This window comes from Streptomyces sp. NPDC021562 (genome assembly GCF_040640875.1).
Classification (GTDB): Bacteria; Actinomycetota; Actinomycetes; order Streptomycetales; family Streptomycetaceae; genus Streptomyces.
Window position 1 is genome coordinate 167509 of the sequence record NZ_JBFACN010000009.1, and the last position, 55947, is coordinate 223455.

General features: G+C 72.5%; 53 protein-coding genes (2 of these 53 cut by a window edge). 25 read left to right on the plus strand and 28 right to left on the minus strand.

Annotated features, from left to right (window positions below; genetic code table 11):
* Positions 1 to 694: the start of a lipase maturation factor family protein gene (locus tag AB0G52_RS16335; RefSeq protein ID WP_361336973.1), read on the minus strand. Its footprint begins 728 nt before the window's first position; the window shows 694 of its 1422 coding nt (coding positions 1-694); its start codon is at positions 692 to 694; its stop codon lies off the left edge, out of view.
* Positions 695 to 838: 144 nt separating this feature from the next.
* Between AB0G52_RS16335 and AB0G52_RS16340 the strand changes: the two genes are divergently transcribed.
* Entirely contained in the window at positions 839 to 2941 is a 2103-nt protein-coding gene (locus AB0G52_RS16340) for a SpoIIE family protein phosphatase (protein WP_132887984.1), read from the plus strand.
* A 31-nt stretch (positions 2942 to 2972) separates the two neighbouring features.
* Entirely contained in the window at positions 2973 to 3836 is an 864-nt protein-coding gene (locus AB0G52_RS16345) for a DNA-formamidopyrimidine glycosylase family protein (protein ID WP_132887985.1), read from the plus strand.
* Between the two features lie 7 nt (positions 3837 to 3843).
* Here AB0G52_RS16345 and AB0G52_RS16350 read toward each other — a convergent pair whose 3' ends face one another.
* From AB0G52_RS16350 to AB0G52_RS16360, 3 genes are all read right to left on the minus strand, one after another.
* On the minus strand, positions 3844 to 4500 hold the full coding sequence (locus tag AB0G52_RS16350; RefSeq protein WP_132887986.1) for a zf-HC2 domain-containing protein: 657 nt from the start codon (positions 4498 to 4500) through the stop codon (positions 3844 to 3846).
* Positions 4501 to 4647: 147 nt separating this feature from the next.
* Positions 4648 to 5163, minus strand: coding sequence for a hypothetical protein (locus tag AB0G52_RS16355; RefSeq protein WP_132887987.1), 516 nt, complete (start codon positions 5161 to 5163; stop codon positions 4648 to 4650).
* A gap of 144 nt (positions 5164 to 5307) precedes the next feature.
* The gene (locus tag AB0G52_RS16360) at positions 5308 to 5880 is read right to left on the minus strand and encodes a sigma-70 family RNA polymerase sigma factor (RefSeq protein WP_132887988.1); all 573 of its coding nucleotides are present in this window, start codon (positions 5878 to 5880) and stop codon (positions 5308 to 5310) included.
* Positions 5881 to 6101: 221 nt separating this feature from the next.
* Between AB0G52_RS16360 and AB0G52_RS16365 the strand changes: the two genes are divergently transcribed.
* On the plus strand, positions 6102 to 7250 hold the full coding sequence (locus AB0G52_RS16365; RefSeq protein ID WP_361336976.1) for a CapA family protein: 1149 nt from the start codon (positions 6102 to 6104) through the stop codon (positions 7248 to 7250).
* A 19-nt stretch (positions 7251 to 7269) separates the two neighbouring features.
* On the opposite strand, the gene AB0G52_RS16370 is transcribed toward AB0G52_RS16365, so the two are convergent.
* A complete protein-coding gene (locus AB0G52_RS16370) occupies positions 7270 to 7743 on the minus strand; it encodes a MarR family transcriptional regulator (protein ID WP_132887990.1) in 474 nt (157 codons plus the stop codon).
* A 73-nt stretch (positions 7744 to 7816) separates the two neighbouring features.
* Between AB0G52_RS16370 and AB0G52_RS16375 the strand changes: the two genes are divergently transcribed.
* The gene (locus tag AB0G52_RS16375; RefSeq protein ID WP_361336978.1) at positions 7817 to 8632 is read left to right on the plus strand and encodes an alpha/beta hydrolase; all 816 of its coding nucleotides are present in this window, start codon (positions 7817 to 7819) and stop codon (positions 8630 to 8632) included.
* Between the two features lie 97 nt (positions 8633 to 8729).
* Here AB0G52_RS16375 and AB0G52_RS16380 read toward each other — a convergent pair whose 3' ends face one another.
* Both AB0G52_RS16380 and AB0G52_RS16385 read right to left on the minus strand, forming a co-directional pair.
* Positions 8730 to 10142 (minus strand): amino acid permease, encoded by a 1413-nt coding sequence (locus AB0G52_RS16380; RefSeq protein ID WP_361336980.1) that lies wholly within the window; start codon positions 10140 to 10142, stop codon positions 8730 to 8732.
* 60 nt (positions 10143 to 10202) lie between these two features.
* Positions 10203 to 11153: a LysR family transcriptional regulator gene (locus AB0G52_RS16385; RefSeq protein ID WP_361336981.1), complete on the minus strand. Its 951-nt coding sequence runs from the start codon at positions 11151 to 11153 to the stop codon at positions 10203 to 10205.
* A gap of 102 nt (positions 11154 to 11255) precedes the next feature.
* On the opposite strand from AB0G52_RS16385, the gene AB0G52_RS16390 reads away from it, so the two are divergent.
* On the plus strand, positions 11256 to 12503 hold the full coding sequence (locus tag AB0G52_RS16390) for an MFS transporter (RefSeq protein ID WP_361336983.1): 1248 nt from the start codon (positions 11256 to 11258) through the stop codon (positions 12501 to 12503).
* Here AB0G52_RS16390 and AB0G52_RS16395 read toward each other — a convergent pair.
* Entirely contained in the window at positions 12439 to 12894 is a 456-nt protein-coding gene (locus AB0G52_RS16395; RefSeq protein ID WP_132887996.1) for a universal stress protein, read from the minus strand. The two genes, AB0G52_RS16390 and AB0G52_RS16395, sit on opposite strands and share 65 nt — an antisense overlap.
* 88 nt (positions 12895 to 12982) lie before the next feature.
* On the opposite strand from AB0G52_RS16395, the gene lysX reads away from it, so the two are divergent.
* On the plus strand, positions 12983 to 16255 hold the full coding sequence (gene lysX, locus AB0G52_RS16400; protein ID WP_361336985.1) for a bifunctional lysylphosphatidylglycerol synthetase/lysine--tRNA ligase LysX: 3273 nt from the start codon (positions 12983 to 12985) through the stop codon (positions 16253 to 16255).
* Between the two features lie 149 nt (positions 16256 to 16404).
* The gene (locus AB0G52_RS16405; protein ID WP_361336987.1) at positions 16405 to 17241 is read left to right on the plus strand and encodes a polysaccharide deacetylase family protein; all 837 of its coding nucleotides are present in this window, start codon (positions 16405 to 16407) and stop codon (positions 17239 to 17241) included.
* A 30-nt stretch (positions 17242 to 17271) separates the two neighbouring features.
* Here AB0G52_RS16405 and AB0G52_RS16410 read toward each other — a convergent pair whose 3' ends face one another.
* On the minus strand, positions 17272 to 17946 hold the full coding sequence (locus AB0G52_RS16410) for a class F sortase (RefSeq protein ID WP_132887999.1): 675 nt from the start codon (positions 17944 to 17946) through the stop codon (positions 17272 to 17274).
* Between the two features lie 335 nt (positions 17947 to 18281).
* Here AB0G52_RS16410 and AB0G52_RS16415 point away from each other — a divergent pair, with 335 nt between their 5' ends.
* The gene (locus AB0G52_RS16415; protein WP_361336989.1) at positions 18282 to 19172 is read left to right on the plus strand and encodes a hypothetical protein; all 891 of its coding nucleotides are present in this window, start codon (positions 18282 to 18284) and stop codon (positions 19170 to 19172) included.
* Between the two features lie 20 nt (positions 19173 to 19192).
* On the opposite strand, the gene AB0G52_RS16420 is transcribed toward AB0G52_RS16415, so the two are convergent.
* The 3 genes from AB0G52_RS16420 to AB0G52_RS16430 all read right to left on the minus strand — a co-directional run bounded on the left by AB0G52_RS16420 (position 19193) and on the right by AB0G52_RS16430 (position 20948).
* Positions 19193 to 19858 carry a hypothetical protein gene (locus tag AB0G52_RS16420; protein WP_361336991.1) on the minus strand — a complete coding sequence of 222 codons (666 nt, stop codon included), beginning with the start codon at positions 19856 to 19858 and terminating at the stop codon, positions 19193 to 19195.
* A gap of 166 nt (positions 19859 to 20024) precedes the next feature.
* Entirely contained in the window at positions 20025 to 20789 is a 765-nt protein-coding gene (locus AB0G52_RS16425) for a DUF4239 domain-containing protein (RefSeq protein WP_165939297.1), read from the minus strand.
* Positions 20790 to 20819: 30 nt separating this feature from the next.
* Positions 20820 to 20948, minus strand: coding sequence for a hypothetical protein (locus tag AB0G52_RS16430; RefSeq protein WP_358983017.1), 129 nt, complete (start codon positions 20946 to 20948; stop codon positions 20820 to 20822).
* A 46-nt stretch (positions 20949 to 20994) separates the two neighbouring features.
* Here AB0G52_RS16430 and AB0G52_RS16435 point away from each other — a divergent pair, with 46 nt between their 5' ends.
* The 4 genes from AB0G52_RS16435 (at position 20995) to AB0G52_RS16450 (ending at position 25842) form a co-directional block, all read left to right on the plus strand.
* On the plus strand, positions 20995 to 21285 hold the full coding sequence (locus tag AB0G52_RS16435; protein ID WP_361336993.1) for a hypothetical protein: 291 nt from the start codon (positions 20995 to 20997) through the stop codon (positions 21283 to 21285).
* Between the two features lie 411 nt (positions 21286 to 21696).
* Positions 21697 to 22665: an SCO0930 family lipoprotein gene (locus tag AB0G52_RS16440; RefSeq protein ID WP_132888003.1), complete on the plus strand. Its 969-nt coding sequence runs from the start codon at positions 21697 to 21699 to the stop codon at positions 22663 to 22665.
* A 223-nt stretch (positions 22666 to 22888) separates the two neighbouring features.
* Positions 22889 to 23701 carry an SAM-dependent methyltransferase gene (locus AB0G52_RS16445; RefSeq protein WP_132888004.1) on the plus strand — a complete coding sequence of 271 codons (813 nt, stop codon included), beginning with the start codon at positions 22889 to 22891 and terminating at the stop codon, positions 23699 to 23701.
* Positions 23698 to 25842 carry an EAL domain-containing protein gene (locus tag AB0G52_RS16450; protein ID WP_132888005.1) on the plus strand — a complete coding sequence of 715 codons (2145 nt, stop codon included), beginning with the start codon at positions 23698 to 23700 and terminating at the stop codon, positions 25840 to 25842. The genes AB0G52_RS16445 and AB0G52_RS16450 overlap by 4 nt, the downstream gene beginning before the upstream one ends.
* 93 nt (positions 25843 to 25935) lie before the next feature.
* Here the strand turns inward: AB0G52_RS16450 and AB0G52_RS16455 are convergent, their stop codons facing one another.
* A complete protein-coding gene (locus AB0G52_RS16455; protein ID WP_132888006.1) occupies positions 25936 to 26820 on the minus strand; it encodes a LysR family transcriptional regulator in 885 nt (294 codons plus the stop codon).
* Between the two features lie 119 nt (positions 26821 to 26939).
* Between AB0G52_RS16455 and AB0G52_RS16460 the strand changes: the two genes are divergently transcribed.
* The 5 genes from AB0G52_RS16460 (at position 26940) to AB0G52_RS16480 (ending at position 32219) form a co-directional block, all read left to right on the plus strand.
* A complete protein-coding gene (locus AB0G52_RS16460; protein ID WP_132888160.1) occupies positions 26940 to 27611 on the plus strand; it encodes a succinate dehydrogenase in 672 nt (223 codons plus the stop codon).
* 1 nt (position 27612) lies between these two features.
* Complete coding sequence (locus AB0G52_RS16465) at positions 27613 to 29559, plus strand: fumarate reductase/succinate dehydrogenase flavoprotein subunit (RefSeq protein WP_132888007.1); 1947 nt, start codon at positions 27613 to 27615, stop codon at positions 29557 to 29559.
* Entirely contained in the window at positions 29556 to 30305 is a 750-nt protein-coding gene (locus AB0G52_RS16470; protein WP_132888008.1) for a succinate dehydrogenase/fumarate reductase iron-sulfur subunit, read from the plus strand. Before AB0G52_RS16465 ends, AB0G52_RS16470 begins: the two co-directional genes overlap by 4 nt.
* 286 nt (positions 30306 to 30591) lie before the next feature.
* Positions 30592 to 31356: a GNAT family N-acyltransferase gene (locus tag AB0G52_RS16475; protein WP_132888161.1), complete on the plus strand. Its 765-nt coding sequence runs from the start codon at positions 30592 to 30594 to the stop codon at positions 31354 to 31356.
* Positions 31356 to 32219 carry a lysophospholipid acyltransferase family protein gene (locus AB0G52_RS16480; RefSeq protein WP_132888009.1) on the plus strand — a complete coding sequence of 288 codons (864 nt, stop codon included), beginning with the start codon at positions 31356 to 31358 and terminating at the stop codon, positions 32217 to 32219. Before AB0G52_RS16475 ends, AB0G52_RS16480 begins: the two co-directional genes overlap by 1 nt.
* Before the next feature lie 91 nt (positions 32220 to 32310).
* Here AB0G52_RS16480 and AB0G52_RS16485 read toward each other — a convergent pair whose 3' ends face one another.
* From AB0G52_RS16485 to AB0G52_RS16495, 3 genes are read right to left on the minus strand one after another with little or no spacing between them, the layout of a single operon-like run.
* On the minus strand, positions 32311 to 34650 hold the full coding sequence (locus AB0G52_RS16485) for an excinuclease ABC subunit UvrA (protein ID WP_132888010.1): 2340 nt from the start codon (positions 34648 to 34650) through the stop codon (positions 32311 to 32313).
* Between the two features lie 60 nt (positions 34651 to 34710).
* A complete protein-coding gene (locus tag AB0G52_RS16490) occupies positions 34711 to 34905 on the minus strand; it encodes an antitoxin (protein ID WP_132888011.1) in 195 nt (64 codons plus the stop codon).
* 11 nt (positions 34906 to 34916) lie between these two features.
* A complete protein-coding gene (locus AB0G52_RS16495; RefSeq protein WP_132888012.1) occupies positions 34917 to 36038 on the minus strand; it encodes an LLM class flavin-dependent oxidoreductase in 1122 nt (373 codons plus the stop codon).
* Positions 36039 to 36124: 86 nt separating this feature from the next.
* Between AB0G52_RS16495 and AB0G52_RS16500 the strand changes: the two genes are divergently transcribed.
* Positions 36125 to 36616 carry a hypothetical protein gene (locus AB0G52_RS16500; RefSeq protein WP_132888013.1) on the plus strand — a complete coding sequence of 164 codons (492 nt, stop codon included), beginning with the start codon at positions 36125 to 36127 and terminating at the stop codon, positions 36614 to 36616.
* A gap of 12 nt (positions 36617 to 36628) precedes the next feature.
* On the opposite strand, the gene AB0G52_RS16505 is transcribed toward AB0G52_RS16500, so the two are convergent.
* Positions 36629 to 36844 (minus strand): dodecin, encoded by a 216-nt coding sequence (locus AB0G52_RS16505; RefSeq protein WP_132888014.1) that lies wholly within the window; start codon positions 36842 to 36844, stop codon positions 36629 to 36631.
* Between the two features lie 197 nt (positions 36845 to 37041).
* Between AB0G52_RS16505 and AB0G52_RS16510 the strand changes: the two genes are divergently transcribed.
* Positions 37042 to 38304 carry an extracellular solute-binding protein gene (locus AB0G52_RS16510; protein WP_361336998.1) on the plus strand — a complete coding sequence of 421 codons (1263 nt, stop codon included), beginning with the start codon at positions 37042 to 37044 and terminating at the stop codon, positions 38302 to 38304.
* Positions 38305 to 38335: 31 nt separating this feature from the next.
* On the opposite strand, the gene egtD is transcribed toward AB0G52_RS16510, so the two are convergent.
* From egtD to egtA, 4 genes are read right to left on the minus strand one after another with little or no spacing between them, the layout of a single operon-like run.
* Positions 38336 to 39298, minus strand: coding sequence for an L-histidine N(alpha)-methyltransferase (gene egtD / locus AB0G52_RS16515; protein ID WP_132888015.1), 963 nt, complete (start codon positions 39296 to 39298; stop codon positions 38336 to 38338).
* Complete coding sequence (gene egtC / locus AB0G52_RS16520; protein WP_132888016.1) at positions 39295 to 40104, minus strand: ergothioneine biosynthesis protein EgtC; 810 nt, start codon at positions 40102 to 40104, stop codon at positions 39295 to 39297. Before egtC ends, egtD begins: the two co-directional genes overlap by 4 nt.
* Positions 40104 to 41429: an ergothioneine biosynthesis protein EgtB gene (gene egtB, locus AB0G52_RS16525; protein ID WP_132888017.1), complete on the minus strand. Its 1326-nt coding sequence runs from the start codon at positions 41427 to 41429 to the stop codon at positions 40104 to 40106. The genes egtC and egtB overlap by 1 nt, the downstream gene beginning before the upstream one ends.
* Positions 41426 to 42754 (minus strand): ergothioneine biosynthesis glutamate--cysteine ligase EgtA, encoded by a 1329-nt coding sequence (egtA, locus tag AB0G52_RS16530; RefSeq protein WP_132888018.1) that lies wholly within the window; start codon positions 42752 to 42754, stop codon positions 41426 to 41428. Before egtA ends, egtB begins: the two co-directional genes overlap by 4 nt.
* A gap of 287 nt (positions 42755 to 43041) precedes the next feature.
* On the opposite strand from egtA, the gene AB0G52_RS16535 reads away from it, so the two are divergent.
* Positions 43042 to 43863 carry a TIGR02452 family protein gene (locus AB0G52_RS16535; protein ID WP_165939299.1) on the plus strand — a complete coding sequence of 274 codons (822 nt, stop codon included), beginning with the start codon at positions 43042 to 43044 and terminating at the stop codon, positions 43861 to 43863.
* Positions 43864 to 43897: 34 nt separating this feature from the next.
* On the opposite strand, the gene AB0G52_RS16540 is transcribed toward AB0G52_RS16535, so the two are convergent.
* Positions 43898 to 44347, minus strand: a complete 450-nt coding sequence (locus AB0G52_RS16540; protein WP_132888019.1) for a type II toxin-antitoxin system PemK/MazF family toxin — start codon at positions 44345 to 44347, stop codon at positions 43898 to 43900.
* Between the two features lie 9 nt (positions 44348 to 44356).
* A complete protein-coding gene (locus tag AB0G52_RS16545) occupies positions 44357 to 45169 on the minus strand; it encodes an alpha/beta hydrolase (RefSeq protein ID WP_361337002.1) in 813 nt (270 codons plus the stop codon).
* Positions 45170 to 45231: 62 nt separating this feature from the next.
* On the opposite strand from AB0G52_RS16545, the gene AB0G52_RS16550 reads away from it, so the two are divergent.
* Entirely contained in the window at positions 45232 to 45645 is a 414-nt protein-coding gene (locus AB0G52_RS16550) for a MarR family winged helix-turn-helix transcriptional regulator (RefSeq protein ID WP_132888021.1), read from the plus strand.
* A 261-nt stretch (positions 45646 to 45906) separates the two neighbouring features.
* On the opposite strand, the gene AB0G52_RS16555 is transcribed toward AB0G52_RS16550, so the two are convergent.
* The 5 genes from AB0G52_RS16555 to AB0G52_RS16575 form a co-directional block, all read right to left on the minus strand.
* Positions 45907 to 47397 (minus strand): flotillin family protein, encoded by a 1491-nt coding sequence (locus AB0G52_RS16555; protein ID WP_132888022.1) that lies wholly within the window; start codon positions 47395 to 47397, stop codon positions 45907 to 45909.
* A gap of 133 nt (positions 47398 to 47530) precedes the next feature.
* On the minus strand, positions 47531 to 47749 hold the full coding sequence (locus AB0G52_RS16560) for a hypothetical protein (RefSeq protein ID WP_206306337.1): 219 nt from the start codon (positions 47747 to 47749) through the stop codon (positions 47531 to 47533).
* 65 nt (positions 47750 to 47814) lie between these two features.
* Complete coding sequence (locus tag AB0G52_RS16565; RefSeq protein ID WP_132888023.1) at positions 47815 to 48837, minus strand: PD40 domain-containing protein; 1023 nt, start codon at positions 48835 to 48837, stop codon at positions 47815 to 47817.
* 44 nt (positions 48838 to 48881) lie between these two features.
* Complete coding sequence (locus tag AB0G52_RS16570; RefSeq protein ID WP_132888024.1) at positions 48882 to 50189, minus strand: MFS transporter; 1308 nt, start codon at positions 50187 to 50189, stop codon at positions 48882 to 48884.
* 25 nt (positions 50190 to 50214) lie between these two features.
* Positions 50215 to 51084 (minus strand): glycosyltransferase, encoded by an 870-nt coding sequence (locus AB0G52_RS16575; protein WP_132888025.1) that lies wholly within the window; start codon positions 51082 to 51084, stop codon positions 50215 to 50217.
* A 294-nt stretch (positions 51085 to 51378) separates the two neighbouring features.
* Here AB0G52_RS16575 and AB0G52_RS16580 point away from each other — a divergent pair, with 294 nt between their 5' ends.
* The 4 genes in view from AB0G52_RS16580 to AB0G52_RS16595 are tightly spaced (at most 30 nt apart) and all read left to right on the plus strand, a layout consistent with a single transcriptional unit that may run on beyond the window.
* Positions 51379 to 52818 carry an exopolysaccharide biosynthesis polyprenyl glycosylphosphotransferase gene (locus AB0G52_RS16580; protein WP_132888026.1) on the plus strand — a complete coding sequence of 480 codons (1440 nt, stop codon included), beginning with the start codon at positions 51379 to 51381 and terminating at the stop codon, positions 52816 to 52818.
* Between the two features lie 23 nt (positions 52819 to 52841).
* Entirely contained in the window at positions 52842 to 53891 is a 1050-nt protein-coding gene (locus AB0G52_RS16585; RefSeq protein WP_361337006.1) for a Gfo/Idh/MocA family oxidoreductase, read from the plus strand.
* Positions 53892 to 53921: 30 nt separating this feature from the next.
* Positions 53922 to 54896 carry an SDR family NAD(P)-dependent oxidoreductase gene (locus AB0G52_RS16590; protein ID WP_361337008.1) on the plus strand — a complete coding sequence of 325 codons (975 nt, stop codon included), beginning with the start codon at positions 53922 to 53924 and terminating at the stop codon, positions 54894 to 54896.
* Positions 54893 to 55947, plus strand: the 5' portion of a protein-coding gene (locus tag AB0G52_RS16595) for a DegT/DnrJ/EryC1/StrS family aminotransferase (RefSeq protein WP_361337010.1). The gene runs 85 nt beyond the window's last position; the window shows 1055 of its 1140 coding nt (coding positions 1-1055); it begins with the start codon at positions 54893 to 54895; the stop codon falls past the right edge of the window. Before AB0G52_RS16590 ends, AB0G52_RS16595 begins: the two co-directional genes overlap by 4 nt.

A 55947-nucleotide genomic window follows, 5' to 3' on the forward strand; every position in this document is an offset into this window, starting at 1 on the left:
CGATCGGCTGCGGGGTGAACAGCAGGAACGGGACGACCAGTTGGGTGACGTGGTTCGCGGCCACCTCCGCCTTGTGCACCGGTCCGGGCAGGTGGTGGAAGAACCAGCTCAGCGGACCCGGCATCGGCTGGGTCTCGTGGTGGTAGTGCAGACAGGTCAGCTTGCGCCAGCAGGCGTCCCCGCGCATCTTGATCAGACCCGCCCCGAACTCCACCCGGAACAGGACCCAGCGCAGCAGGAAGAGGACCAAGACCGGCGGGGCCACCTCGTCGTTGCCGAGGAACACGGCCAGGAAGCCGACCTCCAGGAGCAGTGACTCCCAGCCGAACGCGTACCACGTCTGGCCGACGTTCACGATCGACAGGTACAGCGCCCAGGGCACCAGCCACAGCAGCATCCCGGCCCAGAGCGGGAGTTCGGAGTCGGCGCCCGCCAGCAGCGCCACCGCCACCGCACAGCCCGTCCAGGCGCAGCCCGCGAAGAGGCGGTCCGAGTACCGCAGGTGGAAGAGGCTCGGCGCGCGCCGGAAGGGGACCCGCGCCACGAACCTCGGGATCGGCAGCATCCCGCGTTCGCCGAGCAGGGCCCGGAACTGGAGCGCCGCCGTCAGGAACGCGAAGAGGTACACGCCGGCCAGGGCCCGCTGGAAGACCAGCCGGCTCAGCCAGTACCCGGGTGCGGTGAACCAGTCCACGACCGTGCGCTCCTGCCTGTGCCCCGTGTCGGGAAGGGGCCCGTCACCCTGTGTACCTCGCGTCCGCGCTTGCGTAACCCGGGCGAGTGAAGAAGACAATAGGGATGAATTGCCCGTCCTGGGTTCCCCTGGCATGGTGGCCCCATGGCTGATCGGGGAGCGAGCGCTCCGTCACTCCCGGACGACTGGCCCGCCCACCCGGACCACCCGATCCTGGCACTCAACGGCCTGGGCACCTTCGACTGGGACCTGGACGCCGGTCTGTTCCACCTGGACGCCCAGGCGTACGAGGTGTTCGACCTGCTCCCCGAGGAGTACGACGGTCGTCCCGAGGGCCTCGTGGTGCGGGTGCCCCTGTCGGAGGGCAGCCGCCTGGACGCGGTGGTGTCCCAGGCCATCAAGGACGGCAGCGAGAACTACGGGGCGTACTTCCGGATCCGCCGCCGCGACGGCACCCTGCGCTGGACCCACACCCAGGGCTACATCCGGCGTGACGGGACGGGCCGGCCGCGCCGGGTCGTGGGCGTCGTCCGGGACGCCACCCGGGAACTGGAGGACAGCGAGGCACACAGCCCGCGCACCGCCCAGGACGAGGCGCTGCGGCAGCAGAGCAACGTCGTCCAGGTCATCACCGCCGCCCTCGCGCACGCCCGCAGCGTCCAGGACGTCATCGACGCCCTCAAGGACGCCCGCATCCCCAACCTGGGCGCGACCAGCCTCGTGATGGGCCTGGTGGAGGCCGGCCGGATCCGGCTGGTGGCGGAGGGGCCGGTGGGCAGCTTCGTGCCCGGCACCCGGATCACCCGCGTGGAGGAGCCCTACCCGATGAGCGAGGTGGTGCGCACCCTCACCCCGCGCTTCATCGAGTCGGCCGAGGACTTCGCCGCGAGCTACCCGATCCTGTGGCCGCACATCACCGGCCTGCGCATCACCTCGGCCGCCTACCTGCCGCTGATCGCCCAGGCCCGCCCGATCGGCGCCATGGGCCTGCTCTACAACGACCGGCACGGCTTCTCCGACGAGGAACGAGCCGTCCTGGTCGCCCTCGGCAGCAGCATCGCGCAGAGCCTCCAGCGGGCCATGCTCTACGAGCAGGAGAAGGACCTCGCCCAGGGTCTCCAGCAGGCGATGCTGCCGCGCACCATTCCGAGCGTGCGCGGCGCCGACGTCGCGGTCCGCTACCGCTCGGCCAGCGCGGGCGGCTCCCTGGGCCGGGACATCGGCGGCGACTGGTACGACCTGATCCCGCTGCCCGGTGGGCGGGTCGGCGCGGTCATCGGCGACGTCCAGGGCCACGACACGCACGCCGCGGCCGTCATGGGCCAGCTGCGCATCGTGCTGCGCGCCTACGCGGCCGAGGGGCACGCCCCGGCCACCGTGATGGCCCGCGCCTCGGTCTTCCTGGACGAACTGGACACCGACCGCTTCGCCACCTGCCTGTACGCCGAGGCCGACCTCGCCACCGGCGTCGTCCAGGTGGTCCGCGCCGGACACATCGACCCGCTGGTCCGCGGCGCCGACGGCGGCTGCCGCCGGGTGCCCGTCGAGGGCGGCCTGCCGCTCGGCCTGTCCGCCGAGTTCGCGAGCCTGGAGTACCCGGTGTCCACCCTGGAGCTGGATCCCGGTGAGACCCTCCTGCTGTGCACCGACGGGCTGGTCGAGACGCCCGGCACCGATCTCGGCGACGGGATGCGGGCCCTGTCCGAGCAGGTCGCCGCCGGGCCCGGGGACGTACGGGAGCTCGCCGACCGGCTGATCGAGATCGCCGAGGAGCGCGGCGGTGACGACGACGTGGCCCTGCTCCTGCTGCGCCGCCGCGGTCAGGACAGCACCCAGGCCGTCGGCCGCCTCCAGCAGCACGTGGCCTCCGGCGACCCCGAGGCGCTCAGCCTGGCCCGGCACATGATCCGCGCGGCCGTCCGGGCCTGGGGCGCCGAGGACCGCGCCGACGAGATCGAACTCGTCGCCGACGAGCTGATCACGAACGCCCTGATGCACACCGAGGGCTCCGCGATCGTCACCCTCAGGGTCCTCGGCGGCAGCGAACGCCGGCTGCGGGTCGAGGTCGAGGACTCCTCCAGCGCCCTGCCGCGCCGTCGTGAGGCGGGCGAGAACGGCGTGTCCGGGCGCGGGCTGCTGCTGGTCGACATGATGACGGACGCCTGGGGCGTGGAGGCGCGGGGCGGCGGCAAGGCGGTGTGGTGCGAGTTCCGGATGCCGAAGCCGAAGAAGACGGACGCGGCCTGACCCCGCGGGCCCCGGATGGCACTCTGGACACATGCCCGAACTGCCCGAGGTGGAAGCGCTCAGGGACTTCCTGACCGAGAACCTGATCGGCCACGAGGTCGTCCGCGTGCTGCCGGTCGCCATCAGCGTCCTGAAGACGTACGACCCGCCCGTCGGCGCCTTCGAGGGCAGCGAGGTCGTCGCCGTGCACCGGCACGGCAAGTTCCTGGACATCGAGGGCGACGGCGGCCTGCGGTTCGTCACCCACCTGGCCCGCGCGGGCTGGCTCCAGTGGAAGGACCGGCTCCCGGACGGGCCGCCGCGGCCCGGCAAGGGCCCCCTGGCGCTGCGGGTGGCCCTGGAGACCGGTGCGGGCTTCGACCTCACCGAGGCCGGCACCCAGAAGAAGCTCGCCGTGTACATCGTCCGCGACCCGCGGGAGGTTCCGGGCATCGCCCGGCTCGGCCCCGACCCGCTCGCCGACGGCTTCGACGAGGCCCGGCTCGCCGCCCTGCTGAAGGGTGAACGGCGGCGGCTCAAGGGCGCCCTGCGCGACCAGAGCCTGATCGCCGGGGTGGGCAACGCCTACAGCGACGAGATCCTGCACGCGGCGCGGATGTCACCGTTCAAGCTGGCCGCGTCCCTGACGCCGGAGGAGGTCCACGGCCTCTACGAGGCGCTGCGGGGCACCCTCGGCGAGGCGGTGGAGCGCTCCCACGGCCTGGCGGCGGGCCGGCTCAAGGCGGAGAAGAAGAGCGGACTGCGGGTCCACGGCCGGACCGGCGAGCCCTGCCCGGTGTGCGGCGACGCCATCCGCGAGGTCTCCTTCAGCGACTCCTCGCTGCAGTACTGCCCGACCTGCCAGACGGGCGGCAAGCCGCTCGCGGACCGCAGGCTGTCCCGGCTGATCAAGTGACCGGCGGTCATTTGGGTTCGATGGTCACGAGGCGGTGTCCGTCCGCGCTGCGCACCTCGTAGTGGTCGATCTCGTCGGGGTGCATCGAGGAGCCGCCCGCCATGGTGCTCACGCGGCCGTCGTGGTCCCGTTCGGCCCAGGTGGTGACGATCTGCTCGGAGCCGTCGTTGCCCACGGCGATCAGGCGGCAGGAGCGCGGCCCGTTCGCGTCCTTCACCTTCAGCTCGACCTCGGCGCCCGAGTCCGTGTCCGCCTCCTTCACCTGCGCCCACACGCCGGACTGCGCGTCGGTGGTGGCGGCGACCTGCACGGCCGGGACGGTCTCGTGCCCCGCGTAGGCCATGATGCCGGGGCCCGCGACCGCGAACACCACCGAGGCGGCGAGGCCGTACAGCAGCCTGCGGCGCTTGGCGCGGTGCCGGGTGGCGACCTCGGCGAGCAGTTTGTCCAGCAACCGGGGACCGGGCTGGGCCATGGGGTGCACGAAGCGCGGCGTGGCCCTGCGGTAGAGCATCAGCTGCCGTGCGGCGGGGCCGAACTCTGTCACGTGGGCCGCGCAGCGGGCGCACTCCATGAGGTGGTCCTCGAAGCGGAAGGCCTCCGCCTCGTCCAGCACGCCGAGCGCGTACGCGCCGACGTCGCGATGCCTTTCCAGGGACCTCATGCCGAATCCTCGTGCCGAAGGGTGGGGTGGGGTTACTCGTTGCTCCTTGCTCCCACCCGTACGCAGTCGGCAGAGGATTCACTCAAGGCACGTACAGAATCGTAACCAACGGATTCGGAGCGGCCGGGCCCGCGGATTGGTCCTGAATCAAAAAAGATGGATGGCGAGGTGTCCGAGGGGCAGACCGAGCCGCCAGGCGGCCGTCCACACCTTCGGTCCGTCGTCCTCGCCGAGCACGGAACCGCCGCCCGGCACCGCGTCCAGATCGGGCGCGAGCAGCTCCGTCTCCTCCAGCCAGCGCCAGGCGGCCGCGGCCAGTTCCAGGTCCGGCGCCGGACCGCCCGACCGGGCCGACTCGGCGGCCACCGCGGCCATGCGCCGGCGGACCCACTCCTGCCACGGCTGGTCGTACGCCGTGAGCGAAAGCCAGGTCTCCAACTGGGACACGACCCGGATGCCCGACAGTTCGCCGTCCGTGTCGGAGAGGAAGATGGTCAGCGCCAGCGCGTCACGGCCGGCTCTGAACTCGAAGGAGGTCGGCGGCATGAGATCACCGGTGCGCAGCAGCTCGTCGGCGATGTACTCGGCGTACAACCAGGCCATCGGGACCGCCAGTTCCCCGCTACCGGCCCCGCCCGTGCTCTCTTGACCTCTGTGCAGCATCCCGTCCTGCCTTCCTCCGGTGCGCGCGTGGCCCCGACCCCGGGTGCGTCCCTCTCCCAGTGCGGAACACGGATGAAGACAGCTGATTGCTCAAACACGGTCCACAGCAAGGCGCTTTGCGAAGGCTTTGCCTGGCTTGCGGTTTCAGCGCAGGTCGGGTGCGTAACCGGGAAGGACCCGGCGCAGGGCGCGCAGCGCGTAGTACGCCCGCGACTTCACGGTACCGGGCGGGATCCCGAGCGCCTGGGCGGCCTCCGCAACACTCGCCCCCTGGAAATACACCAGCACCAGGACGTCGCGGTGTTCCGGAGTGAGAGTCTTCACAGCCTCGCGGACGTCCAGCGCCGCGGCCGCGCGGTCGGCGTGGTCGCCGACCGCCCGGGTGTTCTCCAGGACGGCGTCGTGCACCTCGGGCGGCCGGGCCTGCCGCGCCCGGCGCGCGTCGATGGCGAGCCGCCGGCCGACGGTGAGCAGCCAGGGCAGCACGGAGTCGAACTCGTCGGCGCGCAGCGCCTCGGGGTGCTGCCAGGCGCGTACCAGGGTCTCCTGGAGCAGGTCCTCGGCGCGCTGCCGGTCCCCGTCGCTGAGCCGCAGCAGCAGCGCGAAGAGGGGGCGGCCGTGCTCGCGCTGGAGCGCGGCGAGCTCGTGCTCGGCGGTCGTCGTCCCGGCGTGCAGCCCGCCGGGAAGCCCGTGGGGAAGGGTGGTTCCGGCCGTCATGGCCGTATGGCATCGCAGGGCCGGGCCCCGGGACAGGGGGCGCACCGGGATCTGCGACGGACGGTCGATCGCGTCGGCGAACGGTGCGACGAACGGTCCGTCGCGCCCCTTACCCGACCCGGATGGGTCAATCGGGGCGCCTGAGTTGTTTGGGGCTCCGTCCACCTTCGTACCCATTGATCTGTAAATAGGACAAGGCTTGCGACTCTGGGGTGCTCCTGATGATCAATCGCAGACGCCAGGCGGCCCTGGCCCTGACCGCCCTCCTCGCCACCGCGGCCGCCTGCACGAACCACGAACGGCAGGAGCGGGCGACGCCCTCGGGCCGGCCCGCTCCCACCGCCGCCGCCGGGGCGTTCACCCTCGTCGCCTCCGGTGACGTCATGCCGCAGAAGTCCGCGATCGAGCACGCGAACTTCGACGCGGGCGCCAGCGGCTACGACTTCCGCCCGATGCTCGCCGGGGTGGCACCCGTGGTCTCCCGCGCCGATCTGGCGCTCTGTCACCTCGCCACGGTCACCGCCGCCGACGGCGGACCCACCGGCCTCACCTCCCCGCCGCAGCTCCTCCAGGGCCTCGCCGCCGCGGGGTACGACGGCTGCTCCACCGCCTCCGACCGCGCCCTGGACGACGGCGCCGCCGGTGTCCGCCGCACCCTCGACGCCATGGACCGGGTGGGCCTGCGGCACGCCGGCACCGCCCGCACCGAGGCCGAGGCCGGCACGCTCCCCCTGCTGAAGGCCGGCCGTGCCAAGGTCGCCCAGCTCTCCTACACCTACGACGTCAACGGCAACGAGCTGCCGCCCGGCCAGCCCTGGGCGGTCGGCCTCCTGGACGAGAACCGCATCCTCGCCGACGCCCGCGCCGCCCGGCGGGCCGGCGCCGACGTGGTCGTGGTCTCCGTGCACTGGGGCACCGACGGGCAGGACGCCCCCGACGAACAGCAGCTCGCCCTTGCCGGCCGGCTCACCGCGGCGCGGACCGGCGGCCGCCCCGACATCGACCTCATCCTCGGCACCCACGCCCACATCCCGCAGGCCTACGAGAAGGTCAACGGCACCTGGGTCGTCTACAGCCTCGGCGACCAGCTCGCCGGCGAGCTCAGCAACAGCCAGGGCCGGCCGGACCCGCGCGGCAACGAGTCCACCATCGCCCGCTTCACCTTCACCCCGCCCGCCCGGCCGGGCGGGCGCTGGGAGGTGGCCAGGGCGGAGTTCATCCCGCAGCTGTACGACCTCGACGCCGGCCGGGTCGTCGACCTCGACGCGGCCATCGCCCAGGGTGCCGACTACATCGCCGCCCGGGACGCCATCCGGGACGTGGTGCTCAGCCGCGGGGCCGCCAAGGACGGGCTGGTCATGGGGGAGTAGCGGCGCGCGGCGGTGCCGGTCACTCCATGTCGACGTGGTCGAAGGCCGCCAGCATCTGCTTCAGCACGCGTACGCACGCCGTGATCTCGGCGCCGGTCAGGTCGCCGCCGACCTGCCGGTTCAGGGCGTGCTCGCGGGCGAGGACCGCCGTGATGGTCGCCCGGCCCTCCTCCGTGAGGCGAATCAGTGAGGAGCGCTGGTGAGCCGGGTTGGGCGTGACCTCGGCCCAGCCGCGCGCCACCGCGTCGTTCACCATGCGCTGCACGAACTGCCGGCTCAGCGCCATGATCCGGCCCATCTGGGGCACCGTCATGGGTTCGTACCGGCGCAGCAGGTCCAGCACCGAGCGCACCCCGACGGAGGCCCCCTCGATCCCCTCGCCCTGTTCGATCTTGCGGAAGGCGCGCCGGTACAGCGGGCCGATCAGATCGAACACCTCGGTGATGCGCTCGCCCAGCTCGTCGGGGGCGAGGGGCTTGTCGATGTCGTTCACCCGGCCATGATGCACCCCGATCGACATGACAACCCAGTTGTCAAAATTCCGAGATGATGACACCTTGGTTGTCATGAACGATGTTGCGGACGTCCGCTTCTTCCCGTCCTCCGACGGCGACCTCGCCTACCTCGACACCGGCTCCGGCGACCCGGTGGTGCTGCTCCACCCCGGGTACGTCGACCACCGCTACTGGTACCGGCAGGTCCCGGTGCTCGCCGCCGAGTACCGGGTGGTCGCACCGGACGTGCGCGGTCACGGTTTCTCCGCCAACGCGAGCAGGCCGTTCCGCTGGGCCGACGACCTCGCGGAGCTGCTGCGCCACCTCGACGCGGGGCCCGCCGTGCTGGTCGGCGTCTCGATGGGCGGGGTGATCGCCACCGACACCGTGCTGGAACACCCGGAGCTGGTCCGCGCGGTGGTCACCTGCGGGGCCGCCACCGGCGACTTCCGGTACACGGACCCCTGGCACACCGGACTCCAGGCCGAGTACGCCCGCACCCTGGCCGCCGGTGACATCGACGGCTGGCTCGACGCCTTCGTGCGCGTCGCGGCCGGCGAGCACCGCACCCTGGCGGACGTGGACCCGGAGATCCCGCGCAGGCTGCGCGAACTGGCCCTGCATACCCTCTCCAAGCACACGCCCGACGAACCGGACCGGCTCGTGCCCGTCACCGGCTCCTGGCCCCGGGTACCGAAGATCGACGTCCCGGTGCTCACGGTCAACGGCGGCCTCGAACCCGCCGACCTGCTCGCCGCCGCCGAACGCCTGACCCGGGAGGTCCCCGACGGCCGCGCCGAAGTCATCGAGGGCACCGACCACTACCCGAACCTGGAGAGACCGCAGGAGTTCAACGCCCTCCTGCTCGACTTCCTCCGGGCGCTTTAGGCCCTGTCGTCACATTCCCGTCGTCGCCCGGAGGGCGGCCCTGCGTCGAGAGTGCGTGCATGGCGTCGCGGGGCAGGCGGGAATTTGACGACAGGGCCTAACGCCCGGCCAGCCGGGACCTCTTGTACGAGTAGCCGAAGTAGATCACGCACCCGACCACGAACCAGACCGCGAACCGCACCCAGGTCTGCCACTTCAGGAAGGTGATCAGCCAGAGCGAGAAGAGCACACCCAGCGCGGGCACGAACGGCATCCACGGCGTACGGAAGCCGCGCGGCAGGTCCGGCTGCCGGTAGCGCAGCACGATCACCGCCACGCACACCACCACGAACGCCAGCAGGATGCCGATGTTGGTGAGCTCGGCCGCCTCGCCGATCGGCACGAACCCGGCGAGCAGGGCGGAGGCCGCCCCGACGATCCAGGTCACCCGGGTCGGCACGTGCCGCGTCGGGTGCGTCTTCGCGAACCAGGCGGGCAGCAGCCCGTCCCGGGACATCGAGAACCAGACCCGGGTGACGCCGAGCATGAACGTGAACATCACCGTGAGGATGCCGATGATCGCGCCCACCGCGATCACGTCCGCGAGCCCGCTCAGCCCCACCGACTTGAACGCCGTCGAGAAGCCGCTCTCCGGGTCGATGTCCTTGTAGTTCTGCATGCCCGTCAGGACCAGACACGCCGCCACGTACAGCACCATCGAGATCGCCAGCGAGTAGATGATCGCCTTCGGCATGTGCCGTTGCGCGTCCTTCGACTCCTCGGCCGCCGTCGACATCGCGTCGTACCCGAAGACGGCGAAGAACACGGTGGCCGCGCCCGTGAACGCCCCGGTGACACCGAACGGGAAGAACGGGTGGTAGTTGGCCGTGGTGATGTGGAACACGCCGACACCGATCACCAGCAGCACCACCAGCACCTTCAGCACGACCACGAACGTCTCGAAGCGGGCCGCGCTGCGGATGCCCTGGTTGAGCAGGTAGGCGATCAGCAGACACAGGACGGCGGCGAACAGGTCGACGCGATGCCCGGCGCCGGTCCCGGGGGCGCCGAGCATCCAGTGCGGCAGGTTGGCGCCCATCTGCTCGACCAGGAAACTGAAGTAGCCCGAGATGCCGATCGCCACCACCGCCACGATCGCCGTGTACTCGAGCAGCAGGTCCCAGCCGATGAACCAGCCCGCGAACTCACCGAGCACCGCGTAGCCGTACGTGTACGCCGACCCCGCCTTGGGGATCAGCCCGGCGAACTCGGCGTACGACAGCGCCGCGCACGCGCTCGCCACACCGGCGATCAGGAACGAGACCAGCACCGCCGGCCCCGCCGTCTCGTTGGCCACCGTGCCGGCCAGGGTGAAGATGCCCGCGCCGATGATGCCGCCCACGCCGATCGCGGTCAGCTGCAGCAGCCCGAGCGACCGGTCGAGCCGCGCCCCCTCGGTGACCTCCGTCTCCTCGATGTGTTCGATGGGTTTGCGACGGAGAATTCCTTCGCCCATGCGGAGCTTGGCCATGTGCCTCACCTCTTCGCCGATCGCGAACGGCTGACGGCCGATCATGATGGCTCAGTGGCGTCACGGACGGAAGACGCCACGCACGGCCTCGGCCCAGCCGGGCGTCCAGGTCCGGGCCGCGGCGCCCGGCGGCCGGCCGGCCGTGAGATGGGCGCGCAGCGCGACCAGCCCCGGGTGCGGGTTGGCGGTGGTCCACACCAGGGAGTGCGGGTAGACGGGGGTCGGGTCGGCCAGCGGGATGCGGCGCAGTCCGTGCCCGTCCGGCCAGGCCAGCTCGGTGCGCTCGCTGACGAGGGTCGCCAGGCTGCCGGAGCCCGCGAGCGCGTCCTGCAGCGCCCCGGAGAAGTTGGGGCCCGAGGCGTCGATGGTGAGCCCGAACTCGGCGGCGAGGGACGCGTAGTACGCGGCCCACTCGGTCCCCTCCACGATGCCCGGCATCCAGATCCGGTGCCCGGCCAGCTCCCCGGGGGTGACCGAGCGGCGGCCGGCCAGGGCGTGCCCGGGGCCGGTGAGCAACTGGACCGGCTCGTCGTACACCCGGACGGACTCGACGCCCCGCGGCAGCGGGCGGCCGGGCATGGCGACGGCACGGAAGGACGCGTCCACCGAACCGGAGCGCAGCGCGGTGAGCGCCGAGTCCACGTCGAACAGGGTGACGACGTCCAGGGGGACCTCCGGGTGCGCCTCGTGGAAACCGCGCAACAGCGCCGCGGGGGCCAGCCGAGCCCCGATCACGTCGACCCGCAGTGCCCGCCGCCCCGGCCGCACGGAGGCCGCCGCGCGTTCCGCGGCCAGCAGCAGCTCACGGGCGTGCGGCAGGAAGGTCAGCCCGTCCACGGTCAGGTCGGCACCCCGGGCGGTACGGGTGAACAGCCGCACGCCCAGCTCCCGCTCCAGGGCGGCGATCCGCTTGGAGACGGCCTGCTGGGTGACCGCCAGCACCGCCGCGGCCTCCTGGAACTGCCCCGACTCGGCCACCGAGACGAAGGTGCGCACCGCTGTCAGGTCCATCCCCACACCGTACAACCGCTGGTTGTGGCAGTCCGGCCGCAGGTTGTTTGATTCAGCGGCCACCTGCACGTTTTCATGCCCCCGGTCAACGGGAGGTTGTGCATGGGACGGCGGTTCGGGTGGCTGTGGGCCGCTTACTCGGTGAGTGCGCTCGGCACCTACCTGGCCTTCGACGCGTTCTCCGTGATCGCCGTCGTCGCCCTGCACGCGGGCTCCGCCGAGGTGGCGCTGCTCGCCGCCTCCGGACCCGCCGTGGGCGCGCTCGCGGCGGTGCCGCTCGGACCGTGGGTGGAGTTCCGGCGCAAGCGGCCGGTGATGACGGCGATGGACCTGGTCAGGTTCGGCGCCCTGCTGACCGTGCCCGTCGCCTACGCGCTCGGTCTGCTCGGACTCGGTCAGCTGCTGCTCGTGTCCGTCGTCACGGCGGCCGCCGACATCACGTTCAACGCGGCCTCCGGCGCCTTCCTGAAGGGACTGGTGCCCGCCGACCGGCTGCTCACCGCGAACACCCGCTTCGAGTCCACCAACTGGACCGCGCTGGTCCTCGGACCACCCCTCGGCGGCGCCGCGATCGGCCTGTTCGGACCCGTCACCACGGTGACGGCGAACGCCGTCAGCTTCCTGCTCTCCGCGCTCGGCATCCGGGCCGTCGGCGGCGGCGAGCCGCGCCCCGGCCCCACCGGCAAGGACCGCCTGCGCGCCGCCGACCTGCTGCACGGCTGGCGGCACATCCTCGGCAGTCCCGCCCTGCGGCCCCTGTTCTTCAACAACCTCGCGGCCAACGCCCTGATCATGGTCGCCGTCCCACCGCTCGCCGTCCTCATGCTCGGCCGGCTCGGCTTCGCCCCCTGGCAGTACGGCCTCGCCTTCGCCGTGCCGTGTCTCGGCGGCCTCCTCGGCGCCCGGCTGGCCCGCCCGCTGGTCGCCCGCCACGGACAGCTGCGCGTGCTGCGCGCCGCCGCCGCCCTGCGCGCCGTCTGGCCGGTCGGGCTGGCCCTCGTCCGCCCCGGACCGGCCGGACTGCTCCTCGTGATGGTCCTGGAGTTCGGCGTGATCACCTGCTCGGCCGTCTACAGCCCGGTGTACGCCACCCGCCGTCTCGAGCACATCCCGAACGACCGGATCGCCCGCACCCTGTCCGCCTGGTCGATCACCGGCAAGGCCACCATGGCCGCCCTGACGGCCCTGTGGGGCCTGCTGGCGAGCCTCACCGGCCCCCGCACCGCCATCGCACTCGCGGGCGTGCTGCTGCTGGCGACCCCCCTGCTGCTGCCCCGGGAACCCGCTACGGAACGACCGTCACCGGCCACCGTCCCGCCTTCACCAGACGGATCGCCACAGAGCCGATGAACCGGTGCCCCGCCTGCTCGGACGAGCCCACCACGACCGCGTCCGCCTTCAGTTCGTCCGCCGCCTTCACCATCCCGTTGTAGGGGTCGCCGCGGAACGTGTGGAACTCCCAGCGCACCTCGAATATCCCCCTGACCCGCTCGGCCGCGTCCCTGACCTGCTTCATCAGGTCCTCCGCGATCTCGTCGGTGGTCTCCGCCACCGGCGCCCCGAGCACCGCCCCGGCCGCGAGCACCGGCTGCACGTACACCACGGCCAGCAGCGCCCCCTGCCGCCGGGCCAGACCGCCGGCGTAGGAGAGCGCGCGCAGTGAGGAGTCGGAGCCGTCCACGCCGACCACGATGACCTTGGGCCCGTCCGTGCCCCGCTCGAACTGGTGTTGTTCCGCCACGGGCAGAGGCTATCGGAATCCGCAGGTCCGGCAAGCGGCCCGGGGTGCCCGACGGGCGAGCCGGGCGCGCCCTTCCTACAGTCGGAACATGAGCGCGGCCGTGCAGCCCGCCACGGGCAGGGACCCGGCGGGCCGGATACCCCCGCCCGCCGCCGGGCGGACGCACTGGGTGCCGGAGGCCTTCGGGTCCTTCTTCGGCGCCCTGGCCCTGCTGTGCGCCCTGCTCTCCTTCATCGCCCCGCTGCGCGTCCTGCTCCGTCCCGTCGTGCACTTCGTCGACGCCGTCCTGGTGCCGGTCAGCCCCAACCTCGCCTACGCCGTCTTCCTGTTCCTGCTCGGCGGTGCCACCGCGGCCCGCAAGAAGGTCGCCTGGTGGCTGCTGGTGGTCTACCTCGGCCTGCTGGTGCTGGCCGACGTCCTGGTCGTCGCGTTCGCCTTCGACTGGTACTCGTTCAGCTCACTGCTGGTCTGCGGGCTCGCCCTCGCCCTGCTGATCGTGGCCCGAGGGGAGTTCTACGCCGCCACCCGCCGGGCCGCGGTGCGCCGCGCCCTCGCCGTCCTCGTCGTCGGCCTGCTGGTGGCGATCCTGGCCGGCTGGGGCCTCGTCTCGCTCTTCCCCGGCTCGCTCCCGCACGGCCAGCACCTGGCCTACGCCGCCGACCGGGTCTGCGGCGGCCTGGTCTCCGGCTACACGTACGGCGGCCGCCCGCCCCGCTTCGTCGCCTTCCTGCTCGGCCTCTTCGGCGCCCTGGCCCTGCTCAACGCCGCCGCCACCCTGTTCCGTTCCCAGCGCCTGGAAGCGGCCCTGCACGGCGACGAGGAGAGCCGCATCCGCGCCCTCCTGAAGGCCTACGGCGACCGGGACTCCCTCGGCTACTTCGCCACCCGCCGCGACAAGGCCGTGGTCTTCTCGCCGAGCGGCAAGGCCGCCGTCACCCACCGCGTCGAGGTCGGCGTCTGCCTGGCCAGCGGCGACCCGGTCGGCGACCCGGAGGCGTGGCCGCACGCCATCGCCGCCTGGCTGGACGTGGCCCGCCGGCACGCCTGGGTGCCCGCGGTGATGGGTGCCTCCGAGGACGGCGCCAAGGCCTACGTACGCGCCGGGCTCGGCGCCCTGCAACTCGGCGACGAGGCCATCCTGCACGTCGCCGACTTCGACCTGGGCGGCCGGGAGATGCGGGTCACCCGGCAGGCCGTCAACCGCGTCCGCCGGGCCGGCGCCACCACCCGGATCCGCCGCCACGCCGCACTCACCGAGACCGAGATGGAGGAGATCGTCGACAAGGCCGACGCCTGGCGCGACACCGAGACGGAACGCGGCTTCTCGATGGCCCTGGACCGGCTCGGCGACCCCGCCGACGGCGACTGCCTGCTCGTCGAGGCGCTCGGCGAGGACGGCCGGCTGCTCGCCCTGCTCTCCTTCGTGCCCTGGGGCGGCGACGGCATCTCCCTCGACCTGATGCGCCGGGACCGCGCCGCCCCGAACGGGGTCATGGAGTTCATGGTCGCCGACCTGTGCGCCGCCGCCCCCCGACTGGGCGTGCGCCGGATCTCGCTGAACTTCGCGGTCTTCCGCTCCGTCTTCGAGGAGGGCGCCCGCATCGGCGCCGGACCGGTGCTGCGGCTGTGGCGCCGGCTGCTGCTGTTCTTCTCCCGCTGGTGGCAGCTGGAGGCCCTGTACCGCTCCAACGCCAAGTACCGCCCCGAGTGGTACCCGCGCTTCCTCTGCTACGGCGACGCCGGCTCGCTGGCCCGCGTCGGCGTCGCCTCCGGCATCGCCGAAGGCTTCGTCCCCGTACCGTCCCTGCGCAAACTCTGGGGAAAGGGGCACCCGAAGGCCCGTCCGCGTCCCGTCGAGGGGCCGCGGACCGCGCCGGTGCCCGGTCCCGGCGGAGGAGGCGAGGCCGGGGCCGGTGCCCGGGACACCGCTCTGCCGGACCAGTTCCGGATGCGGCGCCGCAAGCTGGAGCGGCTGCGGGCGGCCGGCGTCGACCCCTACCCGGTGGCGCCCGGTGGGCCGATCCGCGCCCTCGCCGAGGTCCGCGACGGCGAGACGGCCACCGTCGCCGGGCGGATCATGCTGGTCCGCGACTTCGGCGGCATCGTCTTCGCCGTGCTGCGCGACTGGTCCGGCGACCGTCAGCTCGCCCTCACCCGCGACACCTCCGGCCCCGCCCTCGACCGGTTCCGGGCCGACACCGACATCGGCGACGTGATCACCGCCACCGGCTGCGCCGGCCGCAGCGACCGGGGCGAGCCGACCGTCTTCGTCACCGACTGGCAGCTCACCGCCAAGTGCCTGCGCCCGCTGCCCGACAAGCACCGCGGACTGGCCGACCCCGAGGCGAAGGTCCGCCGCCGCTACCTCGACCTCGCCACCAGCCCGGCCGCCCGGTCCGTGCTCCGCGTCCGCTGCGCCGCCGTGCAGGCACTGCGCCAGGGCCTCCTCGACCGTGGCTACCTGGAGGTCGAGACCCCGATGCTCCAGCAGATCCACGGTGGCGCCCACGCCCGCCCCTTCACCACCCACATCAACGCCTACGACCTCGACCTCCATCTGCGCATCGCCCCCGAGCTGTACCTGAAACGGCTGTGCGTCGGCGGCCTGGAGAAGGTCTTCGAACTCGGCCGCACCTTCCGCAACGAGGGCGTCTCCCACAAGCACAACCCCGAGTTCACCATGCTGGAGGCCTACCAGGCGCACGCCGACTACGACGTGATGCTCGACCTCGCCCGCGAACTGATCCAGGGCGCCGCCACCGCCGCCCTCGGCTCCCCGGTGGTGCGCAGGGACGGCCGGGAGTACGACATCTCGGGGACCTGGCCGGTCAGGACCGTGCACGAGGCCGTCTCCGAGGCGCTGGGCGAGGAGATCGGCCCCGGCACCGAACTGCTGCGGCTGCACCGGCACTGCGACCGCACCGGGGTGCCGTACACCGCCGACGACGGCCCCGCGGACGTCGTACTGGAGATGTACGAGCGCCTGGTCGAGGAGCGCACCGAACTGCCCACCTTCTACAAGGACTTCCCGACCGACGTCTGTCCGCTCACCCGCCCGCACCGCGCCGACCCGCGGCTCGCCGAACGCTGGGACCTGGTCGCCTTCGGCACCGAACTCGGCACCGCCTACTCCGAACTGACCGATCCCGTCGAACAGCGCCGCCGGCTCACCGCGCAGTCGCTGCTCGCCGCCGGCGGGGACCCGGAGGCGATGGAACTCGACGAGGACTTCCTCGCCGCCCTCGAATACGCCATGCCGCCCACCGGCGGGCTCGGCATCGGCGTCGACCGGGTGGTCATGTTCCTCACCGGTCTGACCATCCGGGAGACGCTGCCCTTCCCGCTGGTCCGCCGCCGCTGAGGGCCGCTCCGTCCGGCGACGCGCCGCCCCGCGCCCTGCTTGACCGTTTCTTTCCGAAACCTCCGCCCGCTGGTCCGTGCGGGTGTATTCACCCCGCCGCACCGGTGTCGAAGTGGTGGGCCGCAGCGCTGCCGGGCGACTGATGGATCATGCAGAAGGATCAGTTGTTCACCCGGCGCCGGCTGCTGCTCGCCGGCGCCGCCGCCCTGGGAGCCGCGGGCACCGCCGGGATCGTCGTGGCGGGCGGCGGCGAGGAGACGGCCCACGAGGCCGCCGCCCCGGCCGCCGGACCCGAGGCCCGCGAGGCGCTCCGGCCGTCCGCCTTCCGGCTCCAGCCGCTCACCGGCTACGGCCCGCCGCGCACCAAGCCGCGCAAGCTCAAGGTGCGCAAGGAACCCATCCTGAAGATCTCCGAACAGGGCCGGCAGATGATGCTGACCTTCGACGACGGCCCCAACCCGAACTACACCCCGCACATCCTGGACACCCTCGCCAAGTACGACGTGCGGGCGATGTTCTTCCTGTGCGGCGAGTGCATCGTGGAGAACCGGGAGCTGGTGGCACGGATGGCCGAGGAGGGGCATGTCGTGGGCAACCACACCTGGACGCATCCGCTGCTCACCACCCTGGACCGCGCCGAGATCCGCGACGAGATGGAGAGCACGAGCGACGCCATCCAGGACACCTACGGCGAACGCCCGCAGTGGTTCCGCGCGCCCTACGGCGCCTGGAACAAGGCGGCCTTCCAACTCGGCGCCAAGATGGGCATGGAGCCCATGGCCTGGACGGTCGACAGCACCGACTGGACGACCCCGGGCACCCGCACCATCGTCGACATCATCGAGAGCGGCGCCGCCCCCGGTGTCGTCGTCCTCTCCCACGACGCCGGAGGCGACCGCTCGCAGAGCGTCAGCGCGCTGCGCGAGTACCTGCCCTACCTGCTGGACGAGGGCTACCACCTGACCGTGCCGCGCCGGCGAACCTGAACGGGCCGCCGCCCGCCCGGTCGCCCGTCCTCAGCGGACCTCGACCAGGCGGGCGAAGACCACCACGTTCCCGTCGTAGCCGTTCTGCTTGGAGAAACCGCCGCCGCAGGTGATCACCCGCAACTCCGGGGTGCCCTTGGACCCGTAGACCCGGTCGCCGGGGAAACTGGCCTTCGCGAACACCTCGATGCCGTAGATCTCGAACACCGCGGTGCTGCCGTCGACCCGGCCGACCTCGATCCGGTTGCCCTTCTTCAGGGAACCCAGACCGTAGAAGACCGCCGGGCCCTTGGTGTTGTCGACATGGCCGACGATCACGGACGTGCCCTTCTCGCCGGGTGAGACACCCCCGGTGAACCAGCCGGCCAGGTTCGGGTCGTCCGGCGGCGGGGCCGCGACCCAGCCGTCCGTGTCCAGGCCCACCGCCATCACGGGCGCGTCCACCCGGATCGCGGGGATCCTGATCCGGTTCGCCGCCGAGAACGGCATGGGCGAGGGCGCTGTGGCGAAGGTGCCCGGGATCGTGGTACGGCTGTCCGGGGCGGCGGCCGAGGCCGGCTGCGGCGGGCCGGCGTCGAACTCTCCCGAACCGTTGCGGATGAGCGCCAGTCCGGTCAGCAGAACCAGCGCTATCACGCCCCAGGGGGCACGCTTCCGCCGCCGCTCCTCCTCTTCTGCCACCTCGGAGAGTTCGGACGCAGACATTCGCCATCCCCTTTCGACGCGGCCGTCGCCACGTCCGTATCGCGCATGGGAAAACGCTAAGTCCCGCGCGCACGGGCGGCGACGGGGCGACGGGCGAACGGGTGGCCCGCGGCGGTCGTGGTGCGCCATCCGAGTTGCCGTTCGCAGGTTTTTTCTGACGGTCCGTGACCTGCGGCAATATCCGATTGTGTGGTGTTCCGTCGGCGTGTCCGCTCACCGGTACGGCCCATTCTCGACATGCGGGCGTGTTCTGGGCATCTGAGGGTCTGATCGGGAGGTGCTTTCTCGCCGATCCACCGGGGACGGTTCCCGGGGCGCCTTCCGCGGAGGAAGAGATGCGAAACTCACGTGCGCTGGCGGCCGCGTGCACCGTGGTCGCCCTTCTCGGGGTCGCCGCCCCCGTGGCCGTCGCCGACGGTATGGGCAACGGCGGCGGGCCGGCCAACACCCAGGCCCCGGTGGTCGGCGGAGCCGGCGTCAACCCGGGGGTCGGCGTCGCTCCCGGAGTCGGCGTCGCTCCGGGAGCCGCGGTCCCGGCGATCCCCGCGGTCCCGGGGGTCGTCGTCGGCGGAGTCGGCGGTTTCAACGGCCGGGACAACTTCAACGGCCGGGACAACTTCAACGGCCGTGACAACTTCAACGGCCGTGACAACTTCAACGGCCGGGAGAACTTCAACGGGAGGGACAACTTCGGCGGCCGGGGCGGGGACGGCTTGGGCGGCCGGGGGTGCGACCGTGTCGAGGGCGGCCGTGGGAACGACGGACTCGGCGACGAGTTCGGCGGACCGGGCGACGACGGACTGGACAACGACTTCCGGTGCCGGGGCGGCGAGGGCGTGCGCAACATCGTCGCGCAGCCCAGGGCGATCTCGAGCGGGGCCCGCCTCACCGTCACCGTCAACGGCTGCCGCGGCGGCGTCATGAGCTCGCGGGCCTTCCGGACGACCTCGCTGTACCCGTTCGGCGGGGAGATGGCGCGCGGTGTCGCCACCATCGACCGGGACGCCCGGCCCGGCCCGTACGACCTCACCGTCCGCTGCGACGGCCGGACCCTGACCAGGCCGGCCGCCTTCGCGGTGCTGGGCGGGGTGCGCGGCGGTCTCGGCGGCAGCGTCACCAGCGGGGCCACCCCGGCCGACATGGCCATCGGCGGCGGCCTGGTGGGCGCGGGCGTGCTGGGCGGCTGCGGGTTCTGGCTGCGCCGCCGGCACGAGAAGAGGTTCTGACCGCTCGGGCTCGGGTGCGGTCAGGCGCCGTCCTCACCGGTGCGGCTCCGCGCGCGGCGGTACGCGGTGCCGACCGTACCCAGCACGAGAGCCGTGCCGAGCCCGATCTCCTTCAGGTCGAACCCGTCGAAGCTGCCGCCCTCACCGGCCCGCACCCCCCGGGAGGGGGGAAGAGGCTGCGGATTGAGCTCCTGGTCGCGAGCGCCGGTACCACCGCCGTCGCTGGAGCTGTGGCTGTCGCCGGAGCTGTCGCCGTCGCTGTCCGTGCGGCCGCCGGTGTCGCCGCCGGTGTCCCCGGCGGTGCGGCCGCCTTGCGAGACGGCGAGTTCGGTCGACCCGCTGGTCCCGTCGCAGTCGAACGTCACCCGGTACGAGCCCTGCGCCCGCACGTCCCGGCCGACGGTGGCCGTCCCCGAGTCCTGCCCCGCCGGTATCCGGACCGTGTCGAAGAGGCCGGAGGCGACCGTCGCGGTGCCCCGGCAGCCGTCCCCGCGGTTCAGGTGGAAGCTCACCCGGCCGCCCGCCGCGACCGTGGACGGCGTGACGCGGAAACCGAAGGGCGCGGAGTCACGGCCGCCGTCCCTCCCCTCCTCGCCGCCGCCGTCGTTCGCGAGGATGGCCGGAGCGGACAGGGCGAGGGCGCCGACGCCCAGCAGTGCGGCGGAAGCGACGCGTATCGCACGCATGGTGGTTCCTCCGGTCCCCGAGGGGCAGCACGCGGACCTGTTCCGCCAGTGCCGAAATGCACCCCGGTGATCGGAACGCTAGGAACATCCGCACACGCGCGCGAACGCAGTAGTGCGAACGGGGGAGAAGGGTGGGCCGTCCGGGGGACCCGGACGGCCCGCTCCGCTACCCCCTGGCGTGCGGGAAGAGGTTCAGGAAGGGCTGCACGGTCGCCGTGATGCCACGGCTGTACGGCTCGTCGAAGTCCCAGATCAGGAACAGCATGAAGGCGATGGTCGCGGAGAACAGGCCCGCCAGGACCAGTTCGCGCCGGGTGCGCCTGATCTGCAGCGCGAAGACCATGCCGACGGTGATCACCGCCCCGACCAGCAGCCCGGCCCACACCACGTTCGGCATCGTCGCCCCGGTCGAGTCGGCGCGGGCGCTGCGCGCCTGGTCGAGGGCGGCCACCTGGTCCACCAGCGGCTGGTAGGCCTGGGCCTCGAAGTCGGTCTTCGGCTGGTAGTCGGTGACGTCCTGACGGATCGTGGCGAGCAGCTCGGCGCCGCGCTGCGTGAGACGGCCGTGGTCGGACATCTCCTTCCACTCCTTGCCGACGACCTGTCCGGCGTAGGCGTCGACGTCCGCGCGGATCCGGTCGCGGACGTCGGGCGGGTACACCCGTACCCGCTCATGGATCTCGTGCAGCGCCTGCGCCTCCGCCTGGACGTGGTCCTGGGCGGCGCTGCGGGCCTCCCACACGCCGGCCACGGCCAGACCCAGCACGATGGCGTAGATGACGCCGATCCACATCGTCATGTACTCGATGACGTCCGGCGTCTCGGAGGGATCCTCGTCCTCCGGCGCCCTCTTGTCCCGGACGAGGGTGATGACGACCACCACGGCACAGGCCGCGAGGATCGCGAGGACGAGAACAAGCCAATCCGGCAACGAAGCCTCCAGGTTTCGGTGGACCGGTCGTCAGCGCGCGCGGAACGCGGCGACGGCGACGATCGCGGGTACGGCGATGAGCAGGACGTAGGTGACCGGAGAGGTGCGGTGCGGGGCCTTCGCGCCGGTCGACTGGACGTGGTACGGCGGGTAGGTCACCGGGGTCGGTGCGGGCCGCGGGGTCGGTTTCGGTTTCGGTGTCGGTGTGGGGGTCGGCGCCGGCCTGGGGGCCGGCGGCCGGACGGGAGGTGGGGTGGGCCTGGGCGCCGGTGTCTGCCTGGGCGGCGGCGGTGGGACCGGGCGCGGGGCCGGCGGGGCGGGGCGCGGCGGTTCCGGGGTGGGGGTCGGTCTGGGTTTCGGCGTGGGCCTGGGCGTCGGGGTCGGTGGCGGGGGCGGCGGGGGCGGAGTCGGCGTGGGTGTGGGGCAGGGCGGCGGTGTGGGCGCCGGGCACGGCGGGAGGGAGGGCCAGGAGCCGCCGGCGACGGCCACCGCCTGAATGCCGTCCGGACCGGTCGAGGCGTAGGCGCAGGCGTCGGCCGAGGCCGTGCCGACCGGGCAGCCCACGAGGGTCCACACCAAGGCCACCAGGGCCAACGCCCTTGAGGCGGGCGCGAGTCGGATCGCTTCGGGTGCATGCACGACCGAGATCATGAGGTCTTGCGAGCCGTCGCACGCCGTAGTACGGGATCATTGATCCGAACGGGCTACATGTGGCGTAAACCGGTTTGAATCACACCGGTCCGCGAATGGCTCGAAGCGTACGCCCGTGCGGGGTGCGGCCCGAGGGCACAGCGCTCCGAAAGAAATTTGTGCGCCGGTTGAACACTTCGGCCCCCCGGGCCCGTACCTGGTGTCGTGCGGCGGCGCAGAGGCGCTGCGATATCCAGGCGATGATGGGGAGTTGACGATGAAGACCTCGTGGAGGAGCGCCTCTCTGGTGGCCACGGCCGCGGGGGTGATGGTGTTCGCGACGGCGTGCGGTCAGGACAACACGACCACTCCGTCCTCGGCGGCCCAGAACGTCGGAGCCACGGCTCCGGCAGGCATCGGCAGCATCACCAGTCCTACCGCCTCGTCCGGTGCCGGGAACGGCTACGGCGCCGACGGCAACCAGGCCTCCAGCTCCCCGGCCGCGGTGCAGCCCGCCGGCAAGCTGACCGTCGCCAGCAACCCCGACCTGGGCAATGTGCTGACCGACGGCAGTGGCCTGACCCTCTACCGCTTCGACGCGGACACCGCCAATCCCCCCAAGTCGAACTGCGACGGGAACTGCGCGACCACCTGGCCGCCGGTGCCCGCCGACGACGCCACGGCCGGTGCGGGCATCGACAAGGCGTTGCTGGGCGAGGTCACCCGCACCGACGGCACCAAGCAGCTGACCGTCGGCGGCTGGCCGGTGTACCGCTACGCCAAGGACGTCAACGCCGGTGACGTCAACGGCCAGGGTGTGGGCGGCAAGTGGTTCGCGCTGGCCCCCACCGGCAAGAAGGCCACGCTGGCCTCCCTGCCCGGCCTCTCGGTCCGCAAGGACGCCAAGCTCGGCGACATCATCGTCGACAAGAACGGCATGACGGTCTACCGCTTCATCAAGGACAAGGCGTGGCCCAAGGTCGTCTCCAACTGCACCGGCCCCTGCCTGGTGAAGTGGCCGGCCGTCGCGGAGGTCGCCTCCAGTGACACCAAGGGCATCGTGAAGAAGGGCCTGATGGGCTTCTCCCGGCCGGACAACGGCCAGAAGCAGCAGACGGTCAACTGCTGGCCGATCTACACCTTCTCCGGTGACACGAAGGCCGGGGACACCAACGGACAGGGCGTCGGCGGCACGTGGTACGCCGTCTCGCCCGAAGGAAAGCTGGTCGGCGCGCCGGCCAAGTAGGGCCCACCACCCCGGGACGCACGACCGCCCGCCCCCTCCGCACCGCACGGAGGGGGCGGGCTCCTTGGCGTTCCCGGCAATACCGAACACCCCGGAAACCCAACGCGGAATTACCCGTTCCTGACCGGGAACGGACGGTCAATTTCCGTTTCCGCTCGCCCTGTTCGCAGTCGATCAGTAGCCTCTGCTCGAACACCGGATCGCCCGAGCCTTGGAGAGATACATGGAGCGTCCCGCCTGGGCCCCACGGAGCATCGACATCTCGGTGCCCAGCGTTTCGCGTATCTACGACTACTACCTGGGCGGTTCGCACAATTTCGAGGTCGACCGGGAAGCGGCCCGCAAGGCGATGGCGCACATGCCGGGACTGCCGAAGATCATGCAGGCCAACCGTGCCTTCATGCGCCGCGCCGTCCGCCACGCGGTCGCCGCCGGTGTCGAGCAGTTCCTGGACATCGGGTCCGGCATCCCCACCTTCGGCAACGTCCACGAGGTCGCGCAGTCCGCGCACCCCGGCGCGCGCGTGGTGTACGTCGACCACGACCCGGTGGCCGTGGCACACAGCGAGGCCGTGCTGGCGGGCAACGAGAACGCGGCCGTGGTCGCCGCCGACCTCCGCAAGCCGCAGGAAATCCTGTCAAGTCCTCAGGTGGAGCGTCTCATCGACCTGAATCGGCCAGTGGCGTTGCTTCTCGTTGCCATACTGCACTTCGTGGAAGACGCGGACGACCCGTACGGGGCAGTGGCACAGCTGCGCGACGCACTCGCGCCCGGCAGCCTGCTTGTTCTCACGCATGCCTCGTACGAGGGAATCCCCTTGCCGGCAGAGCGGGCGGAGGGTGCGGTGGACGTATACAAGGACATTCGCAACCCGCTGATCATGCGTTCGCGCGACGAGATCGCGCGGTTCTTCGAGGGGTACGACATGGTGGAACCCGGACTGGTGCCGATGCCGCACTGGCGGCCGGAGTCGGCGCCGGAGGACGAGGACCCGTATGCCTTCTCCGGATTCGCCGGCGTGGGGATCGCGGCGTGATCGCGGAGCCGGACGGGCCGGAGGACAGACTGCGCCGGTTCGCGACGATCTGGAGCCGCACGGTCTTCCCGGTGACCTCCACGTCCCTGACCCGGCCGGAGTTCGAGGAACAACTGCTGCCGCTCGCCCGCCGTCTGAGCGAGGTCCTGCTGGGGCACGGCTTCGACGCCGACGAGGCCCGGCAGGTGGGGGCCGCGCTGATCGACGCGCACTGCACCGACCCCGAGGCGCTCACCCGCAGCCTCGACTGCGTCGACGCCTACCTGGTGCTGTACTGCGGCGGGGACGGCCCCCAGGAAGAACTGCGGATGCGCTCCTCGCGGATCCAGCACGCGATGGCTGCCGGGTTCGCCCAGGCGCTGCGCGAGCGGACGCTGGCCGAGCAGGAGGCCATCGCCCAGGCCGCGTTGCGGGCCCAGGGCGTGGTCGCGCAGGCGCTGCACGCGAGCGAGGCCCGCTTCCGCGCGGTCTTCGAGGGGGCCGCGATAGGAATCGGCATCGCCGATCTCGAAGGCAACGTCCTCCAGGTCAACGGCGCGTTGCTGCGCATGTTCGGCGGCTCCGAACAGATGCTGCGCGGCCGCAAGGTCAAGGAATGGGTGCATCCGGAGGACGCGCCCCAGACCTGGCGGCTCTACGAGGAGCTGGTGCGCGGCGAACGCGAGCACTACCACGTCGAGAAGGCCTTCAACCGCTCCGACGGGACGGTCCTGTGGACCAACCTGACCGTCTCCCTGCTCAGGGACGCCGACGGCGAACCGCAGTACCAGCTGGCCCTCATGGAGGACACGACCGAGCGGCGGCTGCTCAACCTCCGGCTGCGCTACGAGGCCACCCACGACGCGCTCACCGGCCTGCCCAACCGCACGCTGTTCTTCGAGCGCCTGGAGAAGGCGCTGTCCGCGGGCGAGGGCCAGCGCTTCGGGCTGTGCTACCTCGATCTGGACGGCTTCAAGACGATCAACGACAGCCTCGGTCACTCGGCCGGCGACCGGCTGCTGGTGGAGGTCGCCGACCGGCTGCAGTCCTGCGCGACCGCGCCCGGCGAGATGGTCGCCCGGCTCGGCGGTGACGAGTTCGTCGCGCTGACCACCGGCCCGGCCACCCAGCGCGAGGTCGACGACCTGGCCGACCGCATCATGAACGCCCTGGTCACCCCGATCAGCATCGACGGCCGCGAACTGCTGGTCCGCGGCTCCATCGGGGTCGTCGAGGGCCCGGCCGGCGAGCGCACCCCGGCCGAGGTGCTGCGCAGCGCCGACATCACCATGTACCGGGCCAAGTCGGCGGGCGGCAACCGCTTCGAGCTGGCCGACCCGGAGGCGGACGCCCGCGCGATCACCCGGCACGGTCTGACCACGGCGCTGCCGGCCGCGCTGGACCGGAACGAGTTCTTTATCGAGTACCAGCCCCTGGTCCACCTCGGCGACGGCAGCGTCCGCGGTGCCGAGGCGCTGGTCCGCTGGCTGCACCCGCAGCACGGCGTGCTCGGCCCGGACCGCTTCATCCCGCTCGCCGAACACACGGGTCTCATCGTCCCGTTGGGCCGCTGGGTGCTGGAGGAGTCGATCCGCCAGGCCCGCGAGTGGCGAGAACGCTACGGCGAGGACACCGCCGGGGGCCCGCTGCGGATCAACGTCAACCTCTCCCCGTGCCAGCTCACCCACCCCGGCCTGGTCCAGGACACGGTGGACATCCTGGAGCGGACCGGGGTGGCTCCCGACGCCCTCTGCCTGGAGGTCACCGAGTCGGCCCTCATCGGCGCCGACGACGACCTCCTCAAACCCCTGCGGCGGCTCGCCGAGATGGGTGTCGACATCGCCCTGGACGACTTCGGCACCGGGTACTCGAACCTCGCCAACCTCCGTCGTCTCCCCGTGAGCATCCTCAAACTGGACCGGTCCTTCACCCAGAGCATGCAGCAGTTCCCCGCGGACCCGGTCGACCTCAAGATCGTGGAGGGCATCGTCACCCTGGCCCACAGCCTGGACCTCGCGGTGACGGTGGAGGGCGTGGAGACGGGCGCCCAGGCCGAACAGCTCCGCATACTCGGCTGCGACACCGCCCAGGGCTGGTACTACGCCCGCCCGGGCCCACCGGAGAGGCTGCACGATCTCGCGTTGGTGGACGCGACCGGCTGAGCGCCCCGAAGGGGCGCGGGGAACTGCGCGACCAGCCACGCACAACCCCGCGCCCCGAACGGCGATCCACCGCAACGGCGCAACCGGGCAGCGTCACCGCTCCAGCAGCATCCGCTGCAGCTCCCGAGCGGCCCGAGGCGGTGCCACGTCACTCCGGTGGGCAAGCGCGATGGTCCGATGCAACCCCGGCTTGGCCAACGGAGTGACCCGCAACCCCCGCCCCGACCGAGCGGCGACCATCCGAGGGACGACAGCCACCCCCAGCCCCGCCCGCACGAACCCCAGCACCGCGTCCATCTCGCCGCCCTCGACCGCGAAACCCGGTTCGAACCCCGCCGAGCGGCACGCGGCCACGGTCAGCTCCCGCAGGTCGTACCCGTGCCGGAACATCACGAGCCGCTCGCCCTCCAGGTCCTCGATCCGTACGCCGCCCCGCCCCCGCCCCGGCACCGTCGCCTCGGGCGCGGACACCACCACCAGGTCCTCCCGCAACAGCTCCACCGTGGTCAGCGCGGGCGACGCCGGCGGCAGCGGCAGCACGATCAGCGCCAGGTCGAGCGCCCCGCGCGCCAGCTCCCGCACGAGATCGTGCGACCCGCTCTCCTCGATCAGCAGCTGGATCCCCGGATACCGGTCGTGGAAGGAGCGCAGCACGTCGGGCAGCAGTCCGGTGCACAGACTCGGCGTCGCCCCCAGGCGCACCCGCCCGCCGCGCAGCTGAGCCAGCTCCTGCACCTCGTGCCGGGCCGTGTCCGCGTCCGCCAGGATCCGCCGGGCCAGCGGCAGCAGCGCCTCGCCCGCGTCGGTCAGGGTGATGTTCCCGCGCGCCCGCAGGAACAGGTCCGCCCCCAGCTCCCGCTCCAGCGCCTTGATCTGCTGGGACAGCGACGGCTGGGCGACGTGCACCAGCTCGGCGGCACGGGTGAAGTGCCGGGTCTCGGCCACGGCGACGAAGTACTGAAGCTGCTGGAACTGCACGGTGTCATGATAGCTCCTGACTATCGAATCAAGCCGGTCCATGTCTTGGACCGATCGGCCCTGGGCGGCCTACCGTCCTGAGCATGGCTCTGGCAACGCGGACGGACCGACGGCCGTCCATGGCACGCACCGTGTGGGACTCCTCCGTCGGCAAGAAGGCCGTCATGGCGGTCAGCGGCCTGATCATGCTGCTGTACCTGGTCGTCCACATGATCGGCAACCTGAAGATCTTCTTCGGGGCAGGCGAGTTCAATCACTACGCGCACTGGCTGCGCACCGTCGGCGAACCGTTCATGCACTACGAGTGGACGCTCTGGCTCATCCGGATCGTCCTGGTCGTCGCCGTGGCCGCCCACGCCACGTCCGCCTACCAGCTCAGCCGCCGGGACATCAGGGCCCGCCCCGGCACGTACGTGCACAAGAAGCCCCGGGCGTCCTACGCCACCCGCACCATGCGCTGGGGCGGGATCATCCTCGGCCTCTTCATCGTCTGGCACATCCTGGACCTGACCACCGGCACCGTGCACTCCGGCGGCTTCCAGCCCGGCCACCCGTACCAGAACGTCGTGGACACCTTCTCCACCTGGTACGGCAACGTCGTCTACATCGTCGCGATGCTCGCCCTCGGCCTGCACGTGCGGCACGGCTTCTGGAGCGCCGCCCAGACCCTCGGCGCCGGCAGCCGCACCCGCGACCGCGCCCTGAAGACCGTCGCGAACGTCCTCGCGCTGCTGCTCACGGCCGGCTTCATCGCCGTACCCGTGGGCGTCATGACCGGAGTGGTGAGCTGACATGACCTACACCGACTACGTCACCGGCGAACCCGTCGCCGACACCAAGGCGCCCTCCGGGCCGGTCCACGAGCGCTGGGACAAGCGCCGTTTCGAGGCCAGGCTGGTCAACCCCGCCAACCGGCGCAAGCACACGGTGATCGTCGTGGGCACCGGCCTCGCGGGTGGCTCCGCCGGCGCGACCCTCGCCGAACAGGGCTACCACGTCGTCCAGTTCTGCTACCAGGACTCCCCGCGCCGCGCCCATTCCATCGCCGCGCAGGGCGGCATCAACGCGGCGAAGAACTACCGCAACGACGGCGACTCCGTGCACCGCCTGTTCTACGACACCGTCAAGGGCGGCGACTTCCGCGCCCGCGAGTCCAACGTCCACCGCCTGGCGCAGATCTCCGTCGAGATCATCGACCAGTGCGTGGCGCAGGGCGTGCCGTTCGCCCGCGAGTACGGCGGTCTGCTCGACACCCGCTCCTTCGGCGGCGTCCAGGTCTCGCGCACCTTCTACGCCCGCGGCCAGACGGGCCAGCAGCTGCTGCTCGGCGCCTACCAGGCGCTGAGCCGCCAGATCGCCGCGGGCAACGTGGAGATGCACCCGCGCACCGAGATGCTCGACGTGATCGTCGTCGACGGACGGGCCCGCGGGATCGTGGCCCGGGACCTGGTCACCGGGAAGATCGACACCTACTTCGCCGACGCCGTCGTCCTGGCGAGCGGGGGGTACGGCAACGTCTTCTACCTGTCGACGAACGCCATGAACTCCAACGCCACCGCGATCTGGCGGGCCCACCGGCGCGGCGCGTACTTCGCCAACCCGTGCTTCACCCAGATCCACCCCACCTGCATCCCGCGCACCGGCGACCACCAGTCCAAGCTCACCCTGATGAGCGAGTCGCTGCGCAACGACGGCCGGATCTGGGTGCCCAGGGCGAAGGGCGACAGCCGCCCGGCGAACCAGATCCCCGAGGACGAGCGCGACTACTACCTGGAGCGCATCTACCCGTCCTTCGGCAACCTGGTCCCGCGCGACATCGCCTCCCGCGCCGCGAAGAACGTCTGCGACGAGGGCCGCGGCGTCGGCCCCGGCGGGCAGGGCGTCTACCTCGACTTCGCCGACGCCATCAAGCGGATGGGACGCGAGGCCGTCGAGGCCAAGTACGGCAACCTCTTCGACATGTACCAGCGGATCACCGACGAGGATCCGTACCAGGTGCCGATGCGGATCTATCCCGCCGTGCACTACACGATGGGCGGGCTGTGGGTCGACTACGACCTCCAGACCACCGTCCCCGGCCTGTTCGCCATCGGCGAGGCCAACTTCTCCGACCACGGAGCCAACCGCCTGGGCGCCTCGGCGCTGATGCAGGGCCTGGCCGACGGCTACTTCGTGCTCCCGGCCACCATCAACGACTACCTCGCCCGCAACCCCCACCAGGAGGCGGTGACGGCCGACCACCCCGTCGTCCAGGAGGTGGTGGCCGAGACGGAGGACCGGCTGAACCTGCTGCTCTCCGTCGACGGCGACCGCACGCCCGACTCCTTCCACCGTGAACTCGGCGAGCTGATGTGGGAGTTCTGCGGCATGGCCCGCACGGACGCCGGACTGCGCAAGGCACTCGAGCGCATCCCGCAGATCCGCGAGGAGTTCTGGCGGCGGATCAAGGTGCCGGGGACCGGCGAGGAGTTCAACCAGTCCCTGGAGAAGGCCAACCGCATCGTCGACTACCTGGAGCTGGCCGAGCTGATGTGCCTCGACGCGCTGCACCGCGCCGAGTCCTGCGGCGGTCACTTCAGGGAGGAGTCACAGACGCCGGACGGCGAGGCCGCCCGCAAGGACGATCAGTACGCCTACGCGGCGGCCTGGGAGTTCACCGGCACCGGGGACGCCCCGGTGCTGCACAAGGAAGACCTGGTCTTCGAGTACGTCCACCCCACCCAGCGGAGCTACGCATGAAGCTCACCCTGCGCGTCTGGCGGCAGCGCAACGCCGACGCCGACGGCGCGATGTCCACGTACGAGGTGGACGGAATCTCCTCCGACATGTCCTTCCTGGAGATGCTCGACACCCTCAACGAGGAACTCATCCTGCGCGGTGAGGACCCGGTGGCCTTCGACCACGACTGCCGCGAGGGCATCTGCGGAGCGTGCTCCCTGGTGATCAACGGCGACGCGCACGGGCCGGAGCGGACCACCACCTGCCAGCTGCACATGCGGTCCTTCAAGGACGGCGACACGATCGACATCGAGCCGTGGCGGGCGTCCGCGTTCCCGGTGGTCAAGGACCTTGTCGTGGACCGGTCCGCGTTCGACCGGATCATCCAGGCCGGCGGTTACGTCACCGCGCCCACCGGTTCGGCGCCGGAGGCCCATGCCACCGCGGTGCCGAAGGCCGACGCCGACTTCGCGTTCGAGCACGCCGAGTGCATCGGGTGCGGGGCGTGCGTCGCCGCCTGCCCGAACGGGGCGGCGATGCTGTTCACGTCCGCCAAGGTGAACCACCTGAACGTCCTGCCGCAGGGGGCGCCCGAGCGGGAGACGCGCGTGCTGGACATGGTGGCGCAGATGGACGCCGAGGGGTTCGGGGGGTGCACCCTGGCGGGGGAGTGCGCGACCGCGTGCCCCAAGGGGATTCCGCTGGTGTCCATCACGAGCATGAACCGGGAGTGGCTGCGGGCCACCCGGAAGGTGGGGAAGCGGTAGCGCCGTCGCGGGGTGTGGGTGCGTGGGGGCCGCTCGCGCAGTTCCCCGCGCCCCCTTCAGGGGCGCTTCAGTGAACGTTCGCCGAAAGGTGCGGACGGGCGGGGCCGGGGTTGGTGCTCTCCGGCCCCGTCTCGCGTTTCCGGGTGTGGCCGTCGGGTCTCCCGGCATTCAGCAGTCCCACATCCACGGGCCCCGCGCATGTCACGCCGAGTCCAGCCTGCCACGGAAGAAAGCAGGTGCAGATTTCCTCAGCTACCGCTCGGCGCAGGAGACCTCCATGACCGCCATGCCCGCCTCACCCCCCGCCCTCGCCGCCCCGCCCGGGGGCGCCGGCTATCTGGTGCAGCTCGCCCGTGACGAGGACGACGTCCGGGCCGCACAGCGACTGCGCCACCACGTGTTCGCCGGAGAGATGGGCGCCCGGCTCGACGGCCCGGAGCCGGGCCTGGACGCGGACGCCTTCGACGCGTACTGCGACCACCTCCTCATCCGGGAGGCCCTCACCGGCGAGGTCGTCGGCACCTACCGGCTGCTCCCCCCGGAGCGTGCCGCGGTCGCCGGCCGCCTGTACTCCGACGGCGAGTTCGACCTGTCCCGGCTCGACGGCATCCGCTCCGGTCTGGTCGAGGTCGGCCGCTCCTGTGTGCACCCCGCCCACCGCGACGGCGCCGTCATCGGCCTCATCTGGGCCGGCATAGCCCGCTACATGGTGGACCGCGGCCACGAGTGGCTGGCCGGCTGCTGCTCCGTCCCGCTCGCCGACGGCGGCGCCCTCGCCGCCGCCACCTGGGACCGGGTCCGGGCCAAGCACCTCGCCCCGGAGGAGTTCCGGGTACGGCCGCTGCGGCCCTGGGTGCCCGACGGTCCCGCCCCCGAGGGCCGCGCCGAACTTCCCGCCCTGCTGCGCGGCTACCTGCGCCTCGGCGCCTGGGTGTGCGGCGCGCCCGCGCACGACCCCGACTTCGGGGTCGCCGACCTGTACGTGCTGCTGTCGATGCGCCGGGTCAACGCGCGCTACCTGCGGCACTTCCTCTCGCTCGTCCCGGCCTGATGAGCGTCTGGCTGCCCAGCGCGCCCTGCACCCCGGGCGCGTGTGTGGAACGCGCGGGTACCCTCACGGCCGTACCCCGGGCCGTGCTGCGGTTCGCCGCGGTCGTGGCCCTGATGCTGACCGCGATCGCGCTGCTCCCGCTCGGCGGGAGGATCCCCGCCGCGTGGGTGCGGCGGTTCTGCCGGCTGCTGGTGCGGGCCGCGGGCGTCCGGGTCCGGCTCACCGGCAGCGCGCCGGGCACCGGCGGTGTGCTGCTCGTCGCCAACCACATCTCCTGGCTGGACATCCCGCTGCTGGCCTCCGTCCGGCCGGCGCGGATGCTCGCCAAGCAGGAGATCCGCACCTGGCCGGTGGCCGGCGCTCTGGTGGCCGGGGCCGGGGTCCTGTTCATCGACCGCGACCGGCTGCGCGCGCTGCCGGGGACCGTCGCCCGGATCGCGGGGGCGCTGCGGGACGGGGCCGCGGTGGTCGCCTTCCCCGAGGGCAGCACCTGGTGCGGCCGGGCCCAGGGACACTTCCGCCGGGCCGTGTTCCAGGCGGCGCTGGACGCCGGCGCGCCCGTGCAGCCGGTGCGGCTGCGGTACCGGCTGGCCGCGGGAGGGGCCAGCACCGTGCCCGCCTATGTCGGCCAGGACACACTGCTGGCCTCCCTGTGGCGGGTGGTGTCGACCCGTGGCCTGGTGGCCGAGGTGGACGTACGGCCGTTGATACCGGCCGGCAGCCACCCGGACCGGCGCGCCCTCGCCCGGGCCGCCCAGCCGCCGGTCCACGAGCCGGCCTGGACGCACGCGGCCCTGGTGAACGCCGAGCCGGGTGCCACGTGGCCGCTCTCCCCGTTGCGTCTCGGCGGGTCGACGCCGTAGCCGCCGCCGTCGCAGCCGGGCGGCCCCGGTGGGCGGGCTCCGGGACGCCAGCCGCCCGCACCTGCGGTACGGCCGGACGCGGGTGCGGGGGTCACCGGACGAGGACGCGGGAGAGATAGGGAGCCGTGACGCTGCCCTCGGCCCGCGCCACCTCGGCCGGCGGGCCCGCCGCCACGATCCGGCCGCCCCGGTCGCCGCCGCCCGGCCCCAGGTCGATCACCCAGTCGGCGCCCGCGACCACGGACATGTCGTGCTCCACGACCACGACGGTGTGCCCGGCGTCGGCAAGCCCGTGCAGCTGCCGCATCAGCACCTTGACGTCGGCCGGATGCAGTCCCGTCGTCGGCTCGTCCAGGAGATAGAGGGTGTGACCGCGCCGCCCGCGCTGCAACTCGGTGGCCAGTTTGATGCGTTGCGCCTCGCCGCCGGACAGTTCCGTGGCGGGCTGCCCCAGTCGCAGATAGCCGAGCCCCACGTCGAGCAGGGCGGCCAGGCTGCGCGCCACGGCGGGGGTGTCCGCGAAGAACTCCGCGGCGCTCTCCACCGTCAGGTCCAGCACTTCGGCGATGTTCCGGCCCCGGTACGACACCTGGAGCGTCTCCGGGTTGTAGCGGGCCCCGCCGCAGTCCGGGCAGGGTGTGTAGGTGCTCGGCAGGAACAGCAGCTCCACGCTGACGAAGCCCTCGCCCTGGCAGGTCTCGCAGCGGCCGCCCGCGACGTTGAAGGAGAACCGTCCCACGCCGTAACCGCGCCGCACCGCCTGGTCGGTGGCGGCGAACACCTTCCGTACGACGTCGAACAGACCCGTGTAGGTGGCCAGGTTGGAGCGCGGGGTGCGGCCGATCGGCTTCTGGTCGACCGACACCAGCCGGCCGACGCCGCTGGGTTCCTCGGTGATCTCGCCGATCAGCGTCGACTTGCCGGACCCGGAGACCCCGGTGACCGCGGTGAGGACGCCGAGCGGGAACTCGGCGGTGACCGCGCGCAGGTTGTGCCGGGTGACCGGCCCGATCCGCAGCGAGCCCCTCGCGGGCCGGGGCCTGCGCGGCGGCACGGGGGACTCGTCGAAGAGGTGGCGTGCCGTGGCCGACCCGGCGACCTTCGCCAGCTCCGCCACCGGCCCGCTGTGCAGCACCTCCCCGCCGTGCTCCCCGGCGCGCGGGCCCACGTCCACCAGCCAGTCGGCCCCGCGCATCACGTCCAGGTGGTGCTCCACCACGAACACCGAGTTCCCGGCCGACTTGAGCCGTTCGAGGACCGTGAGCAGCGCCTCGGTGTCCGCCGGGTGCAGCCCGGCCGACGGCTCGTCCAGGACGTACACGACACCGAAGAGCCCGGAGCGCAGCTGCGTGGCCAGGCGCAGGCGCTGGAGCTCGCCCGCCGAGAGGGTGGGCGTCGCCCGGTCCAGGCTCAGGTAGCCGAGGCCCAGCTCGACGACCGGTGCGATCCGGGAGGTGAGGTCACCGGTGAGCACCCGGACGGTCTCCGAACCGCCCGCCGAGCCGAGGAGTCCGGCGAGTTCGGTCAGCGGCAACGCGACGAGTTCGGCGATGGTACGGCCGCCGAAGGTCACCGCGAGTGCCTCCGGACGCAGCCTGCTGCCCCCGCACACCGGGCAGGGCGCACTGGTCAGGAACCGCTCCGCCCTCGCCCGCAGGGCGGGGCTCCTGGAGTCCGCGAAGGTCTTCAGCACATACCGGCGGGCGCTCATGTAGGTGCCCTGGTAGGGGCGTTGGATACGGTCGGCGTCCCGCACCGGGTGCACGGTGACCACGGGCTGCTCGTCGGTGAAGAGGATCCACTCCCGCTGCGCGGCGGGCAGTTCGCGCCAGGGCCGGTCCACGTCGTGGCCGAGCGCGTCCAGGATGTCCCGCAGGTTCTTGCCCTGCCACGCGCCGGGCCAGGCGGCGATCGCGCCCTCGCGGATCGACAGCGAGGGATCGGGGACCAGTGACTGTTCGGTCGTCCGGTGCACCCGTCCCAGACCCTGGCACTCCGGGCAGGCACCGATCGCCGTGTTCGGGGAGAACGCGTCGGAATCGAGCCGTTCGGCGCCCGGCGGATACGCGCCGGCGCGGGAGAACAGCATCCGCAGGGAGTTGGAGAGGTTGGTGACCGTGCCGACCGAGGACCGGGAGGTGGGGGCGGAGCGGCGCTGCTGGAGCGAGACCGCCGGCGGCAGCCCGCTGATCTCGGCGACCCGGGGCGCCCCGACCTGGTGGATCAGCCGGCGCGCGTACGGCGCGACCGACTCGAAGTAGCGCCGCTGGGCCTCGGCGTAGATCGTGCCGAAGGCCAGGGACGACTTCCCCGAGCCGGACACGCCGGTGAAGACGGCCAGCACGTCCCGGGGCACGTCCACGTCGACGCCCTTGAGGTTGTGCTCACGGGCGCCACGGACGCGGACGAAGGGATCATGGGGGCTCTGCATCGGGCGTGGGACTCCGTGTCGGCGCGGGGGCAAACCCGGCGATCGTAGCCCGCGCGGTGCCTACTGCGGAGGCGGGTTGCCCTGGTCACGGCTCCGGTCGAGGTAGTCGTCGGCCTGCTTCTGGGCCATGTCGACCTGGGACTGGTACTTGTTCCCGGTCCGCTGGTCGATCATGTCACCGCCCTTGTCGACGCCCCGTTTGGCCTGGTCCTCGTGGCCCTTGAGCATCCCCTTGAGCTTGTCCAGCATGGACATGGCAGCCCTCCTCACTGATTGCGGCTTACTTCCCCAGCGTCACCGGCCCGGGCCGGGTCCGCATCTCGGCGGGTGTCCCCGTGCGGGCCCGGTATGCCTGTGCCGGTCCGCCCGTCCGGACGGGCCGCGGCCGTCCGGGAATGCACGAGCGCGGCCAGCAGCCGGTAGGAGTCCAGGAGGGCCGTGCGGTCGTACGTGCTGGTGGTGACCAGTACCTCGTCCGCGGCGGTCTCCTTCAGGACGGTCTCCAGCTCGTGCCCCACCTGGTCCGCCGTCCCGGCGATGTGGCCGGTGAGCCCGGACTCGTAGAAGCCGCGTTCCCTGGCGGTCATGGGCCGTGCCGCCACGGCGTCGGCCGGCGGCAGCGGGGGGAAGGTGCCGTGGGTGCGTGCGTACGCCATCGACCAGGCCTCCGGCACCAGCAGTCGGCGGGCGGCCTCGGCGGTGCCGGCGACGGCGACTGTTCCCGAGATCATGACGTACGGCTCGGCGGCCCAGGGGGAGGGGCGGAAGCGGTCGCGGTAGTGGTCGATGCCGCGGCGCATCCTGTCCCGGTCGCGCAGGTCACCGATGACCAGGGGGAGCCCGGCGCGGGCCGCGACGTCCGCGCCCTCGCCCATCGCCAGCACGAACGGCGGCACCCGCAGCCCCTGCGCGGGACGGGCCCGCACACCGGTCGGTGAGGTCCCCTCGAACCAGCCGAGCAGCTCGGCGAGTTGCGCCGCGAAGTCCTCGGCGTCGCCCTTGTCGCGGCCCAGCGCCCTGCGCACCCCGTCGGTGAAGCCCACGGACCGGCCGAGGCCCATGTCGATCCGGCCCGGAAACAACGACTCCAGCACCCCGAACTGCTCGGCCACGACCAGGGGCCGGTGGTTGGGCAGCATGACGCCGCCGGTGCCCACCCGCACGGTCCGGGTCGCGCCGGCCACGGCGGCGGCCAGCACCGTCGGCGCCGAACCGGCGACCCCGGGCACACCGTGGTGCTCCGACACCCAGAAGCGGTGGTACCCGAGGGCCTCCACCTCCCGGGCCAGCGCCACGGTGTCCCGCAGCGCCTCGCCGGGCGTGTGCCCCTCCCGGGTGCGCGAGCGGTCGAGGACGGAGAACCGGGTCCGGGCGATGACTGCGTTCACAGAGGGTTCAACACCCGGGCGGCCGCAGGATTCCCGTCCGTCTGCCGGACGCCCGCCGGGGCGGCGCGCCGTTCTAGGGTTGCCCCGTGACAGAGAGCAGCAAGCGGCCGGTCGCCGTGTTCGACATCGACAACACCCTCGCCGACACCGCGCACCGGCAGCGGTTCCTGGAGCGCAGACCCCGGGACTGGGACGCGTTCTTCGCGGCCGCGCCGCACGATCCGCCGCTCGCCGAGGGGATCGCGCTGGCCGTGGCGAACGCGGCGGAGTGCGAGATCGTCTATCTCACCGGCAGGCCCGAGCGCTGCCGCCGCGACACGCTGGACTGGCTCGCCGCCCACGGGCTGCCCGAGGGCCGGGTGCACATGCGGCGCAACGCCGACCGCAGGCCCGCCCGGCACACCAAGCTGGAGATCCTGCGCCGTCTCGCCGAACGCCGGGAGATCCGGGTCCTGGTCGATGACGACGAGCTGGTCTGCGACGACGCCGAACGGGCCGGGTTCACCGTCGTGCGGGCCCGCTGGGCCGACCGCTCGGCCGCGCTGGAGCAGGCCCAGGAGGCGGAGGGGCGGACCTGAGCCGGCCGCGCCTCAGTCCCCGTCGTCGATGCGGAAGCCCACCTTCAGGCCCACCTGGTAGTGCTCGATCTGCCCGTTCTCGATCTGGCCCCTGACCTGCGTCACCTCGAACCAGTCCAGGTTGCGCAGGGTCTGGCCGGCGCGGGCGACACCGTTGCGGATGGCCTGGTCGAGGCCTTCGTGCGAGGTGCCGACGATCTCGGTGACCCGGTAGGTGTGGTTCGTCATCGGGAAGCTCCTCTCGTCGTCACTCCACCGTGCCGCACGCGGAAGCGGAACGCGAGACATCGCTTCCGAACAGCTGACAGCCCTTGACCCTCCGCATTGGTCCATACCAAAATCCCGTACACCCGTACGGGCGCCTCTGCTCGTTCCCCCACGCCGGGCCCCTTCGCCGTCCACCAAGACCGAACAGGACCCCCGCAGTGAGACGTCGCCGCCCGCTCGCCCTCGTCTGTGTGTCCGCCGCCCTGCTGAGCGCCTGTGGAGTGCTGCCGGGCAGCGGGGGCGGACAGCACACCGTGACGGTGTGGCTGATGCAGAACAGCGCCTCGCAGGACTTCCTGCGCCGGTTCACCGCCGACTTCGAACACACCCACAGGGACATCCGGCTCGACATCCGCGTCCAGCAGTGGACCGGGATCGTCGCCAGGGTCCAGGCCGCGCTGAAGGACCGCTCCGGCGACGGCCCCGACGTCATCGAGGTCGGCAACACGCAGGTACCCGGGTACGTCGAGGACGGCCGGCTCACCGACCTGACGCTGGAGTCGATGCGCGACTGGGGCAAGGAGCACTGGCTCCCCGGACTCGCCGAACCCGGCAGCGACGACTCCCGCCAGTACGGCATCCCCTGGTACGCCGCGAACCGCGTGGTCATCTACCGCAAGGACCTGTTCGCCAAGGCGGGCATCACCTCCCCGCCGAAGACCCGGGCCCAGTGGCTGGCCGACACCGGGAGACTGAACTCCGGCGGGAACCAGGGGATATACCTGGCCGGACAGGACTGGTACACCCTCTCCGGGTTCGTCTGGGACGAGGGCGGCGACCTCGCCAGACAGACCGACGCCGGCTGGAAGGGGGCCCTGGACAGTCCGGCCGCGCTGCGCGGGATGGACTTCTACCGGCGGCTCCAGGCACTCGGCCGGGGTCCCGTCGACGCCGACGAGGAACACCCGCCGCAGGCGTCGGTGTTCGCGGGCGGCAAGGTCGCGCAGATCGTCGCGGTGCCCGGCCTCGTGCAGTCCGTCGTCCAGGAGAACCCCGAACTCAAGGACGAGATCGGTTACTTCCCGGTGCCGGGGCTCACCGCCGAGCACCCCGGTGCCGTCTTCACCGGCGGCTCGGACCTCGTCGTACCGCAGAACACCGACCGGCCCTACGACGCGACCGCCGTCGTCGGCGCGCTGACCGGGGCCAAGTGGGACACCGAACTGGCCCGCACCATGAACTACGTGCCCAACAAGACCACGCTGGCCGGTGCGGTCGCGGGGGAGCCGGGGGTCGCCGCCATGGCGGCGGGGGCCGCGCGGGGACGCGCGACCCCCCACACCCCGGACTGGCCGGCGGTCGAGGCCGACAACCCGATCAAGGGCTACATGACCAGGGTGCTCGACGGCGCGGACCCCACGACCGAGGCCCGCCGCGCCTCCCGGCGGATCACCGAGCTGCTCGCACCGGACTTCGGGTGACCTGTCGCCGGCGGAGCGCACGCCGGCCGACTCAGCGGACGACGCTCAGCGACAGCGCGAAGCGGCCCTGCGCGTCGGTCCACCAGTGGGCCAGCTCCATTCCCGCGGCCGCCAGTTCGGCGGTCACCCCGTCCCGCCGGAACTTCGCCGACACCTCGGTGCGCATCTCCTCGCCCGCCGCGAAATCGACGGCGAGATCGAGCGCGGGCACCTTCACGGTCTGTGCCACGCGCGAGCGCAGCCGCATCTCGATCCACTCCTGCCCGGCGTCCCACAGGGCGACGTGGTCGAAGGCGGCCGGGTCGAAGTCGGCGTCCAGCTCCCGGTCCACGACGGCCAGCACGTTCTTGTTGAACTCGGCCGTCACCCCGGCCGCGTCGTCGTACGCCCGGACCAGCACGTCCTCGTCCTTGACCAGGTCGGTGCCGAGCAGCAGGGCGTCACCGGGCGCGAGCAGCCCCCGGACCGAGGCCAGGAAGGCGGCCCGCTCGGCGGGCAGCAGGTTGCCGATGGTGCCGCCGAGGAACGCCAGCAGCCGCGGCCCCGGCGCCTCGGGCAGCTCCATCCGGCCGGTGAAGTCGGCGATCAGGGCGTGCACGGTCAGGTCCGGCCGCTCCGCGACGAGGGCCTGACCGGCCTGCGTCAGCGCGCTCTCGCTGACGTCGACCGGGACGTACACCTCGAGGTCGGTGAGCGCGTCGATGAGCAGCCGGGTCTTCTCGGAGGAGCCCGAGCCCAGCTCGACCAGGGTGCGGGCACCGCTCGCGGCGGCGATCTCGCCCGAGCGGGTGAGCAGGATCTCCCGCTCGGCCCTGGTTGGGTAGTACTCGGGCAACTCGGTGATCTGCTCGAAGAGTTCGCTGCCCCGGGCGTCGTAGAACCACTTCGGCGGCAGCGTCTTGGGGGTGGCGGTGAGGCCGTTCAGGACGTCGGCGCGCAGCGCGGCGTCCGTCGCGTCCTCGGGAAGGGTGCGGGTGACACGGAGGGGACTCACGTACAGGGCTCCTTCGGGGATGCGGAGGCCGGGTCCTCGACCTGGGCGGACTCCGCCGGGGCGGGCTCGACCGGCGCGAGTTCGACGCCGTCGCGGCTCGCGGTGAGCAGCGTGCGGTCGGGGACCTCCCGCCAGTGCGGGTCGTCGTCGTACGGCTCGGAGGCGACGACGGTGCGGTGGCCGGGTTCCGAGAGGTAGAAGAGGCTGTCGCCCCAGGCGGTGGCGGCGATGGTCTCGCCGTCCGTGAGCAGGAGGTTGAGGCGGGCGGCGGGCGCGGCCCCGGCCACCTGGAGAACCGTTTCGGCAAGGGCCGGGCCCGGCTCCGTGCCGGACCGCAGCCGGTGCAGGGCCAGCGCCCAGACGAACGCCGAGTCGGTCCGCGCCTCCAGCGCCAGCACGTCGGCCGGGGGCAGCAGCGGGACGAGGGGGGCCAGGGACCGCGGCCAGCCCGGGACCGCTCCGTTGTGGCTGAACAGCCAGCGGCCCGCGGCGAACGGCGCCGCCGCGGCCTCCGCGTCGGCACCGGCCAGGGTCGCGTCCCGGACGGCGGCGAGCAGCGCACCGGCGCGCACCACCCTGGCCAGGTCGGCGAAGGACTGGTCGGCCCAGATCGGCCCGGCCCGCCGGTAGCGGGCCGGCTGCGGATCCTCCGGGGCGTACCAGCCCACCCCGAAACCGTCGGCGTTGACCGTCCCGTACCGCTGCCGCCGCGGTGCCCACGACTGGCGGTACAGGGAGTGCGCGGGCTCCACGAGGAGCCGGCCGAGCGGCTCCTCGGGGCCCAGACAGGCGAGGTGACGGCACATCAGGCCGTCTCCGCGGTGCGGGCGGTGCGGAAACCGGAGAAGATCTGCCGCCGGATCGGGTAGTCCCAGTTGCGGAACGTGCCCCGGCAGGCCACCTGGTCCACGGCGAACGAGCCGCCGCGCAGCACCTTGTACTCGGGCCCGAAGAACACCTCCGAGTACTCCTTGTACGGGAAGGCGCTGAAGCCGGGGTAGGGGAGCAGGTCGCTCGACGTCCACTCCCACACGTCGCCGATCAACTGCCGCACCCCCAGCGGCGACTCCCCTTCGGGGTAGCTGCCCGCCGGAGCGGGCCGCAGATGCCGCTGGCCCAGGTTGGCGTGGACCGGGGTGGGGTCGGCGTCGCCCCACGGGTAGCGGCGCGAACGGTTCTCCACCGGGTCGTACCGGGCCGCCTTCTCCCACTCGGCCTCGGTGGGCAGCCGGCGGCCGGCCCAACGGGCGTAGGCGTCCGCCTCGTACCAGCTCACGTGCAGCACCGGCTCCTGGGGCGGCACGAGTTCCGTGACCCCGAACCGGCGGCGCAGCCACCGGCCGTCCTCGCGCCGCCAGAACAGAGGTGCGTGGATGCCGTGTTCCCGGACGTGCGCCCAGCCCTCGGGGGTCCACCAGCGCTCGTGCTCGTAGCCGCCGTCCTCGATGAACGCCAGGTACTGGGCGTTGGTGGTGGGGGTGGTGTCGATCCAGAAGGGCGCCACCTCCCGCCGGTGCGCCGGGCGTTCGTTGTCCAGCGCCCAGGGCTCGGTGGAGGTGCCCATGGTGAACGGACCGCCGGGCACCAGGACTTCGGCCGGTCCGGTGAACGGCGGCACCGGGTCGGGGTCGGGCGCGGTCAGGGCCGGTGGGCCCTTGCGCAGCTGATGCGTGATCAGCATGGTCTCGTCGTGCTGCTGTTCGTGCTGCGCGATCATCCCGAAGGCGAAGCCCGCCTCGGTCAGCCGGCTGTCACCGAACGCCGCCCGCTCCAGCAGGTCGAGCGCCCGGCCGCGCACCTCCGCCGCGTACCGCCGGGCCTCGGCGGGCGGGAGCAGCGGCAGCGAGGGCCGCTCGGACCGCGGGTGCTCGAAGGCGTCGTACAGACGGTCGATCTCGGGGCGCATCGCCTCCCGGCCGCCGACGTTGCGCAGCAGCCAGAGCTCCTCCTGGTTGCCGATGTGCGCGAGGTCCCAGACCAGCGGGGACATCAACGGGGAGTGCTGGGCGGTCAGGTCGGGTTCCTCGACGCAGTCGGTGAGGAGCGAGGTGCGGGCCCGGGCCGTGGTCAGGGACTGCAGCGCCCGGTCCCGCAGGGTCTCGATATCGATGTCCGTCTCGGTCTCGGTCATGCGCTGATTTCCCTCTCGTGGGCGCGACCCGCCGTGCCGCGCAGTCGGTCCAGCAGGTCGTCGGCCGGGCAGCGGCCCCGCAGGACGTACCGGTCCCGGTGCTCCTGGACGGCGGCCACGACCTCGGGGGTCGCGCCCAGCCGCGGCAGGGCCCGCAGCGCCGCCGTGAAGCAGCCGGCGGCCGCCTCCCGCAGTTCCGGGTCGCCGAGCCCGGTGCGGGCCGCGTCCAGCCACAGCGGGTTGTGCGGGGCCGGGCGCGACCGGGCCCGCTCGGCCAGCGGCTTCACCGTCCGGTACGCGGTCTCGGCGGCCTCCGGGTCGTCGAACAGCGCCGCCGTCACCGCCAGCGGCACGATCCAGCCGTCGTCGCCGGGTTGCGCGTCGATCATCCGCAGTTCCAGGTGGCCGCGCGGTCGCACCGGCGGGAACAGCGTCGTCAGGTGGTACGCGAGATCCTCCCTGGTGGGCGTCCCCGACCGGGTCCACGCCCGGAAGGTGAGGCCCTCGGGCACCTCCCACGGACCGCCGTCCCGTCGTACGCACATCACCGGCGCGTCGAGGACGTGCCGGGCCCACGCCGCTCGCGGGTCACCGTCCAGCGGGGGCGCGCCCGCGCGGCCCGCGCCGATCTCCATCCACAGCAGCTGCCGGGTGGAGACCCAGCCGGTGGGCCGGTGCCCGACCAGCGGACTGTTGGCGAACGCGGCGACCAGCACCGGGCCCAGCTGATGGGCCAGCCACCAGCGGCGCGCGTGGCCCAGCGGACCGGGCTCCTCGTGGCCGGCGTCCAGGCAGACCTGCACGGAGGCCGAGGCGCACATCATGTGGCGGCCCGCCGTGCCGGTGCGGTCCAGGCATGCCTCCATCGCGTCGTAGCGCGGTTCGCGCAGGAAGCGGCGGGGGGTGTGCCAGGGATCGTGACCGACGCCCACCAGGCCGAGGCCCTGGCGGGCCAGGACCGCTCGGACGGCGTCCAGGTCGGCGGAGACGGTACCGATGCACTCCATCAGGGAGGCGGCGGGCGGCGAGCTCAGCTCCAGCTGGCCGCCGGGTTCGACGGTGAGCGCCGAGCCCAGGGGTACCGTGCGCAGTGCGGCGTAGGCCGCTTCGAGTCGTTCGGGTGTCACCGGGAGCTGCGGCTGCCGCAGCTCGTGGACCAGCCATTCCACTTCGACCCCGAGGGTGCGGGGCGGACCCGTCTTGAAGCAGATGCCCTTGACCAGGGCCTCCACCTCGGCCTCGGTGACAGCGGTGCGGTCGTCCGAGAAGTCGGTCCTCACCGAGCCGCCGGTACAGTCGCCGCCGTCGGATATTGAGTCGGACATGTCGGGATCCTCCTGAGATTCCACCATGCCACCGGCCCGGCCGTGGGTGGCTCGGGACGGCATCGTCCATCCCACCCAAGACCTCCGCGCCGATTCGCACAAGGGTGCCAAACGGCAGGTTCGAGATCGGTAACCTCCGTTTCATCCAGTGTTTCCGGCCGTTTCCGGGTGTTTCGGGCCCGGAAAACTCCGTTGCACGGCATCCCCAGGATCACCCAGGATGCGGGTATGAGCACGACGGGAGAGACCGCGCGGGTCGCGGTCATGGCGTCCACGGGGGTGGCGCCATGAGCGCGCGCCTGCGCGGGATCGCTCGGGAGACCGAGGGGATCGTGGCGGCCGGGGCCTACCGGGCGCCGGACGGCCGGGAGGTCCTGCTGGCGGCCGACATCGCGGCCGCCCGGGCCGGGACGCGTCTGTACGGCCCCGAGCCCGTGCCGGTCGTCGCCGCCGACGACACGGACACCGTCTTCGAGGTCACCGGTGAGAGCAGCCTGGAGGCCGCCCGCCGGCTGGCCGACGCCCCGGTGGCCGTCCTGAACTTCGCCTCGGCCCGCAATCCGGGCGGCGGTTACCTGAACGGCGCACAGGCGCAGGAGGAGGCCCTGTGCCGTGGCTCCGCGCTGTACGCCTGCCAGTTGCAGGCCCGCGCCTTCTACGACCACCACCGCGCCCACCGCGACCCGTTCTACTCGGACCGGGTGATCCACTCCCCGGCCGTCCCGGTCTTCCGCGACGACCGCGGCGCGCTGCTCGCCGAGCCCTACCGGGCGGGTTTCCTCACGGCCGCCGCGCCCAACGCGGGGGTGATCCGCCGTACCGCCCCGGAGCGCGTCGGCGAGGTGCCCGGCGCCCTCGCCGTCCGCGCCGAGCGGGTGCTGGAGGTGGCCGCCGCGCAGGGTTACCGGCGACTGGTCCTCGGAGCCTGGGGCTGCGGGGTCTTCCAGAACGACCCCGCGCAGGTCGCGGGAGCCTTCCAGGGGCTGCTGGGGCCCGGAAGGCGGTTCGCGCGGACCTTCGGGCACGTGGTGTTCGGCATCCTCGACCGCGCGCCGGGATCTCGCGTCCGGGCCGCCTTCGCCGAGGCGTTCGGGGCGGCGGAGGACTGAGCGGATCCGGTGCGGCCGGCCGCACCGGTCCGGTTCAGCTCCAGCCGTAGCGCTCGTGCAGCCGGTTGCGTACGAGGTTGAAGCGGCCGCGGTCCAGGGCGCAGGCCTCCCGGCGCATCCCGTCCTCGTGCAGCCGCAGCACGCGGTCCACGGCCACCCAGGAGTCGCGGCCGGAGCGGTCCCAGGGGCCGCTGCCGATCGCCACCCACTCGCGGTCGTCGTCGTGCCGCTTGCTGGACAGCTGCACGGCGAGCAGCGTGCCGCCCGCCTCCCGGGCGACGACCAGGACCGGCCGGTCCTTGCCCCGCCCGTCGTTCTCCTCGAAGGGCACCCAGGTCCACACGATCTCACCGGGATCGGGGTCGCCGTCGTGGGCGGGGGAGTACTCGGTGCGCACCGCGCCGACCTCCTTCGGGTCGGCCTCGGTGGTCGCGGTGGGGCCGTAACGGCCGGGGACGTTCTCTTCGTCGATGTACGCAGTCACGAGGGCACCCTAAAGCGGCCTCAGCCCCCCGGTGACCGGCGGGGTGGCGGTGCGGCGCAGCTCCTCCTCGATCAATTCCGCCGTCACGTCGGGGCGTTCGAGGTGCGGAAGGTGACCGGCCTCGGGGATCGGCTCGAACCGGCCCTGCGGGAAGGCCTTCGCGTAGGCGGCTCCGTACGCGGGGGTGACGATTCGGTCGCTCTCGCCCCAGATCACCAGCGCGGGCTGCCGTGCCCGCCCCAGCCGGGGGAGCAGCCTCGGGTCGGTCATCCGGCCGCCGTCCGTGAGCAGCCGCATGGTGGCCATGTTCGCCTGGCGGCGGGCGAGTTCGGCGGCGGGGAGACCGGCCGGGTCGACGTAGAAGCGGTCCGGGTCGTGCCAGGAGTGCTCGGCCTGGGCGCGGGGGTCCAGCGCGAAGAAGTCCGTGACCTGTTCGCCGGCGATGTCGGCGCCGACCGCGTTGATCAGGACGAGGCCGGTGATCAGGCCGCCGGTGTCGCGTATCGCCATCTCCGCGGCGAGATGGCCGCCCAGTGAGGAGCCGATGACCAGGACGTCACTCCACTCGTTGTCCTGGAGCAGGTGCAGGTAGGCGACGGCGAGGTCGTCGAGGCGGGTCAGCCAGTCCGGGCGGGGCGTGCCGTCCCAGCCGGGGTGGACCGGGGTGACGGTGTGGGCCGACTCTGCGAGGCGGGCCGCGAGACCGGCGACGGTGGCGGGTCCGCCGCCGCCGTGCAGGACCAGGACCGGGCGGCCGGAGCCGGCCTCGGTGAGGGAGAGGGGGAGGTCGGGGCAGACATGGGCGATGCGGTTCGTCGTCATGCCGAGAACTCTAACTAAGGATGTTTATTTAAACAAGCTTAGTCATCGGTTATGCTGGAGCCATGCATGATGACCTGCAGGTTCTCGGAAGAGCGGTGAAGCAGGCCCAGTACCGGCAGCACCGGGCCCTGGACAGCGCGCTCACGGCCGTCGGGACCACCCTCGCGCAGTGGGACGCGCTGCGTGCCATGGACCGGACACCGGGTGCCTCCGCGCGGGAGCTGGCGGCGGCCACCTTCCAGAGCGAGCAGGCCTTCGGCACGCTGGCGGGCCGGCTGGTCGCGCAGGGCCTGGTGGAGCGGCGGCCGGGCCACGGGCGGCGGATCCAGCACCATCTGACCCCGGAGGGCGCCCGGATGCTCCAGGCAGGGCACGCGGTGGCCGCGGAGGTGCTCGCCGACTGCTTCGCCGGGCTGTCCACAGCGGAACGCGCGACGCTGCTGGGGCTGCTGGAGCGCCTCAACGCACGGGAGTGAAGGGGGCGGACGGCGCGGTCCCGGGCGCGCCACGGGGCGGCCCCGGCACGAGGGCGCGCCCGGGCAAGACGGCGCGCCCGGGCAAGACCGTGTGCCCCGGCGCGAGGGTGCGTCCGGCACGACGGCGGGCCCGGGCGCGAGGGTGCGTCCGGCGCGAGGGTGCGCTCGGCTCGGCGGTCCGTCCGGCAAGACGGTGCGCCCCCGGACCGGCCGGAGGGCGCATCGTCGTCGTCGGCCGACCTGTCACCGTCGGCCGACCCGTCACCCGGCGTCCGGCTCCAACGGCACCTGCTGTGACTTCGGGGACGTCACCCCGTTCAGGACCGGCGAAGTCCCGTTCGGCGTCTGCCCGTTCTGGTTCATCGACGCGAGGAGCTGGCGGGCCAGGCCGAGCCCCGTGCCGCCCATCGTGAGCGCCTTGGCGAACATCTCGGCCATCCCGTCGGCCCCGTTGAGCAGCACCATGTTGTCGACGTTGCCGAAGGCGGACGCCCCGGCCTTGACGATCTCGGGCCAGTTCTCGGCGAGTTGCTGGGCGACGACCGCCTCCTGGTTCTCCGCGAGGGCGGCGGCGCGTGCCTTGATGGCCTCCGCCTCGGCGAGCCCCTTGGCCCTGGTCGCCTCGGCGTCCGCCAGACCCCTGGCCTGTGCGGCGGCCGCCTCGGCCTCACCGGTGGCCCGGGTCGCCGCCGCGCTCGCCGCACCACGGGACTTGGTCGCCTCGGCCTCGGCGCCCGCGGCCGCCTTGACCCGGGTCGCCTCGGCCGCCGCCGCCAGTTCCGTCTCCTTCGCCTTGGCCTGCGCCGCCGAGATACGCGCGTCACGCTCGGCCTCGGCAAGCGTCCGCTTCTCGTAGGCCTTGGCGTCGGCCGGCTTGCGGACGTCCGCCTGGAGCTGCTGCTCCCGCCGGTGCGCCTCCAGTTCGGCGACCCGCGTCTCCTGGACGACGACCTCCTGCCGGGCGGCCGCGTCGGCGAGCGGACCGGCCTGGCGGGCCTGGGCCGCCGCCTTGTCCCGTTCCGCCTGGTAGCCGGCCTGGAGGATCTCGCTGTCCCGGGTCGCCTCCGCCATCCGGGCGAACGACTGCTGCTCCGCCTCGGTGGCGAGCCGGTTCGCCTCCGCCTGGGCGATCCGCGCGTCCCGCTGCACGGCCGCCGCGTGCGGCATCGCCAAATTCCGGATGTACCCCGTCGGGTCCTCGATCTCATGGATCTGCAGGGAGTCCACGATGAGACCCAGCTTCTCCATCTCCGTGCCGCAGGCGGCCCGGGTCTGCCCGGTGAGCTTGTCCCGGTCGCGGATCATGTCCTCGACCGTCAACCCGCCCACGATGGACCGCAGATGACCGGCGAACACGTTGTGCACCCGCTCCGACATCATCTTCTGCTGGTCCAGGAAACGACGGCCCGCGTTGGCGATCGACACGAAGTCGTCGCCGACCTTGAAGATGACCACCCCGCGTACTTTCAGCGGAATGCCCTGCATGGTCACGCAGTCCACCGACAACTCGGTCTCGTTCAGGTCGAGAGAGAGCTTGCGCACGGCCTGCACGCCCGGCAGCACCAGCGTGCCGCGCCCCGTGACGATGCGGAACCCCATGCCCTCTTCGAGGCCCTCGGTCCGGTGCTTCGAACCGGAGATGATGAGCGCCTCGTTCGGCTCGGCCACCCGCCACATCATCTTGAACAGACCGATCAACACGAGCACGGCGAGAACCGCCGCACCCGCAACGACGCCGACAACCATCGGCATACGCCCCCTTTGCATGGTGCCCTTTCGGCACCGAACGAAGGGAGTGTGCGCCCGCGCGGGCACCGGGTGAAGACGTCGGCGAATCCTTGTTGCAATCTTGACGCACACGCCCCTCACCTGGGGCTACACCTGCTCAACTGTCGTATGCGGGCGTGACGTAGACCGTCCTCGGCGGCAGGTACTCGACCACCATCACCACCGTGCCGCGCTCGAACCGGCCGGTGCCGTCGGCGGCGTACGCGAGGAAGTGCTCGGCGCCCCCGCGGACCCGCACGATCACCTCGCCGACGAGCCCGGGCCCCACCGTCCCGGTGACCCGCCCCATCAGCCCCACCATCGACGCATCGTCCATGGCCAGAGCGTACGGGCGGGCCGGGCGAGGGGAAAGCGGCAGGCCGCGCACAGCCTCCCCGGGCGCTACAGCGGGGCCGGTGAGGAGGCGTCCGGGATCAGGAGGCGGGGCGCGCCGGTGCCGTCGGCGGGGACGCTCCACAGGTCGGTGCTCCGCACGTCGCCGTCGCTCGGCAGGGCGTACGCCACGGTGTGGTCGTCGAGCCAGGTGGCCTGGTCGTCGACGCTGTGGCGCTCGGCGAGCGGCGTCTCGCGCAGGGTCTTCAGGTCGAGCACGTACTCGTGCCAGAGGTCGGTACGGGACAGCACCCGCTTCTTGAAGGCGATCCGGGTGCCGTCCGGGGAGAGCGAGGGGCACTCCACGTTCTCGGTCAGCGTGGTGACCGTACGCCGGGACAGCGAACCGCGCACCAGGTAGGTCTTGTTCGCGGTGTTGAGCGTGGCGTAGAAGGTGTCGTCGTCGGTCGCGAAGGTGACGCCCCAGAAGTTGACGTCCGCGGCGTGGTAGGGCTTGCCGTCCTTGATGACGGAGAACGTCTCCAGGCTCGGCGTGAGCGTCATGGTGCGGGTGTCCAGGACCGAGGTCCGGGTGGAGAAGAAGGCGGACGCGTAGGACTCGCCGGAGACGAAGACGGTCCAGGCGACGAAGCGGCCGCTGGGCGAGACCCGGGCCCGGCTGGGAGTGCCCGCCAGCGGGAAGGTGCGCTCGGTGCGCAGGTCGGCGTCCAGGAGCAGGGCGCGGTTGCTCTGCCGCAGGACGCCGGGGTTGGACTGGAGGCAGATCCCGGTGCCGGCCGCCGCGTAGAAGCGCGCGCACTTCAGGCCGGAGGCGGTCCTGCTGCCCCCGGGGTCGGCCGCGGGGACCGAGGCGACCGCGGTGCGGTGCGGGCCCGCGGCCGCGTTGACGAACAGCAGGCGGTCCGGCCGGCCGAGCGTCAGGCTGCCCGCGCGGACCGTGGGGTCGCCGGCGCCCGGCCGGTCCGCCCGGTCGGCGCGCGCGGCGGCGTGCAGGACCGCGCCGGTGCCCACGCCGGCGAGCACCAGGACCGCCGCGACGAGTACGAGCAGACGGCGGCGCGTGGATGTCATCCGGTTCCCCTGGTTCCCCGTGGCGTTCGGTGTGGCGGTGGTGGTCATCGGTTGCCTCCGGCGGGGCGCAGCACGAGGCCCGCGACGGCCGCGCAGCACAGCAGGCCGGCCGCCGAGCCGGCCAGTGCCGGGCCGTCGCCCCACACCGTCCAGGCGGCGCCGAAGGCCAGCGAGCAGCAGAACCGGGCCAGCGCCTGGCTGGTGCCGACGATGGCGAGGCCACTGGCGCGCAGGTGCTCGGGCACGAGACCGGTGAGGGCGGCCGGGAGCACCCCGTCGGTCGCCGCGTAGAACGTGCCGTGCAGGCCGAGGACGAGCGGGACGAGGGCCGCGGTGGCCGGGGCCCACAGCAGCAGGACGTAGGCGGTGAGCAGCAACGCGTGTCCGGCGAGGAAGACCGTGCGCCGTCCCACGCGGTCGGCGAGCGCGCCGACGGGCACGGCCAGCAGCAGGAACACCACGGCGGTACCGAGCGGCAGCAGCGGGAACCACTCCTCGCCGATCCCGGCCCGCCGCTGGACGAGCAGATAGACGAAGGCGTCGCTGACGGTGGTCAGCCCGAGCAGCGCGGCGCACCCGGCGAGGGCGCGCAGCCGCGGCAGCCGCAGCAGGGCCAGCGCTTCCCGCACCCGGACGGGCGGCCGAGCGGGCCCGTCCGCCTCGCCGCCCCGGACGGGCGGCCCGGCGGCTGCGGCCTCCTCTTCGGCCCCCGAGCTCTTCCCCTTCCCCGGCACGAACAGCACGAGCACGAGCACGCCGAGCACCGCGACACAGGCGCTGACCCCGAACACCGCGTCGTACCCGTCGGCCGCGGCGCGCAGGATGAGGAAGGCGGCCAGTGGGCCGAGCATCGCACCGGTGGTGTCCATCGCGCGGTGCACGCCGAAGGCCCGGCCCTGGTTCGCGGCAGGGGTGGACAGGGAGATCATCGCGTCGCGCGGGGCGGTGCGCAGGCCCTTGCCGGTCCGTTCCAGGGCGAGGACCGCGCCGAGGCTGCCGATGCCCCCGGCGAACAGCAGGAGCGGTTTGCACAGCGCGGACAGCCCGTACCCGATGCCGGCCAGCAGTTTGTGGTCGCGGACGCGGTCGGCCAGGTGGCCGCCGGTGAGCTGGACCAGCGCGCTGACACCGTTGTACACGCCGTCGAGGGTGCCGAACCCCAGGGGGCTGAAGCCGAGCGTGGTGACGAGGTAGAGCGGCAGGACGGCGGTGACCATCTCGGAGGAGACGTCGGTGATCAGGCTGACCGTGCCCAGGACGAGGACGACCGGGGCGACGCGTCGCCCCGGCCCGCGTCTTCGGTCCTGGTCCGGGCCGTCCTGGACGGGCTGCGAGCGGTCGGTGAGGTACAAGGGGGCGACTCCAGGTGCGGTGCGATCAGTTCTGCCGGCTGCTGTCGTCGCGCAGCCAGGTCCCGAAGTCCTGGGCCCGGATCGCCTTCGACGCCCTGCGCCGGGCGGCGACCGCCGCCGCGACGAAGACCACGACGGGCACCAGGAGCCGCGGCTCCCGGCGGAGGATCGCTTTCAGGTCGGCTTTGCCGGTGCGCGCCGAGGCCCCGTCCGGTCCGCGGTGCTGCTCGACCTGGGCGGTGGACACCGCCGCCCGCACCCGCCGTCTCATCAGATCCCGCCAGGTGCGGGGCGGTTGGATCACCACGGCGGCCGTGTCGACCACGCGCCGTTCCCCGGGGGTGAACGCGAGGGAGGCGGCCAGGTCGTCCGCCATCAGCGGCGGCAGCGCGGCGATCCGGGCGTGCCCGGCCCTGGAGACCGCGATCACGCCCCGGCCGAAGAGTCCTTCGCGCACGGCGGGCAGCCGCTGCCACACCTGGTAGTAGGCACGCACCCGCCAGGCGCAGGAGGCCAGCGGAATGCGCCGGTCCGGTGCGGTGGCGAGGACGCCGGACGTGCCGTCCTCCAGGGGTTCGGCGAGCGCCCGGACGTCGGCACCCGTGATCACCACGTCGGCGTCCACGTACAGGCGCGGGAAGCCGCGCGCGTGGTCGTCGCCCGCCCGCATCGCGGCGTGCTTGGAGGGCACGGGAATCTCCACCACCCGGACCCGCGGGCCGCGGGCGGCCGCGATCTTCGCGGTCTCGTCCGTGCAGCCGTTGCACACGACCACGATGTCGGGGTCGTCCGCGCGGTCCCCGGTCCCTCCGGGTGGGGAATCGGCCAACAGCGAGTCGAGGAGCCGGCCGATGACTCGGGCCTCGTTGTGGGCCGGGATCACGATGCTGGTCACGGGGGCAGTATGCCGTCGGCGTCACTATTGCGACATGTGTTTCGTCCAACTGTTCCCGACACTGCGCCCCGTGGTCTAGATTGATGGCCGCCGGACCGGTTTGGGTGGGGAACTCGTTCTTGACTGTACGTCACGGACCGGCGGTTGAACGGATCTGAACCATCACGACAACCAGTACGTACCAGCATGCCGGGGGCATGAGGCGGTTGGGGAATCGCTGAGGCTCCCGCTTTCCAGTGTCGCTGTGTCCAGGGCACTTCGGTCAGGGTTAGCCGCGCATGTGGTGGGGGGCGCATGACCATTGAGGTCACGCATGAGCAATCGGCCGTGGAACGCAGAAGTCCACTCGGCCGCCGAAGACGTCGGGAACGGAAGTACCGCATCGTCCTGCTGGTCGCGGACGGCCTCGCGGCCGCCGCCGCGGCCTTCCTGATCCACGCGGCCTACGGTCGCTGGGCGGTGGCCCTGGTGCTGCCGCCGACCTGGATCGTGGCGATGCTGGTGCACCGTTCCTACGATCGCAGTGCCCTGGGTCTGGGGACCGAGGAGTACCGGCGGGTGGTCCGGGGCGCCGTCGCGCTGCCGGCGCTCGCGGCCGCCGGGTACGGGCTGTTCACCCGGGACTCGGATCTCCTTCATGACATGATCATGGCCGCGCTGCCGGCCGCGCTGATCGCCCTCGCGATCCGGTACTCGCTGCGCCGTCGGCTGCACCGCCGCTGGGCCCGCGACCCGGACGGCAGCGCGACGCTGCTGGTCGGCCCGTCCAGCGGTGTCGTGGAGCTGGTCGGAGTGCTGGCACGCGGCGGCACCCCGCGCCTGCGGGCCGCCGGAGTCTGTCTGACCGATCCCGAGAACGCCCGGGAGATCCGCAGGCTGGGGCTTCCCGCGCTCGGCGGGCTCGACGGCATGAACGACGTCGTCCGCGCCCTGGGCATCAACACGGTGGTGGTGCTGCCCGCGCCCGAACTGGACGCCTCCGTGCTGCGCCGGATGACGTGGACCGCCGCCGTGCAGGGCGTCGACTTCCTGCTGGCCCCCGTGCTGACCGACGTGTCCGCGGCCCGGCTGGCGGTGCGCCCCACCAACGGGGTGCCGCTGATGCGGATCAAGCCGCCGAACCTCTCCCGGGCCGCGCGGCTGCCCAAGGAACTGCTGGATCGTTTCCTCGCGGCGCTGCTCCTGTTGCTCCTCGCCCTGCCGATGCTCCTGATCGCGCTGGTCGTGCGGCTGGACAGCGCCGGTCCCGCGCTGTTCCGGCAGCAGCGGGTCGGCCGCTACGGCGACCACTTCACCATGCTGAAGTTCCGCACGATGCGGCCCGACTCGGAGGCCCTGCGCGCCGAGCTCGAACACCTCAACCAGAACAGCGACGGCCTGCTGTTCAAGGTGAAGGAGGACCCCCGGATCACCCGGGTCGGCTCCTTCCTGCGCCGCAGCTCGCTCGACGAACTCCCGCAGCTCGTCAACGTCGTCAAGGGCCACATGTCGCTCGTCGGCCCCCGGCCACCCCTGCCCGAGGAGGTCGAGGAGTACACGCCGGACATCAAACGCCGGCTGCTGGTGAAACCCGGCCTCACCGGACTGTGGCAGGTCAGCGGCCGCTCAGACCTGCCCTGGGACGAGGCGGTCCGGCTCGATCTCGGATACGTGGACAACTGGTCGATGGGCCTCGACCTGTCGATCCTGGCCCGCACCGGGGCCGTGGTGGTGCGCGGAACGGGGGCCTACTGATGAACCAGAGGAAGAGGGAGAACGTGACGCAGGAGCCGCTCGGGGTCGCGGTCGTGGGGGCCGGTTACTGGGGCCCCAACCTGGTACGCAACTTCCAGGCCGCCGAAGGGTTCCGGCTGCGCTGGCTGTGCGACCTCGACGTGGACCGGGCCCGGCGGGTCCTCGGCGGCTACTCGACGGTCGAGGCCACCGCGGACTACACGGCCGTCCTCGCCGACCCCTCCGTCGCCGCCGTCGCCGTGGCCACGCCCGCCGGCACCCACCTCGACATCGCCCTCGCCGCGCTGCGCGCCGGCAAGCACGTCCTCGTGGAGAAGCCGCTCGCGGCGACCTACGCCGACGGGCTCCGCCTGGTCACCGAGGCCGAGGAACGCGGCCTCACCCTGATGTGCGACCACACCTACTGCTACACCCCCGCCGTCGGCCGGATCCGCGAACTGGTGCGCTCCGGTGAACTCGGCGAGATCCACTTCGTCGACTCGGTCCGCATCAACCTCGGGCTCGTCCAGAAGGACATCGACGTGCTGTGGGACCTCGCCCCGCACGACCTGTCGATCCTCGACTTCATCCTCCCCGCGGGCGTCGAACCGGTCGCCGTCGCCGCCCACGGCGCCGACCCGATCGGCGCCGGACAGGCCTGCGTCGCCTACCTCACCCTCCAGCTCAGCACCGGCGCCATCGCCCACGTGCACGTCAACTGGCTCTCCCCGACCAAGGTGCGCACCACCATGGTCGGCGGCTCCAAGCGCACCCTGATCTGGGACGACCTCAACCCCGCCCAGCGCGTGGCGATCTTCGACCGGGGCGTGGACCTCGCCTCGCCGCAGGAGATCGGCGCGGACGAACGCCGGGACATGCTCGTCTCCTACCGCTCGGGGGACATGGTCGCGCCCGCGATCGGCGAGAAGGAAGCGCTCCGCAGCATGGTCGACGAGTTCGGCGCGGCGATCGCCCAGGGCCGGCCCGCGCTGACCGACGGCCGGGCGGGCCTGCGGGTGCTGGACATCCTCGAGGCGGCCTCCCGCAGCCTCGCGTTCAAGGGCGCGGTCGTCGGCCTGCGCGCCGGGCGTTGACAGTTTCACTTCGCTGAAAGGTAACGGCAGTTGAGCAGCGTACGCGGCAAGAAGATCCTGGTCACCGGGGGAGCGGGCACCATCGGCTCCAACCTGGTCGACCTGCTGGCCGAGGGCGGCGCCCGCGAGGTGGTCGTACTCGACAACTTCGTGCGCGGGCGGCGGGCCAACCTCGACCGGGCCCTGCCCAGCGGCGTGGTGGAGATCGTCGAGGGCGACGTCCGGGACGCGGACACCGTGCGGAAGGTCACCGAGGGCGCCGACCTGGTGTTCCACCTCGCCGCGATCCGCATCACCCAGTGCGCCGAGGAGCCGCGGCTCGCCAACGAGGTACTGGTCGACGGCACCTTCAACGTCCTGGAGGCGGCGGCCGCCGCCGGGGTCGGCAAGGTGATCGCCTCGTCCTCGGCGTCCGTCTACGGCATGGCCGAGGAGTTCCCCACGACCGAGCGCCACCACCCGTACAACAACGACACCTTCTACGGCGCCGCGAAGGCATTCAACGAGGGCATGCTGCGCAGCTTCCACGCCATGTACGGACTGGACTACGTGGCCCTGCGCTACTTCAACGTCTACGGCCCCCGGATGGACATCCACGGCCTGTACACCGAGGTGCTCATCCGCTGGATGGAGCGCATCGAGGCCGGCGAGCCCCCGCTGATCCTCGGCGACGGCAGCCAGACCATGGACTTCGTCGACGTCCGCGACATCGCCAGGGCCAACGTGCTGGCCGCCGAGTCGGACGTCACCGACGAGGTCTTCAACATCGCGAGCGGCACCGAGACCTCGCTCAAGGAACTCGCCGAGGGGCTGCTCGCGGCGATGGGGGCCGAGGGCCTGGAGCCGGTGCACGGCCCCGCCCGCACGGTGAACTCGGTCGTCCGCCGGCTCGCGGACACCTCGCGGGCCGCCGAGCGGCTCGGCTTCGAGGCGCGGATCGACCTGCGCACCGGCCTGCGGGACCTGGTCCAGTGGTGGCGCGCGGAGCGGGAGGCGGCCAAGTGAGCACCGACCGCGTCCCGGTGATGATCCCCTGGCTCGGCGCGGAGGAGGCGCGGGCCGCCTCCGACGCGGTGCTGTCCGGGTGGGTCGCCCAGGGCCCGCGGGTCGCCGCCTTCGAGAAGGCCTTCGCCGAGCGGGTGGGCGCCGAGCACGGCATCGCCGTCAGCTCCTGCACGACCGCCCTGCACCTGTCCCTCGTCGCGCTCGGCATCGGCCCGGGCGACGAGGTCGTGGTGCCCTCGCTGTCCTTCATCGCCACCGCCAACGCCGTCCGGTACGTCGGCGCCGAGCCGGTGTTCGCCGACGTCGACCCCGCCACCGCCAACCTGACCCGGGACACGGTGGACGCGGTCCGCACCGCCCGCACCAGGGCCGTGCTCGCCGTCCACCAGGGCGGTGTCCCGGCCGACGTGCACACCCTGCGGGCCGCCTGCGCCGACTGGGACCTGCCCCTGGTCGAGGACGCGGCCTGCGCCATCGGCTCCACCGTCGACGGCAAGCCCGTCGGCCACGGCGCCCTGCTCGCCGCCTGGTCCTTCCACCCCCGCAAGGTCGTCACCACCGGCGAGGGCGGCATGATCACCACCGACGACGCCGAGTGGGCGGCCCGGCTGCGCCGGCTGCGCGAGCACGGCATGAACGCCTCGGCGGCCGAACGCCACGCGAGCAACAGGCCGGTCCTGGAGAGCTACCTCGAAGTCGGCTTCAACTACCGGATGACCGACATCCAGGCCGCCGTCGGCCTGGTCCAGCTCGGCAAGCTCGACGCGATGATCACCCGCCGCCGCGAACTGGCCGCCCGCTACGACGCGTTGCTGCACGACGTGCCCGGCCTCACCCCCGTGCGCGACCCCGCGTACGGCCAGAGCAACTTCCAGTCCTACTGGGTGCTGCTGGACGAGGACTTCCCCCTCGGCCGGGACGACCTGCTCGGCGCGCTGTCCGAGGCCGGTGTCTCCGCCCGGCGCGGCATCATGGCCGCGCACCTCGAACCCGCCTACGCGGACCACCCGCACGGGCCGCTGCCCGTCACCGAGCGGATCAGCCGCGACTC

Coding starts and splice junctions, on each gene's coding strand:
- AB0G52_RS16340 (WP_132887984.1), top strand. CDS start 839: ATGGCTGATCGGGGAGCGAGCGCTCCGTCACTCCCGGACGACTGGCCC.
- AB0G52_RS16345 (WP_132887985.1), top strand. CDS start 2,973: ATGCCCGAACTGCCCGAGGTGGAAGCGCTCAGGGACTTCCTGACCGAG.
- AB0G52_RS16350 (WP_132887986.1), bottom strand. CDS start 4,500: ATGAGGTCCCTGGAAAGGCATCGCGACGTCGGCGCGTACGCGCTCGGC.
- AB0G52_RS16355 (WP_132887987.1), bottom strand. CDS start 5,163: ATGCTGCACAGAGGTCAAGAGAGCACGGGCGGGGCCGGTAGCGGGGAA.
- AB0G52_RS16360 (WP_132887988.1), bottom strand. CDS start 5,880: ATGACGGCCGGAACCACCCTTCCCCACGGGCTTCCCGGCGGGCTGCAC.
- AB0G52_RS16365 (WP_361336976.1), top strand. CDS start 6,102: ATGATCAATCGCAGACGCCAGGCGGCCCTGGCCCTGACCGCCCTCCTC.
- AB0G52_RS16375 (WP_361336978.1), top strand. CDS start 7,817: ATGAACGATGTTGCGGACGTCCGCTTCTTCCCGTCCTCCGACGGCGAC.
- AB0G52_RS16380 (WP_361336980.1), bottom strand. CDS start 10,142: ATGGCCAAGCTCCGCATGGGCGAAGGAATTCTCCGTCGCAAACCCATC.
- AB0G52_RS16385 (WP_361336981.1), bottom strand. CDS start 11,153: ATGGACCTGACAGCGGTGCGCACCTTCGTCTCGGTGGCCGAGTCGGGG.
- AB0G52_RS16390 (WP_361336983.1), top strand. CDS start 11,256: ATGGGACGGCGGTTCGGGTGGCTGTGGGCCGCTTACTCGGTGAGTGCG.
- lysX (WP_361336985.1), top strand. CDS start 12,983: ATGAGCGCGGCCGTGCAGCCCGCCACGGGCAGGGACCCGGCGGGCCGG.
- AB0G52_RS16405 (WP_361336987.1), top strand. CDS start 16,405: ATGCAGAAGGATCAGTTGTTCACCCGGCGCCGGCTGCTGCTCGCCGGC.
- AB0G52_RS16410 (WP_132887999.1), bottom strand. CDS start 17,946: ATGTCTGCGTCCGAACTCTCCGAGGTGGCAGAAGAGGAGGAGCGGCGG.
- AB0G52_RS16415 (WP_361336989.1), top strand. CDS start 18,282: ATGCGAAACTCACGTGCGCTGGCGGCCGCGTGCACCGTGGTCGCCCTT.
- AB0G52_RS16420 (WP_361336991.1), bottom strand. CDS start 19,858: ATGCGTGCGATACGCGTCGCTTCCGCCGCACTGCTGGGCGTCGGCGCC.
- AB0G52_RS16440 (WP_132888003.1), top strand. CDS start 21,697: ATGAAGACCTCGTGGAGGAGCGCCTCTCTGGTGGCCACGGCCGCGGGG.
- AB0G52_RS16445 (WP_132888004.1), top strand. CDS start 22,889: ATGGAGCGTCCCGCCTGGGCCCCACGGAGCATCGACATCTCGGTGCCC.
- AB0G52_RS16460 (WP_132888160.1), top strand. CDS start 26,940: ATGGCACGCACCGTGTGGGACTCCTCCGTCGGCAAGAAGGCCGTCATG.
- AB0G52_RS16465 (WP_132888007.1), top strand. CDS start 27,613: ATGACCTACACCGACTACGTCACCGGCGAACCCGTCGCCGACACCAAG.
- AB0G52_RS16470 (WP_132888008.1), top strand. CDS start 29,556: ATGAAGCTCACCCTGCGCGTCTGGCGGCAGCGCAACGCCGACGCCGAC.
- AB0G52_RS16475 (WP_132888161.1), top strand. CDS start 30,592: ATGCCCGCCTCACCCCCCGCCCTCGCCGCCCCGCCCGGGGGCGCCGGC.
- AB0G52_RS16480 (WP_132888009.1), top strand. CDS start 31,356: ATGAGCGTCTGGCTGCCCAGCGCGCCCTGCACCCCGGGCGCGTGTGTG.
- AB0G52_RS16485 (WP_132888010.1), bottom strand. CDS start 34,650: ATGCAGAGCCCCCATGATCCCTTCGTCCGCGTCCGTGGCGCCCGTGAG.
- AB0G52_RS16490 (WP_132888011.1), bottom strand. CDS start 34,905: ATGTCCATGCTGGACAAGCTCAAGGGGATGCTCAAGGGCCACGAGGAC.
- AB0G52_RS16505 (WP_132888014.1), bottom strand. CDS start 36,844: ATGACGAACCACACCTACCGGGTCACCGAGATCGTCGGCACCTCGCAC.
- egtC (WP_132888016.1), bottom strand. CDS start 40,104: ATGTGCCGTCACCTCGCCTGTCTGGGCCCCGAGGAGCCGCTCGGCCGG.
- egtB (WP_132888017.1), bottom strand. CDS start 41,429: ATGACCGAGACCGAGACGGACATCGATATCGAGACCCTGCGGGACCGG.
- egtA (WP_132888018.1), bottom strand. CDS start 42,754: ATGTCCGACTCAATATCCGACGGCGGCGACTGTACCGGCGGCTCGGTG.
- AB0G52_RS16535 (WP_165939299.1), top strand. CDS start 43,042: ATGAGCGCGCGCCTGCGCGGGATCGCTCGGGAGACCGAGGGGATCGTG.
- AB0G52_RS16545 (WP_361337002.1), bottom strand. CDS start 45,169: ATGACGACGAACCGCATCGCCCATGTCTGCCCCGACCTCCCCCTCTCC.
- AB0G52_RS16550 (WP_132888021.1), top strand. CDS start 45,232: ATGCATGATGACCTGCAGGTTCTCGGAAGAGCGGTGAAGCAGGCCCAG.
- AB0G52_RS16555 (WP_132888022.1), bottom strand. CDS start 47,397: ATGCCGATGGTTGTCGGCGTCGTTGCGGGTGCGGCGGTTCTCGCCGTG.
- AB0G52_RS16560 (WP_206306337.1), bottom strand. CDS start 47,749: ATGGACGATGCGTCGATGGTGGGGCTGATGGGGCGGGTCACCGGGACG.
- AB0G52_RS16565 (WP_132888023.1), bottom strand. CDS start 48,837: ATGACATCCACGCGCCGCCGTCTGCTCGTACTCGTCGCGGCGGTCCTG.
- AB0G52_RS16580 (WP_132888026.1), top strand. CDS start 51,379: ATGACCATTGAGGTCACGCATGAGCAATCGGCCGTGGAACGCAGAAGT.